Raw genomic sequence first — 57671 nt, forward strand, 5'->3', positions numbered from 1 at the left:
TTCAATTATATTAATTCCCCAATTAATATACAACATTTAATTTTTAAAAAATTGATTATTATTGCAGTATGATGAATTTTTATAACAAAAATGATAAGAAATCTGCATATCTTTTAATATTTATTCATTAAATTAATATATCATTATTATTTTCAAACCTCCTGTGTACTATGGGCACTGTATTTTATTTCCTCTTTTTTAGAAATTTAGGTTCATCACCATAACATGTGGTTGCCTAACTAATAAAATTTCACTTAATTGATTAGTGGGTACGGCAAGACAGTGCTAAAGCGTCCGACCAACTTCGAGTGGGAAAACGCCTTGATAGATAGAAAGTGCCTTATTTTTGTTTAAAAAATAATTCGCCATAAAAAAATAAGTTTTTCATTGCCCTTCTAAAATAACGGGAGATTTTACCGTTATTTGAATGATGTAGCTTGTTTTTGAATAAATAAGGGAACGTTTTACCGTTATTTTAAATAAAATCCTGGAATTTCATGTTTTTTAGGTCAATAACGGAAATCCCTTCCCTTATTTTGACTATTTTTTATGTTATTTTAGAAATAACGGAAATTCATTCCTCTATTTTTCTCATTACGCAATTCAATCAGATTGTGCGACTTTTAAAGGTTTATTAAATTTGTCCTGGTTTTGTAAACATTTTTTGGAGGATATGATGAAGATAAAAAATAAAATACCAGACTATATCGTGTGTATTTTCTTAGGAGTATCCTTAGGTGCAATATCCAAATATTTAGATACAATCGCCATTGTAGATGGGAGTTGGTGGTTAGGTGTTCTAAGTTATTTTGGGGATTTATTCACAAGATTAGGCATCTGGGTATTGATTGCAACATTTATAGCTGCATATAGTAGAACATTTATCAGGTCTGCTATTAATACATTTCTATTTTTTATGGGAATGCTAGTGAGTTATTATATTTATTCAGCTTATTTATTCGGATTTTTCCCGACAAGTTATTTTATACTTTGGGGTACCGTAGCACTTGCCTCTCCTGTGCTTGGAATCATTGTATGGGGGGCTAAAAACAAGAAGCCACTATACTTTGGCTTACCCGCCTTGCCTATGGGGTTAATGTTGAGTCTATCTTTAGGGATGGGTTTGTTTTATATTTCCTTGAATTATATTGAAGAATTAATTATGTATATTATCTTGTGCATAATCTTTTACAAAGATCCTAAACAAATGGTGATAACTATTGTCCTTTCATTTGTAATTGGATTTATTACTGAACAAATAATTCCATTTCATTTTTGAATCTAATTACGTTCTAGCATATTAGGTACACGAATTCGACTACAATCAGGAGCGAATGTGCAGTAAAAATTACTTCTCTTAGAACGGACTCTTAAATCACCAACTTATGGTGATGGACCATAATCCAGGGCAATTCTTTATGCAGTACAAAAAAAGACTACTTAGCGGAAATTTCCCGAAAGTAGTCTTAGAATGTATAATTTTTTTAAGAGAATGAAGGATAAAAGGAACCGGTACAGTGATTCCTTTTATCCTAACAAAAAATCCATCCTCCATTGTAGAGAATTAACTACTATGCTATTTTTCTACAATTGGTATAGAAAAGTATATGAAAACAGTAAAATGGCGTCCTATAGGGACATTATAATATAGTATCGCTTGAACATAACCTTTAATAATTTACTAATTATCCACACTTTTTTCAAGTCTAAATTATAAATTTCACTTAAAAATTTCAAATATATTTTAAAAGTACGTTTAATTTATACAGAAATCGGAAATTTATAGTATAGTGTCCAAAAGTAAATGTTAAATAATGGCAGTAATAGTACATATCATCCTATTAAATATAGAATGCCAATACTTAATTATTCATTGATAAAAAAAAAAAAACGCCCTCGGAGGGAATCGAACCCCCAGCCTCAGAACCGGAATCTGAAGTGTTATCCATTACACCACGAGGACAAAATAAGTATATGTTCAACTTTTCCCATTATACAGATGGTACGCCATATTTTCAATAGCAAAAGTCAGAGTTTATATTTGACCATAACTGACTAATACGTGTATGATAGGTTTACAGCTGAAATGATTTCCATTTTTCAGCATAAGAATTCGAATAAAAAGCTTTAACAAAGGGAGGATTATTCAATGAACTTAATTCCTACAGTTATTGAACAAACAAATCGCGGGGAACGTGCATATGACATTTATTCACGTTTATTAAAAGACCGCATCATTTTATTAGGTAGCGGAATCGATGACAACGTATCAAACTCAATCGTTGCACAGCTACTATTTTTAGAAGCAGAAGATCCAGATAAAGACATCTACCTATACATTAACTCACCAGGTGGTTCAATCACATCAGGTATGGCCATTTATGATACGATGAACTTCATCAAGCCGGATGTTTCAACAATTTGTATCGGTATGGCTGCATCAATGGGTGCTTTCTTACTTTCTGCTGGTGCAAAAGGTAAACGTATTGCATTACCAAATGCAGAAGTGATGATTCACCAACCACTTGGTGGCGCACAAGGTCAAGCAACAGAAATCGAAATCGCAGCAAAACGTATTTTACACTTACGTGAAAAGCTGAATAGAATCATGGCTGAAAACACTGGTCAATCTTTCGAAACATTGTCACGTGATACAGATCGTGATAACTTCATGACTGCCGAGCAAGCGAAAGACTATGGCTTAATCGACAAAATCTATGAGCGTAACCAATTAAAGAAATAATACAGCACGAAGCATGCAGGAGTTTATCCTGTGTGCTTTTTTTAGTTTTTAGTGTATTTCATTTCAATTATCCGCTAGGAACTATGCAATAGAATATTTTTATTCCCCACTCGCTCTGGTGACTTTGAAAAGTATTATAATTGGTGACTCCAAAAATTATATTATCCAATTTAATAAGAATAATCGCCACAAAGGTAAGCATATTCGCCACTTTCAATTGAATATTCGCCACTGTGCTTCATTTATTCGTCACTTTCAATCGAATATTCGCCACTGTGCTTCATTTATTCGCCACTCCTCAATAAATATTCGCCACTTTGCACAATGCTTTATGCTCCTCTACTCTGTATATAAAAATAAAGCACAACCTTTTCATCCTGTGAAATGGCTGTGCTTTTCAAGTTAGTTTGCTTTTTCGATTAAAAGCTGTAGAGCGTTAATGGCTTTTTCTTCATCGTGACCATCAGCACATAATGTGACAACCGTTCCTTTTGCCACAGCTAAGCTCATAATTCCCATGATCGATTTTGCATTTACTTTTTTCGTATCCTTTTGTAAAAAGACATCTGCTTTAAAACGATTTGCTTCTTGTACGAATAATGCAGCTTGTCTTGCCTGTAAGCCGGATTTCAGCTTTACTTCTACTTGTTTTTCGATCATCTTGATATACTCCCTTTCACAACCGTTCATCGCTTCTTTTATTTATCTTATCGAAATTATTCGAAAAGAACAATAATAGATTACGGTATTTATGAAATCGCCACCATTATTAACTATACCTTAGCATAAATGGACTTAAATCGTTAGTTTATAAAAAAAACCCGCGCAATCAATGTGGCTAAATCTTTTCCCCACGTCGAATGGCCTCCGCTATATCATCGATTTTACGTAACCGATGATTAACACCCGATTTACTTACAACGCCAGTTGATACCATCTCGCCAAGCTCTTTTAATGTGACATCCTGATATTCCACTCGAAGACGGGCAATTTCCCGTAGTTTTTCGGGTAATTGATCAAGTCCCATTGCATTATCAATATAGCGGATATTTTCAACTTGTCGCAGTGCTGCACCAATTGTCTTATTCAGGTTAGCAGTTTCACAGTTTACGATTCGATTCACACTGTTTCGCATATCTCTTATGATTCGTACATCTTCAAACTTCAGCATTGCCTGAACGGCACCAACTAAATTCATAAAATCCGAAATTTTTTCTGCCTCTTTTAAATAAGTGACATAGCCTTTTTTTCGTTCGATCGTTTTTGCATTGAGATCATAGCGATTCATTAGCTGTGCCAACGCTTCCCCGTGCTCCTTATATAAAGAATAGATTTCCAAATGATAAGAGGAAGTCTCCGGGTTATTGACCGAACCACCTGCTAAAAATGCACCACGTAAATAGGCACGGCGCTCACTGTTTTTCGGAATAATAGTTTTTGAAATCGTATGATTAAATTCAAATGAATTCGATACAATTTCTAAATCATCCAATATTTCACGGGCACCTTCCCGAACACGGCATATATACACATTATTCTTCTTCAGGCGCATCTTTTTCCGCACAAGAAGCTCTACATTATATGGATAGAGCCTTTTTACGATGATATATAGTCGTCGTGCTATTGCAGCATTCTCTGTTTGAACATCCAAGCTTATTTGGCGATTCGCAAAGCTTAAAGAACCATTCATTCGTATAAGGGCGGACACTTCAGCCTTTAAACAACTGTCATTTGCTTCAACCTGTGTAAGCTCTTTTTTTGTTTCCGATGCAAAGGACATGTATGTGCTCCCCCTTTCCTAGCAAACTATGTAGTGATTACATGTAATATTACTGCATCGTTTGTTGTTTTAGTTTTGTATATTCACAAAGCCAATCCGCTAAATTAGTCGCATCATGACGTACTGTTCCATTTTGGATAAGTGCAATTTCTTTTTTAATAATATTGATGCCCATATCTTTTATTCTATCTATATCAAATTTTACGGGCTCAGCATTTTCTTCTCGATAGTTTTCGTAAATTAACGATGGAAGCTCTTTTTCATTAATCAATACCGATTCAATAAACGGCTCGCCTACATGAGTATGAATGGCCTCAATATGCTGCGAGGTTGTATATTTACTCGTCTCACCTTGTTGAGTCATTAAATTGGCTATATAAATTTTTTCACCTTTTGCACGAACGACCGCCTGGCCAATTCCTTTCACTAATAAGTTCGGAATGATGCTCGTATAAAGACTACCTGGTCCAATCAAAATAAAATCCGCGCGTTCAATTGCATGAACCGCAGCTGGTAACGGTTTTAAATTGCTCGGCTCTAAATAAACACGCTTAATTGGAGCATGGCCAGACGGAATTTTTGACTCCCCAATAACGTCTGAACCATCCATTAATTCAGCATGTAAAGTTACTTTTTTATTTGCGGCAGGTATGACTTTTCCGTGCACGTTCAAAACTTTACTCATTTCTGCAATGGCATGGTTAAAATCACCTGTAATTTCCGTTAAAGCTGTTAGCATTAGATTGCCTAGAGAATGTCCGCCCAAGTCATTGGATTGTGAAAAGCGATATTGAAACATTTGCTCAACTAAGGGCTCCACATCCGACAATGCTGCTATTACATTCCGTACATCCCCTGGAGGTGGAATATCATAGTCATCCCGTAAACGCCCAGAAGAGCCACCGTCATCTGCTACCGTAACGATGGCTGTAATATCAAATGCGTGTTGCTTTAAACCTCGTAATATCGTAGAAAGCCCTGTCCCCCCACCGATAACGACAATACGCGTTCTCTTTTTCTTCATTTAATCAATCCTTTCTATGATTGATATCTCTATGTGAAATGATGACTTGGTCATTTTTTGCTAACAGTTTGCCAAAGTATTCAGCGAGCGTTACCGAGCGATGTTGACCACCTGTACAGCCAAATGCGATCACTAGCTGTGATTTTCCTTCACTGCGGTAATGCGGAATCATAAATGTAAACAAGTCCGTTAGTTTGGCAATGAGCTGTTGTGTTTCTTCCGTTGCAAGCACATATGAAGAAACCTCTGTCTGAAGTCCTGTTTTATGTCGCAATTCTTCAACATAATAGGGGTTTTTCAAAAAACGTACATCAAACACTAAATCGGCATCGATCGGTAAGCCATGTTTAAAGCCAAATGACATAATATTTAGTGAAAAAGTTGGGCTGCTCATATTCGAAAATTCCTGTGCAATGCGTTCGCGTAACTCCCGTGGTTTCAACTTGGATGTATTTACAATTGTTTTTGCACGGCCTTTTACCTCTGAAAGCAATTCCCGTTCCTGTTGAATTCCTTCCAATGGTAAACCTTGTGTTGCAAGTGGGTGTGAACGACGAGATTCTTTATAACGTCGAACTAAAGTGGCATCGTCGGACTCTAAAAATAAAATCCGGAGTAAAATATCCTCTTCATTCATTAACGCGTCGAGCGATTCGATTAATGACCCAAAAAATTCTCTCCCACGTAAATCCATTACGACGGCGATACGTGAAATTTTCTTTTCCGAATCTTTCATTAGTGCTAAAAAAGTAGTCAAAAGTTCCGGTGGTAAATTATCGACGCAGTAATAGCCTAAATCTTCAAAGCTCTGAACTGCTACCGTTTTGCCCGCCCCTGACATTCCTGTAATAATAACTAATTCATGTGTAAAGCTCGAACTACCCACTTGTTTCATCTCCTCTAGTTTTGTTCTATTGAGTGTTGAATGGTCTCACTTAATAGCTCAAAATCCTCTGTGTACTCAAATGTACCATATTGCATGCCTTTATTGGCTATTGCAAACAATAAATTTGTCCGGTCACCTGCTGCCATCGGAAGTTCGTTTAACTGCTCCACTGGATACCAGTCCAAAACGCCTTCACGTGTTTCAGTAAACGGTGTTCCTTCTACATCAGAAGCAATAAATGTATAGAGCATCCATTCATCGACGACTGTATCTTCATTTTTTATGACCATTGTATAGATGCCTTTTAAATGGACATTTATAGGTTTTAAATTCGTTTCTTCCTGAAATTCACGAACAGCTGATTCATAGATGGATTCTCCCAGCTCCATTTTGCCGCCGGGTGCAACAAACCAACCTCTTCTCGGTTTTTGGAGCAACAGTACTTTGCCGTCTTTTATAGCTAGTAAATTTGTAATACGTTGCATACGTAACACCTCAATTCTTTCATTAGTGGATATAAAACTATATGCTGTCAAGGTAATCCACATAAGTACAGATAGCTCTCACGCTATTGTACGCAAAATCTGTTTTTCTAATGCTTATATTTCTATTATACCTTGTACCAGGCATTACGTAAAAGCACTCGTACCATTTGTCCTGTTAGTAAATAAAGGAGTTGGTGTCGTATTATCTAAATTTCCGCACAAAAAGAGGTTGTTTCAGCGCAGATCGCGCTAGAAACAACCTAAGGATAAAAATATAAGGGGGTTAAAACAAATTCTTCTTTTAGTATACCCTTATTTTGTAACGAAAAGATTACATTTATGTTAAGGATTTATTGATTTATTTTTTCTTTTGTTTCTTCGATGTAATGTTGAGCTGATTGTGCAGCAATACTGCCATCGCCTGTAGCTGTTACAATTTGGCGCAGCATTTTCTCACGGACATCACCCGCTGCATAAATACCTGGAATAGCTGTTTCCATTTTTTCATTTGTTACAATGTAGCCTGCTTCATTTAAAATGTTCAATGAAGCAAAAGGAGCTGTCAATGGAAGCGTGCCAACATATACGAATACGCCATCTGCCTGCATTTCTTTTTCAGCGCCATCCACAGTTGAAACTAATGTTACTTTACCAACTTTGCCGTCCACTTCATGAATTTCCTTCACTTGTGTATTCCAGATGAAATCTATTTTTTCATTGGCAAATGCACGATCTTGTATAATCTTTTGAGCACGTAATTTATCACGGCGGTGAACAATTGTTACTTTGTCTGCGAAGCGTGTTAAGTAAATACCTTCTTCAACAGCAGAGTCTCCGCCACCGATGACAATCAGATTTTTCTGCTTGAAGAATGCACCATCACATACAGCACAATAACTTACACCACGACCACCCAGCTCTGTTTCACCTGGAATGCCTAATTTTTTATATTCTGCACCTGTTGTAATAATGATTGTACGTGTTTTGTATTGTTTTTTACCTGAAACGATAATTTTATATTCTTCACCGTCGATTACTTCGGAAACATCACCGTAAGCATATTCTGCACCAAATTTTTTCGCGTGCTCGAACATTTTTGTAGATAGCTCTGGTCCTAAAATTGTATCGAAACCTGGGTAGTTTTCTACTTCTTCAGTACTAGCCATTTGACCACCAGGAATACCTCGTTCAATCATTAATGTTGCTAAGTTTGCGCGTGATGCATAAACCGCAGCCGTCATACCTGCTGGACCTGCTCCGATAATTACTACATCATAAATTTTTTCTTCAGACATGTTGATCCTCCTCTTACGTGTACAATAACGATAATTTTATCGTATAAGATTGCTTGGATAAATACAAATTTACTGCCTATTCAAAGTCAGCTGGTATGAATTCATACAATTCATCACTATACTTCGTTAATGTCGCAGTTGAAATCCCGTATTTGCCTGCAATTGTTTTTTTCGTCACCTTTTTTTCGAGTGCAATGTTATATGAATATTCAACCGCAGCAGCTAGTGCAGCACTATTTTTAAACGCATATCCTTGCTGGAAAGCGATTTCGCCCAGTGCAAACCACGTGCTTAATATTTGTGCAACTTCCAATGAAATCGATTCATTAGTCTCTGTAATAAGTTCCGCAACTTCCATAAAACGTAGGAAATGCTTTTCCTCGTTACTATTTTTATTGAAATCATATTCAAGGGCATAGGCTAGACAAAGCTTTTCCAATCCCGAAAATTTTTCAACATCTAAAATAGTAGGATGTGCTACAATTTCCTGCTTAAACGCAGAACGCTTTAATAAAAAAAGTCCGAATAAACGGCTTGATTCATGCTCATCTGATAATTGGCGAATAATGAACTCTCGGTGATTTTCAGCCGAATCCCCAAAAATCGTTCCTTCATTACTTTTCCATGGTTCCATACCTTCTTTTGTAGGGTCCAGCTGAATCAACCTTTTCCACGAATCGTTGGCTACTGCCTCATGTCCTGTAAAATAGGCAGATTGGGCAAGCCAAAAATAAAAACCTGGATCCCCTTCATATCCTTTTTTACTCATTGAACGCAGCCATTTATACGCTTCTTCATATTGACCGATTAGTGCCAATGTTGCACCTAGCTTATAGCGATTATCCCATTCAAAAGGTTGGATTTTCTTTAATATTGATAATAGATTCTCAAGCTCTTCAGTATTTCTCTCATAATATGCAAACACTGTTAAGTTGCACATTGCATGGAGATTACCCGTGTTTTCACGCAGCACTTTATATAAAAGTGCGCGAGCCTGTTCAGCATCACCAATATAAAAGTAGGCTAGCGCCAAGTTATTATACGCATTCCACAAATCCGGGTATTCCTCAATCATTTGCTCCAACATTTCAATTGCAGCCTGGAAATCCCCTTGTTCCATATGACGACGGGCTTTTTCCTGGGCCACATGCTTCGCCCCTTCAAATTCGTCCATGTCATCAATCTCTTCGCCTACATAGTCGACAAACTCCAATATTTCAGAAGCATCCTCTATGTATGCACCATTGGGTTCCATTTCTAAATACCGGGCTGCGTACTTTTGTGCATCAGCAATATGTCCGATACAGCCCGAAACTTCTGCCAGCATAAATATAATTTCAGCTTCATTCGGCTCAAGACTATAAGCGGTGTGGATTAATTCATAGGCATGTTCAAAGTTTTGCAATTCCATTTCCAAAATTCCGTATTGCAATAACACGTGCGCATCATCTGGACTTAAATCTGCTGCGCGCTTAATAAACTTATATGCTTTATCCATTTCGTCCCGATCAATTGCTTTTAATGCTATGTTGTAATAATAATCACCATTTGGAACAAACGACACGACATTTGTTGTATTTGCTTTTAAACGTTTATTTTCCAATAAAATTCCTCCGAGTCATTTCCGTTCAATACCTTTATATAATTCAATACGAAGTGTATCGTATGCTCATTTGTAGTAAAATACGCCTCGTCATATTCCATCCCATTCACAGGATGTCGGTCAGTATGGCTTCTCCTTTAAGAGAATACCCGTAAGACACCCATCCGAAGCTTATATTTCGTTCAGCGGTCTTTTGACAGCCACTGAGAAATAAACAAAGAAATAAGGAACGCACAAGTGTCGTCCCTTAATCAATTCTTCCCATTATAGCATATGTAGCAAATATGTACTTAAATCATGTTTGCAAACAACGGAATCTCTCTATGGTTATTGCTTCTTACCTTCATGTCGTTTTTGTAACACATCGAGCACTTCATATACATCCACTTTTTGTTCTTGAAGTAACACAAGCAAGTGATAAAGAAGGTCAGCAGATTCCCATTTCACTTCTTCCTTGTCACGGTTTTTCGCACCGATTACTACTTCCGTTGCCTCTTCGCCAACTTTTTTGCAGATTTTATCAATGCCTTTATCGAATAAATACGTCGTATACGCCCCTTCAGGCATATCAATTTCACGCTGTTTAATGACTTCCACAAGCTGCGGTAAAATTGCTACAGTACCAGGTCGCTCGTTTTCTACCAAGCTTTCTGTAAAGCAAGATGTTGTCCCGTTATGACAAGCCGGACCCGCAGGAACAACTTCAATTACTAATGCATCTTGATCACAATCTGTTTTAATTGAAACAACCTTTTGTGTATTACCACTTGTTGCCCCTTTATGCCATAGCTCCTGGCGGGAACGAGAGTAAAACCAAGTTTCATTCGTTTCAATCGTTTTTTTCAGGGATTCTTCGTTCATATATGAAACCGTTAATACTTCTTTTGATTGGGCATCCTGTACTACTGCAGTAATTAGCCCTTGTTCATTAAATTTAACATTCATCGTACACGTACCCCTTTTTCTTTTAGGTAGCTTTTCACTTCTGCTACGCTCGTTTCTTTATAGTGGAAAATGCTCGCAGCTAGTGCGGCATCTGTATCAACATCCTGCAGTACTTCACGGAAATGTTCTGCATTACCCGCGCCACCACTTGCAATGACCGGTACTGTAACAGCATCTCTTACGGCCTTCGTTAACGCTAAATCAAAGCCGGATTTTTCACCATCTTGGTTCATAGATGTAAGCAGGATTTCCCCTGCACCTAAATTTACCGCTTCTTTTGCCCAATCGACTGCTTTCCAAGACGTTTTGTTACGGCCACCGTGTGTATACACCATCCATGTACCGTCTTCATCAGAATATCTCGCATCAATCGCACAAACGATGCATTGTGCACCGAAGTAATCCGCGCCTTCTTTAATTAGCTCCGGTCGCTCTAAAGCAGAAGTATTAACTGACACTTTATCTGCACCGGCACGTAAAATCCGTTTCATATCTTCAATTGTACGAATACCGCCACCTACAGTAAAAGGAATGGCTAACGAAGAAGCCGTTTGGCGGACAACATCGACCATCGTTTCACGCCCTTCATGCGAAGCCGAAATATCCAAAAATACGAGCTCATCCGCACCTTGCTCATCATAAAATTTCGCTAATTCTACCGGATCACCAGCATCTTTCAGTTCAACAAATTGTATCCCTTTTACTACGCGTCCTTCTTTTACGTCTAAACATGGAATAATGCGCTTTGTTAACATACGCCTTCTTTCACTCCTTCTGCCCAAGCCGTCAACAAATGCATACCAAACGGACCTGACTTTTCCGGATGGAACTGCATACCGGTAAAATTGTCTTTTGCGACAATCCCAGGTACTTGTATATGTTCATAGTCCGCCGAAGCAACCCGTTCCTTCTCATCCAATTCGCTCGCATAAAATGAATGTACAAAATATACATGGCGTGCTGCAGGCAGGTTATCTCTATCCAGCCACTTTGGCGTTTGCTGTAACGTTAAGTCGTTCCATCCCATATGCGGGATACGCGAAACTCCTTCAAAGCGCTGAATACGTCCTTGAAAAATGCCAAGCCCTTTCGTTAAAGCCACTTCATCGCTTTCTTCGAACATCAGCTGCATTCCTAGGCAAATTCCGAGCAATGGCTTTTTCGTATTACGAATGAAATCAATTAAACTCGTTTCCTTTAAACGCTTCATTGCATCCGGAAAAGCCCCAACACCAGGCAATACATAAGCATCTGCTGTTTCCAGTTCCGTTTTGCTATTTGACACAACGACCTCAACATCAAGGCGTTTCAAAGCCTGCTCGACACTGAATAAGTTACCCATTCCATAATCAATTACACCAATCTTCACGTTAACAGCCCCTTCGTTGACGGTACGCCTTTCACACGTGGGTCAATTTGAACTGCTTCATCCAATGCACGTGCCAACGCTTTAAAAACTGCTTCAATAATATGGTGTGTATTATGTCCATAAGGAACGATAACATGTAAATTAATACGTGCTTCTAACGCAAACTTCCATAAAAACTCATGTACAAGCTCTGTATCAAATGACCCTACCTTCGCATTAAGCTGAGGTGTGATACGGTATTCTAAATGAGGGCGGTTCGAACAATCTACAACAACCTGTGCCAATGCATCATCCATCGGTACAAATGCAGTTCCGTAACGCTTGATCCCTTTTTTATCGCCTAATGCTTCACGGAATACTTGACCTAATACGATACCAATATCCTCTGTCGTATGGTGGTCATCTATCCAAGTGTCGCCATTTGCAATAATTTTCCCGTCAAATAATCCGTGCTTTATAAACAAATCAAGCATATGGTCCATAAAACCAACACCTGTTTTTATTTCAGCTTGCCCAGAACCATCTATATTAAGCTCTACTGCAATTTTAGTTTCATTTGTATTTCGTTCGATTTTCGCAAAACGTGTCATTCTTCTTCTCCTTTATCCCAGCCCCGTGATTCTACTGCTCTTGCATGTCCTTCCAACCCTTCAAGTCGTGCAAGACGTGCAATTTTCGGCGAATTCTGTTTCCAAGTTTTTTCGCTGTAATATACAACGCTCGTTCGTTTAATAAAATCATCTACATTTAATCCACTTGCAAAGCGTGCTGTTGAATTTGTAGGTAATACGTGATTCGTACCGGCAAAATAATCTCCAACCGGCTCAGAGCTATAACGCCCGATGAAAATAGCACCCGCATGTGTAATCATTTCCGAAACCTTTTCAGCATTTTCCGTAATAACTTCCAAATGCTCCGGTGCTAATGAATTCACCGCCCGGACAGCTTCTTTCATCGATTCAGCGACATAAATATGACCAAAGTTTTCGATTGATTTTCGGGCAATTGCTTCACGCGGCAATTTGGATAATTGAATTTCTACCTGGTCTGATACCGCATCCGCCAAATCATCACTTGTCGTTATGAGTACCGCACAAGCCAATGCATCATGCTCTGCCTGTGATAACAGGTCTGCCGCAATTTCATCAGCATAGGCAGTTTCATCTGCCAAAATACAAATTTCAGATGGCCCTGCAATCATATCAATCGCCACTTCGCCAAATACTTCACGCTTCGCTAAAGCAACAAATATATTTCCTGGACCAGTAATTTTATCTACCGGTGCAATTGTTTCTGTTCCGTATGCCAGTGCCGCGATCGCTTGTGCACCGCCTACTTTGTAAATTTCCGTCACACCTAGAATATGGGCTGCCACTAATACAGCATCCGGCAGCTTCCCATCATTTCCTGCAGGCGATGTGATGACAATACGCTTCACCCCTGCAACTTGCGCCGGTATGACATTCATTAAAACAGAAGAGGGATAAGCCGCTGAACCACCCGGCACATAAAGCCCTACTGCATCCAGGGGTGTAATTCGCTGCCCTAAATATGAACCGTCCGCTAACGGCAAGCGAAAACCACTGCGCTTTTGCTCATTATGATAAAGGCTAATATTATCCGCTGCCTCCTGTAAATCGAAATATAATTGCTTATCGAAATTTTTTACAGCCTCAATAATTTCCTGTTCCGAGACACGTAAATTTTCAGGTGCAAAGCCGTCCCATTTTTCACTATAATATTTAATCGCCGCATCCCCTTCTGTTCGTACTTGCTGAATTACTTCACGAACGGTTTGCAGCTGCTGCTCGTTGCCTTGCTCGAGTTGGCGTTTTAAAGAAATATCATCATTTAAAATTGTTATTTTCATCTATTTAGCCTCTCTTATTTCACACATTTTTTTAAGCGCGTAACTAAATCTTGAATACGGTCGCTTTTCATACGATAGCTTACAGGATTGGCAATCAAACGTGATGAGACTTCGGCAATATGTTCATATTCCACAAGGCCATTTTCCTTTAATGTGCGTCCTGTTGATACGATATCGACAATGCGATCTGCTAAACCAATCATAGGTGCAAGCTCAATCGAACCATTCAGCTCAATAATTTCGACTTGCTCTCCAATACCTTTATAATATTTCAACGCAATATTCGGATATTTCGTCGCAATACGTGGTGCAATTTCACTCATCGTCGTATTCGGTAAACCCGCTGATGCAATATAGCATTCGCTAATCTTTAGATCAAGCAGCTCGTGGACAGTACGACGTTGCTCAAGCAGTACATCTTTCCCCGCAATTCCAATATCCGCTACACCGTGCTCAACGTATACCGGCACATCCATAGGCTTCGCTAAAATAAAGCTAATCTTTTCCTCTGGAATTTCAATCATTAGTTTACGGGACATTTCTACTTCTTCAGGAAGGTTGAAACCAGCCTCGAGCAGCATTTCATATGCCTCTTCAAAAATTCTGCCTTTTGGCATCGCGATCGTTAGCTCTGTCATTGCTTATGCCTCCCTGCTTTTAAATTCATTAACTATTTTATAATGTGCCTTCAATGCTTCTATATTTTCGATTCCCTCATATGATTGGAACGTCACTTGCTTACCTTGTTCACGTAAAAGCTTCACTGTTTGTAAAGCTTCAGAAAAACGTTCTGATGCAAATAATACGAGCACACTGTCTGTTACAATTTCTATTTTTGGCATCGCTTCAAAAACACGATCTACACGTAATCCAAAACCAGTTGCGCCAACTTGCGAACCGAACTGCTGCAATAATCCATCATAGCGACCACCATTGCCTAACGGGAAACCACTGCCTGATGCAAATACTTCAAATAACATACCTGTGTAATAGCTCATATGGCTAGACAATGTAAAATCAAATGCTATGTATTCATCATACCCAGCAGCATCCAAAATTTTTGCTAAGCTGCGCATATATTCAAGCGCATCATTTTTCCGGACATATTTTTCAATTGCTTCTATAGAAGGTAATCTAATCGCTTCTTCAATATAAGCCAACAATGCATCGGATTTTGTTTTCGGTAAATCAAATGCTAGGACAGCTTCTTCAAAGCCTACAAAATTTCGTTGTACGAGTAGATCATTTAAATGAAGAGCCTGTTCTTCACTTTCTGTATAATCCTTTAATATGCGGCTTAATACGCCAGCATGTCCGATTGTGACTTTGAAATCGGTAATATTAAAGCCCTTAACTAAATCAATCGCAGTCATAATGACTTCCGCATCAGCAAACACTGAATTGTCGCCGATTAATTCAATACCCATTTGGTCAAATTCCGCTGGGCGCCCACCTTCGCGTTGCTGTGCTCTAAATACATTCGCAAAATAGGCTAATCGTTGCGGTATTTTTTCTTTTAATAATTTTGAAGTTGCGACACGTGCAATTGGCGTTGTCATATCCGGGCGTAATACAAGTGTATTCCCCTGACTATCAACAAGTTTAAACAGACGGGCATCAGAAATTGCCGACGCTTTCCCAACTGTGTCGTAATATTCCACAGAGGGTGTTTTAATAAACTCATAACCCCGTGTATGCAGCAGTTGTCGACCAGTCGATCGGATTAGCTCAAGTTTTTCATATATATCGGGAAATGTATCGCGCATCCCAAGAGGTTTTTCAAACATTTTTATCGATGACATTTTGACACATCCTAAACTTTTTAAATAGAATATTATTTCCTGTTTCGTAATTCCACTTCACTACGCTAGAGTGATGAATCATTAGTGTATGAAAGTATTTTACTGCTACTAGTATTTATAGTCAATGGGATTCTTGAATATTCGTTAATTTAATTTTCTGATATATCAATTCATTATACATGATATATGCTGAAATATCTTAGACACGGGGATTTCTGAGAAGATTTCATTTTCCACAAAAATGACAAGACTAAAAAAGACACCTCGCCTTTGCAAAGTGTCTCCAAATTCAATTTTGCCATACAGGCTGATCGTTCTTTTTACGTTCCTCCATCTGCTCAGCAGTGAAAATAATACGCATTGGGTTGCCTCCTGCCATAGCGCCCGCTGGAACATCTTTATGCACGAGTGTTGCAGCAGAGACAATGGCCCCGTCTCCAATTTTCACACCTGGTAATATCGTTGAATTGGCACCAACCATAACATTGCTGCCGATTTCCACATCACCCAATCGATACTCCTCAATTAAATATTCGTGCGCTAAAATTGTCGTATTAAAACCGATAATGGAATTATCCCCTACCGTAATGCGCTCTGGAAACATTGAGTCCGGCATGACCATTAGAGCCAGCGAAGCTTGTTTGCCGATCTTCATTTTCAAAAACGTACGGTACAGCCAATTTTTCCAGGACATAACAGGTGTTATACGCCCAATTTGAATCACGATAAAGCATTTCATTACTTTCCAAAACGAGACCGTTTCATATACATTCCACAATGAATTAGCATTTTGTACACGATAGCGTTCGGTTCTCCTCATGAAGACTCCCCTTTCACAATTTCAAGTAAATCACGCATATGGTTCAGCATATATGTCGGTTCATAAGACATTAAATAATCGACACCCTTTGCAGACCAGGCAACACCAGCTGTTCGAACACCAGCATTCTTCCCACCTTCAATATCATGCGAGTTATCACCAATCATTATTGCTTCACTCTTATCGACGCCAAGCTTTTGTAACGCTAAAAGAACCGGCTCAGGATGTGGTTTCACATGTTCGACATCATCTAAACCGATAATCGCATCAAATAAGTGCTCTGCCTGTAAAATTTTCATTCCGCGGGCTAAACCTTCTCTGCTTTTCGTAGAAACAATTGCCATTTTAATTCCTAATGCATGTAGCTCTTCTAACGTTTCAACTACCGCATCATAGCCAGTTACTAACGAATCATGGTTTGCCGTACTCCACTCTCTGTATTTAGCAATCATTATTTCTGTTTCACCGGGTGTTAATTCGTCAAAAGTCTGTTTTAGTGACGGACCGATGAATTTCAGGCAATCTACTGTCGAATATTGCCCGGGAAATTTTTCGTCAAAAATATACATAAATGTTTGGATGATTAATTCATTTGTATTGAGTAACGTACCATCAAAGTCAAATAATAATGCTTTTGTTTTCATATCCATTGCCTCTTTCTTTTCAAAAAACCGTTTGCACTGATGCAAACGGTAATACTATTATTTCTTTTTATTTTTCTTTTTTGTAGCTACTGGTTTTTTTTCATCATCTAAATAATGAACAGCCGGTTTGACATATATTCTGCGGTAAACAATACCGATAATACCAATGGCAATTCCAATAATGGATACAACTTGCGCAGAACGTAATAACTCTTCCCCTATATATAGACTATCTGTACGCAATCCTTCGATAAAGAATCGTCCTACCGAATACCATATTAAATAGAAGAAAAACATTTCCCCACGTCGCCAATTTAATTTGCGGGCAAACAGTAAAATTACTAATCCGACAACATTCCATAATGATTCATATAAAAATGTCGGATGGACATATGTACCTGCTTCTCTAATATACATTTGTTCAATAATCCAGTTCGGTATAAATAAACCTTCTAAAAACTCACGCGACACTGGACCACCATAAGCTTCTTGATTGACGAAGTTGCCCCAGCGACCAATAATCTGTCCAACCAAAATACTCGGTGCAGCAATATCGGCTAATTTTAAGAAGCTTACTTTACGCTTTCTCGTGAAAATATATGCAGTAATAAATGAACCAATTAACGCACCATGAATGGCAATACCACCATTCCAAATTTCAATAATGCGCCCAGGATTTTGGCCATAATAATCCCACTTCATCACGACATAGTATACCCGTGCAGATAAAATCGCAATCGGTATTGCCCAAATGAGTAGATCTGCTATAAATTCCTGATCGAATCCACGGCGTACCGACTCCCTTTGTGCCAAAAAATAAGCAATAATTATGCCTAACCCGATAATAATGCCGTACCAGTTTACCGGAATTGGTCCGAGATGAAACGCTACAGGATTAATCGCTAATAAATTTGTGTCCATAAAATTCTCCCCTCATCAATCTTTATCACTATTAATAATCGTCCATTTCATCATTTACGACAAGCATATCATCTAAACGACGTGAAAATTCCTCTGCTGCATTAACACCCATTTTTTTCAGACGGTAATTCATAGCTGCCACTTCAATAATTACCGATACATTTCGACCAGGCTGAACTGGAACTGTTAGTTTTGTTACATCCGTATCAATAATTTTCATCTTTTCTTCATCAAGTCCTAGACGATCATAAAACTTTTCAGGATCCCACGTTTCAAGTTCAATAATTAACGTAATCCGCTTATATGGACGAATAGCACTTGCGCCAAATAGCGTCATAATATCAATGATACCGATTCCTCGTATTTCAAGCAAATGCTCTAATAACGGTGGGGGGCTTCCGACGAGCATATTTTCTCCTTCTTGACGAATTTCCACGCTATCATCCGCTACTAAACGATGCCCTTTTTTTACTAGTTCAAGTGCTGTTTCACTTTTACCGACACCGCTTTTCCCCATTATTAATACACCAATCCCATATACATCGACAAGAACACCATGCACTGCCGTTGTTGGAGCAAGCTTACTTTCCAAAAAGTTCGTTAACCGGCTTGAAAACCACGTTGTAGTTTGATTTGTAACAAATACTGGTACATGATTCTCGTTGGATGCATCGATAAGTTCTTGTGGCACCTCTAAATCACGTGAAATAATAATAGCTGGCGTTTCATCCGAACATAGACGCTTCATCCGACTAATTTTATCTTCTTCAGGCAGCATCTCAAAAAATGATAGCTCTGTTTTCCCTAATAACTGGACCCGATCAGCCGGGTAATGTGTAAAATAACCCGCCATTTCCAAACCCGGTCGTGAAATATCACTCGTCGTTATATAACGTCCAATCCCTTCTTCTCCACTTACCAGCTTTAAATTGAATTTTTCCATAACATCTTTTGCAATTACTTGAATCATGAATTGGTACGCTCCTATCTCCTGACATCTATACAGTATTTTAACATGACTTATAAATTTCCTATATAAAACTAACTTACTTTTCTTCATGAAGTCGTTATCGGACACCCGGTCAACAAAAAAAACGATGAAGCTCATTTGCCCATCGTTTCGTTTGTTATTTTAAAGTTGCTAAATACTCTGCAGCCGCTTCAGCCTTTTCGCCTTTTACAATCCCAGGAGGCATACGGTCTTTACCATTTAAAATAATATCTAAAATCTCTTCTTCAGAATATTTCGCTCCTAATTTATCCAATGCTGGAGCACTGCCACCCTGTAATTGACCACCATGACATGTTGCACAGGATTGTTTAACGACTTTTTCACCATCGACTTCTGCTGTTTCGCCGTTTGTTGCCGAATCATCCCCACCACATGCTGCTAAAAATAGTGCTGAGCCAAATACTAATGTAAGTAAACCTTTTTTCACTCTAAACCCCTCCAAAAACGTATTACTAATACACTGCTAATTATAACAAACTTATACTTTTTTGAAACCTTCTCCTAACACTTCATAAGCATCTGAAACGATAACAAATGCTTCTGGATCAACGGCTTTCAACACTTGTTTCAGCTTTGTGAACTCTGTTTGATAGACGACAACCATCAATACCGGCCGCTCCTCACCCGTATAGCCACCATATGCAGGAAGCTTCGTAATTCCACGATTAACTTCTTTATAAATCGCATCGCGCACTTCTGTTTCTTTTCGAGTAATGATATAAACCATTTTCGATTGACTAAAACCAAGCTGAACAATATCGATAGTTTTTGTTGTTACATAAAGACCGATTAAAGCATAAAGTCCTTTTTCCAAATCAAAAACAATCGCCGCACTAACAGCGATGACTCCATCAATAAACAATACGCTCGTCCCTAAAGTCAGGCCTGTAAATTTTGTTATAATTTGTGCAAGTAAATCTGTTCCACCTGTAGAAGCATTTCCTTTAAATACGAGTCCAATACCTAACCCGACAACAATCCCACCAAAAATTGACCCTAATAACGGATTTAACGTCCATGCATCCCAGCTTGCCGTTAAAATAACGAAAAAAGGAAGCGCAATCGTACCGATAAATGATTTAATGCCAAATTTCTTCCCAAGTACAATTACCCCTGCGATAAATAAAGGAATATTAAATGCATATTGTACAATTCCGGCATTCCAGCCGAACATACCATGCAAAATAGTACTTATCCCACTAACCCCGCCTGAAGCAACTTGGTTTGGAAATAAAAATACATTAAAACCAAAGGCAATGACTGCCGCTCCTATAATGACAAATAAATACTCTTTTATACTATCTTTCACTGAACTTTGTGAACTATACGTCATATTAATCCTCACTTCTTTTGCAAATTCCTTTGAATTATAGCAAATCCAACATGAAATGAGAACTTCATTAAAGTAAAGAGAGACTAAGACTAATTATCTTAGAGTATAACTTTATGCTTATTTCATATTAAGCGTGTCATTTACCCATACTTTTACTTCTTCATACATTGGTAAAATCTCATCGGTCGAAATATTTAATTGGTCCGCTAATGGCATTAAATTTTCCCAATCCAGCTTACTTAAAGCTGTGCTAAATTGAAGGTAAGGAGTCATATCTGTCTGTGATCCAGAAATTGTTTCCAAAATATCCTCTGCTAAAGGCAATTGTGTAACAATAACGTTTACAGGACGTTGTAATAAAGAATCGATTAATGAAAAAAGCCCTACCAAAAAGTACTCTGAATAATTTTTTTTATAATTCAGGCGAGCACTTATTTCACATGCTTTTGCTCTAAATAATGATGCAAACATTAACTCTTTAAAGATATCGTTATTACAATTTGAATTCGCCTCGCGCATCGCTAGCATATATACCCATTGACGCAGTTCCAACAGCCCTAACATTAATATCGCCTGCTTTATCGAACGCACTTTATTTTTCGTTCTCTTAGAGGAACCGTTAATTAACTTCAATAACCGATACGAGAGTGAAATTTCACGTTCGATATTTTCTGCCAGTAAATCAATATTTGTTTCATCTTCACGTAATAAAGATATAATTTGAAAATATTGAAAGAGATTTGCTGGTATATCTGTTGCGGTTAATATTTGAGGCTGTTCAAAGAAATAACCTTGAAATAAAGAGTAACCAGATTGTTTTGCAATTTCGAATTGTTCGCGCGTTTCTACCTTCTCCGCTAAAAGCTTAATATGTGGAAATTTTGATTTAATTAGCCTTTCTATCACTTTTCGTTCATTTTCCGATGTATGTAAAAAATCAATTTTTATATAATCAATTTGAGGAAAGAGTTCGTCATATACTAGGATCTTTTCATCAATTACAAAATCATCTAAAGCAAGCTTGTAACCTGCTCTTTTTAATATCTTAAGTTGTTGAATCAGTTCAGGAGTAATTGAAATGTCTTCCAATATTTCAATTACTACTTGTTCAGGTTCTAAAAAGTCTATTGAATCTTGCATGATTAAGTTTTCTGTAAAGTTAATAAATGATGGTTTGCCATTTGCCACTTCTTTAATACCAATAGAAAGAAACGAATTAATTAATAACTCGATTGTTGCTGTATCCGAATCGATATCGGGAAACTGATTAACATAATTATTTCGATACAATAATTCATATGCGATAATTTCTTCGCATTTATTAAAAATTGGCTGTCTGCCGATAAAAACTTCCAAGTTAACCCTTCCCAACTTATAGTATATTTTCACTATTAATGTAATCTGTTGTAATTTCAACTATTTACATTGTACTATAAAACTAGAGTAACAAAATTTTGGGAGGTAGTAAATGTGAACAATGTTAAATATGACCAAAAAGATTTTATCGCATACGTAACACTTAATCGTCCTGATATGTTAAACGCTTTTAACTATGAAATGCTTGAAGAATTACGCAAAGTAATCGAATCGATTCAAATACATCCTGACATTCGTCTTGTCATTATAACAGGGGCTGGTGATAAAGCTTTTTCTGTGGGGGCAGATTTAAAAGAACGTAAAACATTGCCAGATGCACTCGTCAAACGCAATTTAAATCGTTTTGGTGAAGTGTTTACACTTATTGAGCAATTACCTCAGCCGACAATTTGTGTTTTAAATGGGTATGCATTTGGTGGAGGACTTGAGCTGGCACTTGCCTGTGACTTCCGTATCGCTGCTGACCAGGTAACACTTGGCTTAACTGAAACAAGCTTAGGAATCATTCCTGGTGCAGGCGGAACACAGCGCCTGCCTCGTTTAATCGGAGAAGCAAAAGCATTGGAGCTTATTTTAACTGCTAAGCGTATGACCGCAGCAGAAGCACTTCAGTACGGAGTTGTTACTAAAATAGCGCCTCGGGAAAATTTACACGAAGTAACGGCTGATTTTGCAGCATTAATTTTAAAAAATGCACCGATTGCTCTTCAACAAGCTAAATTTGCCGTAAAGCAAGGAATGAAAACCGACATTCAAACCGGGCTTCAAATTGAACGCAAAGCATATGAACTAACAATTCCTACAGAAGATCGCATTGAAGCACTAAACGCCTTTTCTGAAAAAAGACCCCCGCAGTTTAAAGGGAAATAAACCTTCTCTAATCAAAAAAACAGGGCTCCCACTACGGGATACCCTGTTTACTTTTTATAAATATTTCTCAAACCAGCCTGTGATTTGCTCTAATCGTTCTAATCTTAAATTTGGAATTCCTGTTCGTGATAAGTTATGATCACATTCCGGGAAGCGAACAAATCCTACTTCTTTCCCCATGCGCTTCAACGTAACATACAGCTGCTCTGCTTGTTCAATTGGACAGCGGAAATCACGTTCACTGTGTAAAATAAGTAGCGGTGTCTCTACATTTGCCGCGTACTTTAACGGCGAATGATGCCATAGTTTTTCAACGTCATTCATATCCGCTAGCATTTGCCATTCCGAGAAGTAATAACCGATATCTGATACACCGTAGAAGCTAATCCAGTTTGAAATCGAACGCTGTGTAACCGCTGCTTTAAAGCGATTCGTATGTCCCACAACCCAGTTCGTCATAAACCCACCATAGCTACCACCAGTAATACCTAAGCGTGACTCATCAATCCATGCATAATTTTCCAACGCATAATCAACACCAGCCATAATATCCTCATAGTCACCTTCACCATAATTACCGCGCACACCATCTACAAACTCCTGGCTATAACCATGACTGCCACGAGGATTCACATATAAGACGCCGTACCCTTGTGCCGCTAATAACTGCATTTCATGGAAAAATGTATTCGCATATAATGTATGCGGTCCACCATGCACTTCCACAATGAATGGATATTTCTTACCTTCTGTATATTGAGCAGGCTTCATAATCCACCCATGAACAGTTATACCATCTTTTGCGACATACGAAATCGCTTCCGGTGTTGAAAGTGTTGTTGCCTCTAAAAACTCGGCATTAAATGCTGTTAGCTGCTTACGCTCGCCCGTTGTAATATCGTAATCAAATAGTTCACCAGGGAATGTCGGATTCGAAACAGTGATCAAAGCACGGTTACCATTCTTGAAAACAGCATATCCATATACATGTTCATTTTCAGGTGAGGCAGGATAAATTGCGCCTTCTAATGTAGCATAATATAATCGGATATCTCCCTCTGTAGACACTTGGAAATATAAATCGTTATTTTCAGTCCAAATAACTGTAGGAGCTTCAACACCTTGCTGGATATCTGCAACAGCATAATCCCCTACCGGTACGTCCAGCATCTCAGTCAGCTTTTGCGTCATTTTTGTTTCTCTATCATAAATATAAATATGACCATGTGTAGCATTTTTGTATGTATGGTCCGAGCCGCCGAATGCTATGTAACGGTCATCAAATGAAAATTCCGCTCCACCATAGTAGCCATCCACATCAATTAATACTGTCTCTTCTTTTGTTTCTACATCGACTAAAAATAATGGTGTACGGAATACGTCGTCAGTATTTTCTACACGATTTACTGCAATAACCAATGTTTTTCCATCATGTGATATCCCTTGTAAACTATGAGAAAAATCACCTTCTGTAAAAGCACTCACTTCTTTTGTCGCTAAATCAACCTTAGCAATATGTGAATAGCGTTCTTGTGGTAATAACCCAACGCCATCTGCTTTGTATTTCATTTTATCGACTATATATGCTTTCGGAACTTTCTTCTCTTCTTTTTCTTCCTGTTCTGTGATGCTCAAGCCCTTTTTAACAGTACTTGTAATCCAAAGCTTCTCGCCACATGGGCTCCATAAATATGAATTAACGCCATTTGGAAATGTCGTTAATTCCTGTGCTTCACCTCCACGGCTATTTAAAATATAGAGCTGCTGCTTTTCTTTGCGCTTTGCCAAAAATGCAACTTGTTTGCCGTCTGGTGACCATTGTGGACTTGAAACTCGTTCATTCCCGTATGTCCATTGCGTTGTTTCCCCTGATTCCAAGTCAATATGAAACAGGTGCGCATTGTAGTTATTCTCTTCTTCATTCAGTTGAGTGCGTATAAATAATGCCTCTTTTTCATTTGGTGCAAGTATTGGATTTGTGACTGATTGAATTTCAAATAAACTTTCTTTCGTTATGTAATTTGTCATTATCTCACCTCGTAATTTATTTCGATTTCCGTAATAGTACTCTACCATTTTCTATTTGAAATTTCAAAATATTATTAGTATAACTTTTTATATTCAAGACTAATAACCCCAGAAATTTGTTCTATATAAAGATTTCTATTAAGTGGCGTTTCATTTTTGGCGGGAGCCGAATAGCAGTAGTAAAGGCACTCCGTAAACGTCGCACCTTTTCTACTGCTATTATTACGGCTTGAGACTCCCGCCAAACCTATTGTGTCTGCCTTTGTACCGTTACGCTATATAGGCGGCACTTACAGTAGAAGGCGCCGTCTCTACGCTCAAAATGCTATCCTCATTAAACAGCAAAACACCTATCACAAGTGCAATAGGTGTTTGTATGTTATGCTTTTGCGATTTCTTTTAAAGAGCGTCGTAGAATTTTGCCTGTTGTATTCTTTGGAAGTTCGTCCAATATTTCAATGACAGACGGCACTTTGTATTTTACAATATGCTTTGCACAGTATGCTCGAATGTCGTCAATTGTAACAGACGGATCTTTTAATACAACATATGCATGTACCGCCTCACCAAAATCCCGGTCAGGGAAGCCAACAACTGCTGCTTCTACTATCCCTTCATGTGAGAACAATACTTCCTCTACTTCACGAGGATACACATTGTAACCGCCTACAATTATTAAATCCTTTTTGCGATCTACGATGTAGAAGTAATCTTCCTCATCTCTTCTCGCTAAATCGCCTGTATATAACCAGCCATCACGAATCGCAACAGCCGTTTCTTCCGGCATTTTGTAATAGCCCTTCATTACGTTTGGTCCACGAACGATTAATTCGCCGACTTCACCGACTCCTACTTCATCGCCGTTTTCATCAACAATTTTATTTTCAACATTCACAATCGATTGCCCGATTGAACCTGGTTTACGTTCACGGTCAATAGGATTAAAGCATGTTACCGGTGAAGCCTCTGATAAACCGTAGCCTTCAGAAATTCGTACATTAAACTTTTGCTCAAAGTTATGTAGTAATGAAACAGGTAATGATGCTCCCCCAGAGATAGTCAATCGAACGCTTGAAAATGCCGATATGTCACCTTGGTCATATTGATATAGGAAATTAAACATTGTCGGTACTCCTGCAAATACAGTTGCCTTATATGTCGATGCTAGTTGGAAAATTTCTCCTGGACTAAAGCGTGGTGCCAATAATATTGTCGCTCCCCGCGTTAATGGTGAGTTCACCACAACTGTTAATGCAAATACATGGAATACCGGTAATGTTGCAATAACACGATCATCCGTCGTCATTTGCAAATAATCCCCAATATCACGTGCATTAGAAAACAGGTTATTATGTGTCAGCATTGCGCCCTTTGGATGACCCGTTGTACCGGAAGTATATAAAATAATAGCTGTATCGTCCGGAGCTAACTCTACCGGCTCTGTCGTACGAGCGGTTGAAGCCAGCACTTGTGAAAACAGCTTTGTTTTTTCTTTTGCACCATCCGAAAGTGCCGCATATTTCTCACCGATTTCCGGTGTCGTTTCGCAAATAATATACTGTTCAACCTGTGGTAATCCATGCACCCCTGCTTCCACAAGCGGTAATAGTAAATCCAGTGCGATAACAACCTTTACATCACCATTTTTAATAATATAGGAAATTTCATCTGCTGTATAAATTGGATTAATTGGAATCGCGACAGCACCAATACGCATAGACGCGTAAAGACTAATGATGAAATGTGGTGTATTACCAAGTAAAAATGCGACATGATCGCCCTTTTGTACACCTAAATCTTCCAAGGCTGCAGCAAATCGTGCAACGGTTTGCTCCAATTCCCCATATGACGTGCCCTTACCTAAAAAATAGTACGCTGTTTTTTCTGGTTGTTCGAAAGCCTGTTGTCTTACCTTTTCAACTAAATTCAATACACCCATCCCCTTTATGCGTAAAATGAAACAATATTCACTTTATTAGCATTATAAAATAAGTATATTAATAAAACAATACAAAAATCTCGCTCATACCAAAATATTGTACTAAAATCATATTTTTTCTATATCATTCATCCTCGAACATGCGATAAATACCGCCATCTTATTAAATAGAAATAGACGACTTGGATAATTGCAAACAAAGTAAATGAAAATACAACTTCCTTTACAATCGATAAATTCATCACATCGTTTAATACGGTTTGGACGACATAGAACGCGAAAGCACTATGGATAAAGGCTAAACCCCATGGCAGGAAGAACTGAATGACTAAATTCCGTGTAATAAGCCGCTTTAATTCTTTATCACTTAAGCCGACTTTTATGAGCATATCAAACTGTTTTTTCTCCCGGTCCAAGTTTGCATAAATTTTGAAATAAACAAAGCTTCCTGATGCCAATAAAAATACAGCTACTACTAATATACCAACGAGTGTTAACAAAGAATACGTAGCTAATATATAAGAATAATTTAAACCTGCATTTTCAAAATAAAACGGGAGTGTATATTCACTATTTAAAATATAATCTCTAGCGACCATTTGCTGAATTCCAAGACCAATTTTGTCAGTTTCAGTCCAGTTCGGAATATCAAAAGTAAATAGATGATAACCCGGCTCTACAACAGGTGTCATCTCAAAATCATGCACTAGACGAGTAAAGTCTTCATCGCTGATTATAATCGCATTACTGCTAATAATCGCTGTGGGGAAAAACATTTTCGGATACACACTATCAATCGTCAAGTTAATATTGTTTTCCTTTAAAACCGTCTCGACAACCTTCTCCTCCAATGTCTCAATCGAATCTTCCGAGTACGGAATGAACATCGCTTCCCCACTTGTTAAACTAACAAGCGGATATTTATAGGAAAACAGTAAATGGTTAATATCGGTTTCCCGAAAGACCTCTACCGGATTCGAGGTATAGGTGGATGTTTGACGTACTACAGTAAAACGAGTCATCTGATAACTAATTCCACTATCTTCAAGCTCATCAATAATCGAGAGGATATGCGCAGTTTCAAAAGGATTATCCATTTCCCCTTTATAAATAAGCCCAATCGGGTTGAGCTTATCGTATTGGGAAGTATAGGACGACATCGCAGATAATACGCCTACCGTTAAAAAAGCAAGTGTGGAAACAAGGGTAACGATGAAGAACATCCGAGAATTCACACGTAAAATATGCACTTGCTCGGCTATCGCCAACATACGCGCCCTTTTCCAATAAAACAGCTTGCGATTCTTCAAACTATCTATAATAAAAAGCGTTGTATCGGTAAAGAAATAATACGTCCCAAAAGTTACAAAGATTGGGATAAGCAGCGTATACGTAAAAATGGATGATTTTGTTGTAATAAGTGCTAAACTGTATCCACATAAAATAAGGACAATTCCTAAAATTGCACTACGTTTTGAATAGGTCGCTACAACATCAACAAATTTGGGACCCCTAATCAAATTCCTAATTTTAATGTCAGGAGTAAACATAATACTAATTGTCGAAATTACAATAAACGCACTCAAGTAAACAAATAACGTCAGCACAAACGGCTCCCATGATAAATAGAGCGGCAACGCAGTTAAGTTTAAAATTTCACGAACAATCATAAAGAAAAACTTAGAAAACGCATAGCCAAAAATAATTCCCGAAATGCATGAGAATATACCGATTGTCATCGTTTCGATAATAATCAGTTTTCCAAGTTGATTGCGATCCATCCCAAGTTGCAGCAATATCGCAAATTCCTTTGAACGCGCCTCTAAAAAGGCCCTCATTGAATAAAAAATGAAAAACCATGAAAATAGAACAAGTATAATTTCAGCAACAACCATCCCTGCAATTGATACTTCTCCTAAAAAACCACTTTCAATTTCAGGATGAAACATTAACATTGAATAGATAAAAAAAACAAAAACACTGAAAAAGCTGGCCATAAAAAAAGCAGCATAGTTTCTAAAATTCCGGAAAACGTTACGGTAAGCGAATTGAAGAAAAGTCACCGACATGTCCCCCCAATAAACTTAATACATTTAAAATTCGTTGGAAAAATGTTTGGCGTCGGTCATCTTTATAGATTTCATTGAAAAACTCACCATCTTTAATAAAAATTACACGGTCGCAATAGCTCGCTGCGATTGGATCATGTGTCACCATTAAAATAGTGGTGTTATTATCTTGATTCATTTTTCCCAATAATTCCAATACTTCTCGTGACGCATTCGAGTCTAAATTGCCTGTTGGTTCATCCGCTAAAACAAGCATCGGTTTATGAATTAATGCCCGAGCAATCGCAGTACGCTGCGCTTGTCCACCGGATATTTCATTTGGACGCTTTACTAAAATAGAAGTTAATTCGAGCAGCTCACTTAAATGATGCAAGCGCTCTTCCATTACGGCAATTGGCTGTTCATCAAGCGTTAACGGCAATATAATGTTTTCTTCTACCGTCAAAGTCGGAAGCAAATTGAAATCCTGAAATATAAATCCTAGCTGACGTCGACGGAAAAATGCAAGCTCTTCACTATTCAGCTTTTGAGGTTTCATTCCATTGAATATAATCTCTCCGGAAGTAAGCGTATCAATCATGGAGACCATATTTAACAGTGTTGTTTTACCACTGCCTGAGGGACCCATAATTGCTATAAACTCACCTTTTTCCACTTCAAAACTAAGTTGGTTTAGTGCACGCTTCGTCACTTTTCCTTCATACACTTTCGTTGCTTCCTGTATTTGTAAAATTGGCATAGTAACTCCTTTTAAACGAGTATATTACTTTCTATCACCCAAGGCAGGACAACTTCAAAGCTAATTTCGATAATAGGACCGTCCATGATTATTGGAACGTGATCCATTTCATCGGTTAGCGAAAAACAATACTCTCCTATTATGATATCCCATCCATCGACTTCACCTTCCACAATTTCACCGATAATATGGTATTTCCCTGAATACATAATAGCTGTATTGTCGTTTACTTGATGGCTTTCAAGTTGACTTGGCTTTGAAAGATCGATACCGAGCTCCTTAGCGAAATCAAGTACGATATGTTCTAAATGTTTTTCACACACTTCTACAAAATTGTGGCATTCCTTACTCATACAACGATAGCTGTTAAATTCAAATGCCGTTTTTGTTTTTTCTACATCTACCGCTAATTTCCAGTCTCCAATGTGTACCATCGAACGCCCCCTAAGATTGAAATACCACTTCTACCTGTGTGCCTTGACCTGTTTCTGAAGTAATAACGAGCTGATGACCGAGCTTATCGCATATTTCCTTTGCAATATAAAGCCCCATACCGGTAGATTCACCAGTTTTCCGACCATTTTCCCCAGTATAAAATGCTTTCGTAATTCGGGACAAATCAGCTTTCGGTATGCCAATTCCTTCATCCCGTATACATAATTGCACTTGGTTTTCCTTCTGTACTACCGTAATATATATTTTCTTATTTGGTTCAAATGTATATTTAACTGCATTCGTAATAAATTGTTCAATTAAAAAATGAAGCCATTTTATATCACTCATTACTATTATATCTTCATCAATGTTTACTTCCGGAAAGACACGATTCGTAATAAATAAACGTTTATTCTCATTGATAGTATCCATTACAACGGATTTAAGCGGTACTTTCATGATTTGCATATCGTCGGCGAAATTTTCCAATCGCGCATGCATTAACACCATTTCAAGACCTCGCTTTAAACGCTCCACTTCCTCTTGGACACTTTTTTTATCAAGCTCCTCTTCCTGCTGCAACAACAGCTCCAAAACCGACACTGGTGTTTTCATCTGGTGGACCCACTGATTCATAAATTTATATTGCCGCGATTGAGTCGCATACAGTACCTGTACTTCATGCTGATACAGCCGGTACAGTTCATGTAAATACTGTTCTGTCACTGCATATTCATACGTTTTCGCATTTTTTTGAAGCGCATCTTCCATTGTACTTGGCAGTACCGAAATCTTCGCTAAATATCGGCGTCTTAGCATATACCTCACAACTAGAAAAGAAAGAATAAGAAGAAAACTAATAGCAATGGCATAAATAGCGGTATTGATGTCACGAAACCCATCCAGCCAAAATAATGATAGTAAAAATAATGTCAGTACAATTTGGAAAATAATATAGGAAAGATGCTCCTTAATAAATAGTTTGATTGCCATTACATTTCCTCCGCACTTAATAAAAAGCGGTAGCCTGCCCCGCGCACGGTTTCAATCATTGACTTCACTCCATAATCCGCTAACTTTTTCCGAACACGAGTCATATTCACATTCAATGTATTCTCATCGACAAATGCTTGATCATCCCATAGTTCCTCCAGCAAATGATCTCGCGACACTACTTTTGGTGCTTGTCCCATTAATAAACCCAAAATAATACATTCCTTCTTTTGCAAAGGAATGACCAAATCTCTTAACTGAAGTTCCATCCGTTCCAAGTATAAAGTGAGCTGACCTTGTACAACTGTTCGCTCTTCCTGTCTTGTGGAATATTCACCATATGTACGACGTAAATGACTGCGAATTTTAGCAAGTACAATTTCATAGTTGAATGGCTTCGTAATAAAGTCATCCCCACCATTTTCCAATGCGAAAATTTGATCCATTTCTCCAGAACGTGCAGAAATGAACAGTATTGGACATTTCGTAAATTGCCTTAATTTCCGGCACCAATAATATCCATCATAAGAAGGTAAATTTATATCCAATAAAATCAGATGTGGTGAAAATGCCATGCATTGCTCGACCAATAAATCAAAGTCATCAATCGTCTCCACATCATATTGATATTTCCTTAATGTATCTGCTAATAGAGAAGCTATTTTTGGATCATCCTCTACGATGAAAATTCGATGCTTTTCCATCTGAATGACCTCCTTTTCAATAGGTTATCAAATAATAATACCTAATCATTTTAAATAATCCATCGTTCCTGCAGCGGCAACGTTTCACCGCAATAAGATGGACTTAAAAAATCTTTTTGAGTTTATCTTATTGTACCAAAAAAAAGGAGCTCTCGAAATTAGGAGCCCCCTCTTTAAACAACCTCATGATGCGATACACTGGATGCTAGTATATTAATTGAAGGAAGTCCTCTTCAGATACCCCACCAAAATAAGTAGGAATTTCAATATTTTTTAGCTTTTCCGCAATTGCACCACGTTCGTATTTAGTGCCGATCAGTAATTGTGCGACTTCCTCCACATCACCGATACCGAAGAAATCACCAAAGATTGTTGCGTCTTCAATAACTCCTTTGTTTACATCTAAACGAATATCTAAACCGCCTGATGGAAATCGCTTAGTCTTTTGAATATTGAAGCGTGGCGATTTGCCATAATTCCATTCCCATAACTGATAGCGGCTTTTGGAAATTTCATGGATTTTTCCCCAATCCTCTTCCGTAAGCTCATAATATTTAATGTTTTCTTCCCCACCGAAAATCGATTTTAAAATTTCCATGCGGAACTCTTCAACTGTAATTTTTTCAGGTAGGAAATCAACTATGTTTGCGACACGCGAGCGCACAGACTTAATCCCTTTAGATTCGATTTTGTCCTGTTTAACTTTAAGTGAATTAACAACAGCATCTATATCCAGATCAAACATTAACGTACCATGACTAAACATTCGGCCACGAGTTGAATATTGTGCATTGCCCGATACTTTCTTGCCTTCAGCCAAAATATCATTACGACCCGATAGCTCTGAATTTACTCCTAATTTCGCAAGTGCATCCACAACTGGTTGTGTAAACTTTTTGTAGTTGCTGAAACTGTTCCCATCATCCTTCGTTAAAAAGCTAAAGTTTAAATTGTTAAGATCATGGTAAACTGCGCCACCACCTGAAAGGCGTCGCACAACAATAATTCCGTTTTTTTCTACATAGTCCGTATTAATTTCTTCGATTGTGTTTTGGTTTTTCCCGATAATGATTGAAGGCTGATTAATGTAAAACAGTAAATAATCATCTTTTTCAATATCCATATTCTTTAATACATACTCTTCTATCGCCAAGTTAATGCGTGGATCTGTAATCCCTTTGTTATCGATAAAATACATGGGGCTTCTCTCCTTCACAATATGTCCAAATTTATTTTAACTTAAAATGGGCCATTTGTGTTGACGAATTAAATCTGTTATAATACAATACATAATATAAACAGAAGTAATATAACAGAACATTAAAGGAGGCATGCACAATGTTAGAAAACGTAGTGGAATTTTTCAAGAATTTACCTGATAAAATTTGCGTTCAATGCGGTGATAAAATCGAAGAACAAAGCGAGTGCTACAGCAACAATTGTGATAAATGTAACTCTCTTTAATTTTTACACACTGTTTAATTCGCATTATTTCAAACCTTCATCTTAGATAAAAGATGAACCTATAATAGCTTACATGAACCACGAGCCCGCTCAATGCTCGTGGTTTTTTCTGTCCGCAAAAAATAAGCATGGATTCGGGTTACCCTTGAATCCATGCTTCTTATCTCTAAGCTTCTGTATGATGTTTTGAATAGCGTTTTTTATAAAGTAATGCAAAATAACTGAATGTGATTGCCAAGCATGAGAACATTACTGTACCTAAAATCGACCAGTTGAACATCAAGAATGTTGTATCACCTGTTGAAATAGCTGCTTTAAAGCCTTGCACAGAGAATGTCATTGGTAAAATTTTATTAAAGAAGTGCAATTGCTCCGGTACTAGCTCGATTGGGAACGTACCCGCACTTGTTGTTAATTGAAGTATTAGTACAACAATTGCAATAAATCGTCCTGGATCGCCGAACAATGACACTAATAATTGAACCATCGCTAAAAATGTAAAGCTTGTTAAAATCGTTGTCAGAATAAATAGTGGCATACTATTGACCTCAAGACCAAGCCCCCAAACGACAATTGCAATCGTAATGAAGGATTGCACTAATCCTACACCGATTAATACCGTCACTTTACTTATAAACCAGCTTGCACTGTTTTTCGGTATAATAGCTGGTTCAACGAATGGGAACACGATTGAAATTAATAATGCTCCAACGAATAATCCTAATGAAATGAAGTATGGTGCAAAACCTGTACCGTAGTTAGGTACGTGATTTACTGATTCCTTTTCTATTTCCACAGGAGAGCCTACCATATTATACGTATCTTCAGTTGGATTAACTTGTACTTTCTCGCTTGCTTCTGTTAACTTTCCAGATAATGTTTTCGTCCCATCCTTTAACTCTTTCGTGCCATTTACTAAAGTAGTCGAACCTTGCGCTAACTCACCTGATTTTTCAGCTAATAAGCTTGTGCCATCGCTTAATTTATTAGAACCATCCACTAATGTGTTTAAACCCTGCGCCAATGAGTTGGCACCTGTTGCGGCATTCAATGCACCTTTGCTTAATTCGTCTAATTTCCCTGCAATTGTTGTGTTGCCTTCAGATAATGAACTAGCTCCTGCAACTAGCTGTGCCGAATTTTGCTTTAATTGTGCAACACCGGCATTTACTTCTAGTTGTCCTGCATTTAATTTATTCGCACCCTCACTAATCATGGCAATTTTATCATCAAGCCCATTTACGCCTTCATGTAACTGACCTAAACCACCGCTTAATTCTTTACTGCCAACTTGTAACTGTGCGAGTGCTGTTTTTAAAGCTTCTTGATTTTCTTCTGGTAGCATTGGAAGGATAGCTTCTAATTGGCTCGCTAATTTATCCATCCCACCTGCTACATTTGCAGATCCATCTGCCAACGCTTTAACTTTGTCATCAATGTTTGCTGTACCTTGTGTTAGCAACTTCAAGCTTTCTACTAAGCTTGCTTGGCCTGATGTAATTTCCTTTTGACCGTTTGCTACTTGATCTATACCATTTGTATAGCTTTCAATACCTTGTTGCAGAGTATTCGCGCCATCTGCTGCTGATTTTGCTCCTGCTGACAATTGATTGCTACCATCAGCAATTTTTGCTACACCTGTTGCTAATTCCTTTGCACCTGCCGCAGCATTTTTCGCACCAGCTGTTAATGTGCCTGTACCGTCTGACAATTCAACAGTACTTGATGCCAATTGCTCTAAATAGCCCTTCAGCTCATCAGCGCCATCTGCCAGCTTCGCAACACCTTTATCTAGTTCTCCTGCACCATCTGCCGCCTCGACAAAACCGTCACCCAGCTGTGTAATGGAATCAAATAACTTTTCGGCATATGTTGCTGAAACTTGCATATTTACTTCCGCCTTAATGCGGTCCATTGCAGTTTCACCAATTTGTGCACTTAAAAAGTTAAAGCCTTCATTTGGAATATAATCGATAACCAATTTTTGTGGTTGATCATCTAATAATGTTGTTGCATGCTCCGAGAAATTTTCCGGAATTTTAATTAAAATATAATATTTTTGATCCAATAATTTTTGGTCTGCTTCCTTTACATCTACTTCCTCAAACTGGAACTGCTCACTATCTATGAGCTTGTCGACCAATGTTTGACCGAGCTCCATTGTTTTGTCATCCATCATAGCCCCTTTGTCTTCATTAACAATGGCTACCGGCATGCTTTCTAAATTAGCATATGGATCCCAAAATGCCCATAAGAACATCCCACTGTACATGACAGGAACAAAAAGAACGGCAATAACTGAAATAAGCATTTTCTTTGTTTTAAAGATCTTCAGCCATTCTGCTTTTATCACACTAATTTCCTCCTTTAAAACTATATGACCGAAATCGTCATTTGGTCATTTCTTGGTAAAAAGAAACCACTCCACTAGGAAGTGACTATTACTTTTTCTTTGCCAAACCTCTGAAAAGGGTTTCGCTGAATAATGTCAAAATTTCTTGTTCGTTGAGTGGCTCATTATGTGTCAACTGCCAGTCTACAATAAAAGCTAAATACGATTTAAACAACAAAAAGGCTACATGCTCAGGGTTACATTCAATAATCTCATCTTTTGCAATGCCATTACGAATACGCATTGATACATATGAAATGATTTCCGATTCGATTTTCAACAACATTTGCTGTACTTCAGGAGTGCCTAGCGCTGTTTCCTCTTCTATTAGTTTAGCAAACAGTAAATGTCGTTCGCGGAATTGCAGCATTTTCATCAATGCTGTATGCGCATTTTGCATAAAGCTTGCATTTGTATCAATTAGCCGATCTGTTTCGTGCTTCATTTCATTGATTAAATGGAATACCACTTCCTGAAACAGCTCTTCTTTATTTTTGAAAAACGTATAAATTGTCCCTTTCCCGACATTAGCAATTTTAGCAACTTGTTCAATCGTTGTTGCTTTATAGCCAAATAAAGTAAAAGACTTTGTTGCGCCCAGTAGAATTTCATGTCGACGATCCATAAATCCACCTCCTCAAAAAAAGTAGCATTCTAATAATTAATTTTAAAATCAAAAATGACCAGAATACCACATCGGTCATCCAGTCATTATTATACACCGTTCATTTCATTTTGCAATCAATTAATGTCCATGCTCATCTTTTTCTTCATCCTCTTCATCACCTTCATGGCTTGACCCATGTTCCATTGAATTCGAGCTTGTATCTTCGACTACTTTACTCATATCAGGATTTCCTACAATTAGCTTTTGCTTTGGCATAACATGCATTCCGCGAGCCGTCGTATGGGCAAACATATAATATACTCCATCATGACCGAATGTATAGTCAGCCATATATATTCCATCCTCTGTTAGTTGCCCGTCCAACATCTCTCCATCATCCCTAAACCCGGACTCCCATACTTCAAACTTTACTTCCTGTGCGTCATTCACAGCTTCTTCCTCCTGCGTGACACGTGCTGCAAGCTGAACGGCTTCTCCTGCGTTTAATTGCTCTGCAGTTTGAATTTGTACATCGACAAATGCCGGCACTTCAGCGGTATCTAGTGTTTCCACCTCTTCATCACCACAACCGAATAATACGAAAGGTACTGCAACTAAACTATATAACCATTTTTTCATCATTCTTCCTCCATTAAAGGGAACATGACACTTACGGCTGCCCCTTCACCTAATATACTTTTGATTTTCAATTTTCCTTTATGCTGTTTGACAATTTGCTCCACTATCGATAATCCTAGACCACTTCCGCCGTCTGATCGGCTCCGCGCTTTATTCACACGGTAAAATCGCTCCGTCACATGAGGCAGATCTTCAGGTGGAATACCTATCCCATAATCAGTAATCGTTAAAACTGCATATGATTCTACTATAGAAGATTCTACACGAATGCTAGAATGATCAGTTGAATAGTGTATTGCGTTTTCAAGGATGTTAATAAAAACTTGCTTTAGTTTTTCTTCATCACCAATGACAATTATTTCTTCATTTAATTGTTGAACAAATTGAATATTTTTTTCATTTGCCTTTTGTTGTACTAAACGAATGGCATCACGGATAGTTTCTGCAAAGACAAGCATATCAAAATACGATTCTGCCTGGCTGTCTTCCTTACGTGCCAGCTGCATGAGTTCATTCGTCAGGCGCTCCATCCTTGTAGCTTCTTTCGCAATTAACCGAATCGCTTCATCCCGCTTAGCTTCATCGATTATTCCTTTTTGTATGGCTTCACTATACCCTTTTACATAGCTAATCGGTGTACGAAGCTCATGTGAAACTGTTGCTAAAAAGGATTTTTGTGCTTCGTCATCTTGCTGAATTGCATCTGCCATTTGGTTGAAAGCGGAAGATAAATGCCCAATTTCATCATTTACTGAAACATTGACCCGTACATTGTAATCCCCAGCAGTCATTTGATTTACGGCATGCTGCAATGTGTCTAATGGCTGTAAAATTTTCCGCATTCCTTGATAGACGAAAAAGCCCGCTACAAGCAAAAACATAATTGCCCCTGTTATGAGTAAAATCACTTCTTCTTTTGCCAATTCCGAAATTTTGGCTAACGGATAATAGATGTAAAGAATGCCTTCTAGCCGATTTTGATCTGTAAACGGGAGAATGACTGATATTATTTGCCGATCAAACCGCTCCTCATATCCTATCTTTGTTACAGCATTCCCTAGCAGTAATTGTTTCCGCTCATCCGGTCCAATTAATGCATCATAGTCAATATCAAATGGCACACATGCACTTAATTCCCTCGGGTTTCGGACAGCGAATATTTCAAGATTAGACATTGCGGCAAACTGTTCAATATCGGCGATTAACTGATCCGATACTTTGCCTCCACTATATTTCGTCTGTAGCTTCTCACCTGTTTCAATCATTGTGCTTTTCGTATCTTCCACGTAAAGCTGTTCATATAAAAAGTTTGTAAATATGTACATAAAGATGATGGTTGCACTTAAAAATAACACCATTAATAGCCAGAGCTTTGAAGATATTTTTTTCATGTCGTATGTTCAAAGCGATAGCCTACACCCCATACTGTTTGGATGTATTCACTCGCTTCTTTCGATTTTTTGCTCAATTTTAGCCTCAATGTTTTAATATGAGTATCCACTGTACGAGCTCCACCTGCATAATCAATATCCCAAATTCGTTCCAAAAGTTGCTCGCGCGTATAGACGATACCCGGTTTTAACATAAATAAATGCAAAAGCTCAAATTCCTTTAAAGTTAACAATACGGCATCCTGTTCGATGTATACTTTCCGTGAAACTTCATCCATTTTTAAGATACCTCGGCGCAAGTATTGGATTGGTGGCTGTTCACTTACTGCTCCAACCCTTCTTAACACCGCAAATATGCGCGCGACTAATTCATCGGCAGTGAAGGGTTTGACAATATAATCATCGCCCCCTATCATTAGACCCTTTACCTTATCTTCGTTTGCATCGCGGGCTGTCAAAAAAATAATAGGAACTTTTGCCATAGCCTGCATTGCTTCACAAACAGCAAATCCATCTTCCCCTGGCATCATCACATCAAGCAAAACTAAATCCACCTGCTGCTGGGACAATATAAAATATGCTTCAGCGCCATTTGCTGCCTGCACCGTTTGAAATCCGGATTTCGTTAAAATAACATCGATTAATTGGCGCATATTTTCTTCATCATCTACTATTAAAATAGTTGTCAATGACTATCCCCCCTTACGAGCAATTGAAAAGGTCCCTCTTTTGTTTTAACCTGCTTTTGAATTTCACCATCATCTAAAAAATAAAGCGTATGATCATCATATCCCGCAACAACCAACTTATCCTGAAATTGGGCAACTGCAAATGGATTTGCCCCAATATCCTGTTGCCACAATATATCACCATCTGCCGTAACACGATAAATTGTATTGGAACCGTGGCTCGATACAATGATATCTTCATCCGCTTTCGAAAAAGCAATCGGCATTAAAGGCAGCGTGAACTCTCTATTTAACTGACCTGTACTTAAATTATATACACGGACGAATTTATTCGGTTTATTTCCAATTCCATGACCCCCAACCCATAATTCCTGATGCTCATGCGAGACATACAACCCTTGGGAAGATGTTGAAACTGGCCATTCATCGATTACCTCTAAGTTTTCTTTATGTACGACAGATAACACGGTATCTTTATAATTTATCACATATAAATAATCTTTCGACGCCGCCATTGACATTGGATAATTGCGCAACTTAACTTTTTTCTTGAGTTGCCCATTTTCGGTATAGCTTATTAGTTCATTTGTTTTGCCATTTGTTAAAAATAGTTGGCTCGTATCTTCATCATAATAACCATTTGTAATGCCTAATCCTACTTCAATGGACTTCACCTTTTTCCCAGATGAAAGCTGTAAAATATCCGCATGCTGCAATTGATAGCCGTATAGCAATACTTGATCAAATCCAATTAATACTGCTCCTGTATATCCTTTCTCGAAAACCCATGTCGTGATTAATTCACCTGACTGTCCGTAAAAGGTTAAGGAAGGCTGCAAAATATTAAGGGATGCAACAAAAGGTTGATGTGGATTAATATCTTCCATTCTTTCGCTATCACAACTAGCTAAAAGTAAAAGAACTATGCAACTAAAAAAATATATTATGATTTTTTTCATTGTCATTGCACCTCATCAATAAGCGTACTAAAAATATGTGAAATTTGCATGAAGCCAATAGGATAATTTTGTGAACGAATAAAGTAAATTCACACCAAAAAAGCTGCATTAAAAGCAATTATACTTTTAATACAGCGTTTTTGTTCAATCAACATATTGAGTGGTTAAATTGCCAACTTTGGTTCTAACAATTGCCCAAGCAGTAGCTCCGCGGTTTCTCTCCCCTGTAGGACACAATCCGGGATACTAATGCCCTCATATGAACTTCCTGCCAAATAGACATTCGGGAATTCTTCATAAAACTGCTCCTTCATTGAAGACATGCGCAGCTGATGACCGATCGTATATTGGGGCATAGCTTCTTTCCAGCGAGCAACTGTCGTAAACAGCGGTTGTGCATTGAGTCCAACCGCCCGATTCAAATCCTGCAAAACAATTTTCTCGATTTCATTATCTGATAACTCTACGATAGACTCATCACCAACACGTCCAATATACACACGTATTAGCTCATGACCATCCGGTGTAATATTATCCCACTTCTGATGACTCCAAGTACAGCTTGTTATCGCAAAATGACTGTTACGCGAAACGAAGAAGTTAAGCGCACCTTCATACTTTTTTGTAGTCCCAGGTTTAAATGCCATCGTAACCGTTGCAATTGTTGCATAGTTCATCTCCGGCATTTGCTGCATAATATCAGAATCCGGGAAGACTTTTTTAGTCACATTAAATGGTGTTGTCATCACAACTTTATCGGCATCTATAGTAGTACCATCATTTAATGCAATCGATTGTGAATAATCGATATTATTTTCAATGCAATTTACTTTCAGTCCTTTAAGAATGGTCACATCGGTCAACGAGTTTTCCAATGTCTCAATTAAGGACTCCAATCCATTTACAAATGACTCATAATGAATTTCACCCGGTGTATCTACAAGCGCGTAAATTCCTTTACCTGTCTTTTTCATCCCAACCAATAAACTACGATAATCATTTTCAAGCTGATAAAATTGCGGGAACATCGATTGCATACTAACATGATCGACATCACCGGCAAATGTACCTGCCAATACCGGTTCCACCAAATTTTCTACAAGTTCTTTACCGAAGCGTCTACTGAAAAACTCACTAATCGGTTCGTCGGCTTCATGTGGTAATTTAGGTAAAAACAAATCCCCTGCTGCACGGAATTTCCCCATTAATGAAAGGACATTCGATGTCATAAACGAGAATATTTTAGGTGACCCTCCGAGTAAAATATTACTCGGAATTTGATGTAGCTTGCTACCAACTGCGATGAATGTTCGACCATTATTATTTTGAACTATTTCATGTTCGATCTTTAAATCACGTGCCAACTTACGGACACTGCTACCTGTATCAAAAAACGATTCAGGTCCACGTTCAATGATATATCCATCTTTACGCTCTGTATGGATTTTACCACCTAAGCGCAGGGACGCTTCGATTAGCACAATATCTATTGGTAAATTTTGCGCCTTCGTTTTTTGTTGTAAATAGTATGCCGTCGTTAAACCAGTGATTCCACCGCCAACGATAACAACCTTTCTCTTTTTTAAAGTCACCTTCATCATCACTCTCTATATTAATTCGCTATTTTCTTATTTATCGCTTCTACCATTGCGTCTATAAATAAAGGGTGCGTATTTGGCATTGTTGGTCGATAATAGCTTGCGCCAATCTCATCGCATACAACTTTACATTCAATATCATTATCATATAACACTTCTAAATGTTCTGTAACAAAGCCTACTGGAGTGTAGATGAATGCCTTATAACCTTTTTGTTCAAATAATTCTTTCGTTAAATCCTGTACATCCGGGCCTAACCATGGCTCAGGAGTTTGTCCGGCAGATTGCCAACCTACTTCAACATTTACAATATTAGAAGCATCCTTAATTAAACGAGCTGTTTCAACTAGTTGTTCTTCATACGGGTCACCAGCTAATTTGATTTTCTCTGGTAACGAGTGGTTTGAAACAATTAAACAAGCATTTGCACGCTCTTCTTCAGACATCTTTGCCAATTCTCCATTTACTGCTTCTTTCCAAAACTCAATGAATTTTGGCTCGTCATACCATGCTTCAACAGAAGTGATATTTAATGTACCACCCAATTTTTCAGCTGCTTCTTTTGCACGTCCGTTGTAAGATTTAATGGAGAATGTAGAGAAGTGTGGCGCTAAAACGATGGAAACCGCTTCAGTAATACCTTCTTTCACCATCGCTTCCACTGCATCTTCAACAAATGGTTCAATATGCTTTAAGCCGATAAATACTTTATATTCTACTTTGTCCTGAACTTCATTTAAACGGGCACATAAAGCGTGTGCCTGTGCTTCTGTCATCTTTGCAAGAGGTGAAATTCCTCCAATTGCACGGTAACGCTCTGTCAAATCATCAATATGCTCTTGGCTCGGCTTACGGCCATGACGAATATGTGTATAATAACGTTCAATATCTTCTTCTTTATATGGCGTACCATATGCCATTACTAATAATCCACGTACTTCTTTCATGTAAGATCACCTCTGAATGTTTTTAAACACGTTTTCATTTTAAGTTAGTTTTTTGATTAGCCGGGGGATAATGTTTTCACTGTGCTAACAGTGAAAACATTAAGTCATTCCTCCAATCCAATCAACTTTGTACTATATAGTTTTCTCACCTACAATAGTGAATAATCAAATTTTAATTTATCGTTTAATTACTATCGCTTTGCAATTTGTTCGCGGCTGTAGTCGTGTACAAATGCTGTTAGTCGTTTTAATACGGCTGGATCTACTTCCGGGAAGACACCGTGACCTAAGTTGAAAATATGACCGCCTGTATGTGCTAAACCTTGATCGACAATATCTTTTGCACGTGCTTCGATTACGTTCCAGTCCGCCAATAATAATGTAGGATCTAAGTTCCCTTGAACAGCCTTCGTTACACCACGTGCTTCTGCTTCACGGATCGGTAAACGCCAGTCCAATCCTACGACATCGATTGGCAGGTCATGCCATTCGTTAACTAAATGTGACGCCCCAACACCAAACTGTATTAAAGGTACATTTAAAGCACGTAATTCAGCAAAAATACGAGTCATTGTTGGCTTAATAAAAATACGGTAATCTTCCACATTTAATGCGCCCACCCATGAATCGAAAATTTGAATAGCCTTTGCACCGGCTTCTACCTGTGCTGTAATATCCGCGATAATCATGTCAGCTAATTTATCCATTAGCGCAATCCAAGCTTTTGGCTGTGAAACCATAAAGGATTTTGTTTTTGCATAATTACGGCTTGGACCACCTTCAATCATATAACTTGCCAGTGTAAACGGAGCACCGCCAAAGCCGATTAACGGAACATTTAACTGCTCTTTTGTTAACATTTTAATCGTTTCTAAAACATAAGGTGTATGCTCTTTTGCATTAAACTCACGCAAATTTTCTACATCGGCTACAGAACGAATCGGGTTAGAAATGACCGGTCCAATACCCGCTTTAATTTTTACATCTACTCCCATACCCGGTAAAGGGGTTACAATATCTTTATAAAGAATGGCAGCATCTACGTTGTATTGTTCAACGGGTAAACGTGTAACATATGCACATAGTTCCGGTTGCATTGTAATCTCTTCTAATGAATATTTTTGTTTAATTTCACGATATTCTGGCTGCGAACGACCTGCCTGGCGCATAAACCAAACTGGCGTATGTTCTACTTGTTCACCGCGAGCAGCACGTAATAATGTATCATTAAATTTCATCATGTTTGATTTCTACCCCTTAAAATAAATTCATTTTTATTCTGTACTTTTAAAAAAACGTCATTGATATCCATTATCGACTATAAGCTTTTCAAGGATAATTGTATAGATTACTTCTTTAAATGTCATAAAATTGTCCTTTCTGCTATAGAACTTTTTGACAAATAGCTTGAACATCTTTATAAATGGAAATAATAGAACCAATTACGTTTACGTAATCAAACCCCTAAATAAAGAAAAGGAGGTCATATCCATGAATTTTTATGTAACTTCAGGTACACCTGACTATATGGAAAAGTTAGTCGAAAAAAACGCTAAGCACCCGCTCATCTTATTACACGGAAATGGTAACTCTGTTGTATTACATGAAACCGATAAAAAGTCTATTTTTGCTGTACCCCGTAATTTCGAAGTCATTGCACAAAAGGGACAATTTGAGCAGAAGGGCTATTTTACTTTTTACAATATGCCCATTATGTCAGATGAACGTCCTGTTTTCGAGAAAAAAGCTCTCGACGTTATTTCTTCATTAAATACAAACGACGGTGTCATTGCATATCGCTTACTCCGTCCGATCAAAGCAGATACGTATTTATTTATTATCCAGTGGGGTGGACCTGCTTCCTATGAAGTATGGAAAAATAGCAACGAGTATAAAACTTCATTTTCCCCAGTATTCGAAGGAACAACTCTAGCTTTGCAGTCAATGTTTAACGCATCAGCATATATTACGACATACAGTGCCCCATCAAAAGAATAATGCTTTTTTGGAGTTATCTCTCCTATGAAGGTAACTCCTTTCTTATTTAAAGGAGGAAATACATTGGCTAAGCAGTTACATATTTTTATTGCGTTTTTCAGATCGGGATTACTTGGCTTTGGTGGTGGCCCAACTACAATCCCTCTTGTACATAAAGAAGTTGTTAAAACTTATGAGTGGATGACAGATGAGGAATTTTCTGATGTTATATCAATTGGAAATACTTTACCTGGTCCGATTGCTACAAAGATGGCTGGTTATATTGGTTTTCGGGTAGGTGGATGGCTAGGACTCATAAACGCATTAGTAGCAACCGTTCTTCCAACTGTCATCCTTTTAATATTATTGCTTGGTTCACTAAAGCAATTTAGCGAATCTGATTTCGTAAATGGTATGACAAATGGGGTTATTCCCATTGTTGCCGTGATGATGGGTGTTTTAACATGGGATTTTATAAAAAAGTCAAAAGCATCCCTTGGTATTAAATTGGCTTCGATTATTTTTATTGTAAGCTTCATTGCTATTATTGTATTAAATATTCATCCCGGATTTGTTATTGCTGCTTTATTAATAATCGCACTTGCTCTTCCTGTTAAAGGAGGAAACATATCATGACCTATTTCCACTTATTTTTAGCATTTTTCTTCCCAAATATTCTTGCTTACGGTGGCGGTCCGGCAGCAATTCCATTAATCGAGCATGAAGTTGTACAAAAATACGGTTGGATGACGAAAACAGAATTCAGCGAGTTATTCGCACTTGCCAACTCATTACCTGGACCAATCGCAACCAAAATGGCAGGTTATATCGGTTTTGAAGTGGCCGGCGTTTTAGGAAGTATTGTTGCACTATTTGCAACAGTAGCACCCTCCCTCGCACTTATGCTGTTATTATTAAACTTATTATATAAGCATCGTCATTCTGTACGTGTAAAGCGTTTGTCTAGTTATGTATTGCCGGCTATTGCAATCTTAATGCTTTCTCTGACATTTGATTTTGCAAAAACTTCTTATGAATTAAATAATCTTATTCCTACAATTCTATTACTAGCTGCAAGTTATTTTGCTTTGGAGAAATTTAAAATTCACCCTGCCTTTGTCATTTTAGCCGGTCTATTAATTGGGGGATTGTTTTTATAGGATTATAGTGTAAACAAAGAGGTTGGAACAGAAGTAGAAATTTCATTGAATAAGGAAAAGCCCTTATTTAAAAACGGATATTTTATAAAATTGATTGGAATGGAGGGCGACTCCTGAGACTACAGGCTCAGGCCGTGCCCGCGGAAAGCGTCCCGGAATGAAAATCAATTTTTACGCCAGCAAAAAAATGCCATTTTTCTCCCTGAGAAAAATGGCATTTTTGGCTTATGTCCAGTCTATTGTTGTGCTATCAAATCTATTTAGACATGCGTATTGTTAATTCACTTACGCCAATAATCACAACCGGAATAATGTAAAATTGCGGTTGCATGACAGCACATAGCGTCACAATTATTGCTTGTACAATACTTAATTGACGGAGCAACTTTGCGACTGCCTGCTTTCTCGTATCTTTCGGAATTGGATAAAGCATATCCATTCGGAAATCCCCTGCTGACATCAACGCATATTTAAGTTGTAAAGTAGTTGCAAATGCCAAAGCACCGACAACAATCCACGTCACAAACGGTAGTGTAATAAACATTGCTATAATCGCCGAAATGGCAGTTAAACGTACCCATAAATAGAAATGGTCATCTGTTCGAATAAATGTACGGTAAATTAAGAAAGCCTGTGTATTTTCTTTTTTAAAACTAATCGCCTTATAAGCAATATCCAACCAAGCACGGCGTTTTACCGATCCCTTTAGATGCGGAACATCTGTAAAGTAATTCGCAAAACGATAAAAGCTCATCATGCGGTTTTGCTCAAGCCGAATAAAATGTTCATATGGCACCGGATTGTTTTGCATTCTTTTCTGAAGCGTAAAGTTATAAAATCCAAGCATAATCAGGAATACAATACCGATTAAACCGTTAGTTAGCATCATTTGAATGGCCAAAATCGAGATGACAATTCGAACAACCCGATCCAACCCAATTGATTGTCCACGGTTCACATATCTATAATAAAATTCCCCGCGCACATTAAACCATTTCAAAATCGCGATAAATAAAACATTCATCCAAATTTCTGCTGCAGAAAGCTCGGTTACGGCCTTTAATAATGGAATCGCGATAATACATAATACGACTGGCACCAAAACTTGCGACCAAAATGTCCAGTTCATCGCTTTTTTAAAGTAGCCGGGCATTTGACTTTCAAGTGGCAATAAATATACTTGGTCCGGCTCTTTTATTAATGTTACCGGTCGGCTAAATGCTAAGAGTGCCCCAATCATTATGGCAATAATCCACTCAGCCGGAAAATCTGTTGGTACAACTTTTAGCCATTCACTGTATTGATAGCCCCCTGCTCCAGCAATAAAAACAAGGACAATTGCAATATGCCCCGTAAAGACGAAGCGCATATATTTCATCACTTCGCCGATGTAATGCTCAAAGCGCTTGGCCCATACATTATGCATGTTGTTCATTGTCCTGCTCCTTTGTCATCGCAATGTACAAGTCATCCAATGTTGCAGACTGCATGCCGAAAGCTTTACGTAAATCATCCATTGTCCCTTGTGCCCGTACTCTTCCTTCATGCAGAAGGATGATGCGGTCACAATGCTTTTCGGCAGTAGATAAAATATGTGTCGACATTAAAATCGAGGCCCCTGTACGCTTCTTTTCATCCATTTGATCCAGTAAGGATTGAATACCAAGTGGATCCAACCCAACAAAGGGCTCATCGATAATATAAAGGCTCGGGTTGACTAAAAAAGCACACATAATCATTACCTTTTGGCGCATCCCTTTTGAGAAATGCGATGGGAACCAATTTAAACGCTTTTCCATGCGAAATTCCTTTAATAGGCTTTCAGAACGTTCATTTAATGTCTTTTCATCTATTCCATAGGCCATTGCTGTTAATTGTAAATGTTCTTTCAATGTTAGTTCTTCGTAAAGGACAGGCGTTTCCGGAATATAAGAAAAACTGGAACGGTATTTGTCCAAATTCTCTTTTAGCGTCACTCCGTTTAGGCGTATTTCTCCAGAGCGAGGTAAGAGTGTTCCTATTATATGTTTGATTGTCGTACTTTTCCCGGCACCATTTAATCCGATTAATCCAACAAGCTCACCTTTTTTTATTTCAAATGATAAATCTTTTATTACAGGTTTTTTCGTATAACCACCTGTTACATTTTGCAATTGTAAAATTGTCACAGTCGTCACTCCTCTTTTCTAAATTAAGTTTATCAAATGCTCATGAAGTTGAACACTGAATGAATCAGACAATTCTTTAAACGTTTAATACAAATCCTTTACATAAAGTAGTTTTCCAAATAATCTATGATAAAATAAAGAAAAATAATAGAAAAAGGAGATAAAAAAACCAATGAACGATTGCTTATTTTGTAAAATTATCGCTGGTGAAATTCCAAGTTTGAAAGTTTATGAAGACGATCATGTATTTGCTTTTATGGACATTGCCCCATTAACTAAAGGCCATACATTACTAATTCCTAAAACGCATTGCAAAGATTTATTCGAAATGCCTGAGGATGTTGCACGTAATTTATATGCAGCAGCACCAAAAGTGGCAAATGCGATTAAAGCAGCGTTTAATCCAACTGGTATGAACACGATTAACAATAATGGTGCAGCTGCTGGACAGACTGTATTTCATTATCATCTTCATTTCGTACCGCGCTATGACGAGACAGACGGCTTAGTCGTTGAATGGAACAGTCGTCAACAGGATTTTCAGGCGGATGTACTAGCAAATCTTTCGGAGCAGATTAAAGCACATTTATAAACTCATCCAATGATACCAGCATCTTTTCCATACAAAATGCTGGTTTTTGTATGAACTAATTTGCCTCTCCATCCTAAATCCTATTTTAAATGTTTATTGGTAGATGGATTGGGAAAAAGATTTGGATATAGAAATATTAAAAAGTGAGGGAAACATTATGAAAGTAAAATCATTTTTATTAGGGGTCACAACAGGAATTGTCAGCGGTGCTGCAGTTATTTTATTTTCCACACCACAATCAGGTACTGAATTAAGGAAAAACCTTATAGCCAATACTAAAAATATTAAATCTAAACTTCATGAAGTACAAGGCGAATTGAATAATGTAAAACAATCCATTACAACTTTAAAGGCAGAAGCCCAGAATAATATGCCTAGTATAATAAATGAATTAAAAGATAATTTAGCATCTTTTAAAACGGAAATCGAGCCAGAAACAGCATTACTAAAACAAGAAATTGAAAATTTACAGAATTCTATAAGTGAAATCGAGAAAAATATCCCTTCAAACAAAAATAACGCCCAATGAGCAAATATTATCACGTAGCACTTTAGTCCTTGTCCTATTTACAAAAACAGTTAATTAAATCCTAAAATTATCTTTTTGTAGTATATTTCAAGCAATGTTCAATTATTCCATTTTTCTAACTTTAAAGTCTTTTCTTTTATTGCTATAATATTTTTATAATGATAATGAAAGAAGAAGGTGATTGCTTTGACAGAAGATTTATACTCACAAAGAGAGGCTATGCTGTTCAGCCAAAGAGTCGCGCAGCTATCAAAAGCTCTTTGGAAAGCTATTGAAAAAGATTGGCAAACATGGATTAAACCTTTCGATTTAAACATTAATGAACATCATATTTTATGGATTTCATATCATTTGAAAGGCGCCTCGATTTCGGATGTAGCTAAATTCGGCGTCATGCATGTATCTACTGCTTTCAACTTTTCAAAAAAATTGGAAGAACGTGGATTACTCACTTTCTCAAAACGTGATGAAGACAAACGTAATACATATGTCGAGTTGACTGAAAAGGGCTCTGAACTTATTTTACGTATGTATGACCACTATCACGATACAGAGCATTCTATTTTATTAGGTGCGTTGCCATTAAAAGAACTATATGGAAGATTCCCTGAGTTTTTAGATGTAATGGCTGTTATTCGCAATATTTACGGTGATGACTTCATTGAAATTTTCGAACGCTCTTTCTTTAATTTTAAAGAGACACTGGACGATTCAGGAAAACCGAGTATACCAACTACTTAAATAATTCAATTAAAAGAAATGCCGTCAATTTAAATTGGTGACATTTCTTTTTTCTTTCATTATAGTTAGTTTAATGTTTAAATCTTAATATTTAATGGAAAAATAAAGTAAATCGTTATCCATTTTGTTTTAGGGGGGGTAACATGCATTGTTGGAAAACGATTAATATTGAACGCGAATACGGTACAACACGATTATTTTTATTGGGAATAACGCTTTTCATACTGGTTTTTTGCTTTTCATACATTGCATTTAGTTTTAACTTCAATGGTCAGCATATTGATCATTATTTGTGGTTAGTTTTCTTAGCAATACCGTTTCTTTATCCTTTACACAAATTTTTGCATTATATCGCTTTATTTCAATATAAAAAATCACTTATACTTCGATTGAAAATCCAATATTATTTTATTCCAGTCATTAATATGCGCTTAGAAAATGGTATCCCAAAAAAATCCTATATTTTTGCATTGGTTACGCCTTTTATCATAATTAATACATGCTTAGTAATCGGGGGCTTTTCAATTCCCCAATATGCACATTACTTTAGCGGACTGCTTGCGTTACATTGCAGTATTTGTCTTATGGATTTTTTATATGTGAAAAATTTAATGTCTGCACCAAACAATGCTATAATTGAAGAGACGCCAAGAGGTTATGAAATTTTAGTACCACTTGATTTATAGTTTTTATTGACGCTTTAGAGGGGAGGAATAAATTTGTTACTACTCGTTGTCATCTTATTTTCAGTAATATACTTATTCCAAATAAATCGAATGACTGCTGCCTTATGTAGTCGCCGTGAAATTCCAGAAGAAAAACAACCAAAAATTTTCCGTACGATAAATGTTCTAATTACAATTTTACTCGTAAGTTTGTATGTTGAAGTGCTGCTTGCTGTCTAAATGAATCTGTATTCAATTGAAAAGTGGTAAAAATCGAAAATTCGATTTTTACCACTTTTTTTTTAGTAAATAAACGCTGCGCCTACGATAATTAACAAGATAAATAAAACAACTAAAAGCGCAAATCCAGAGCCATTACCGTAGCCTCCGCCGTTATAACCTCCGCCGCCCATAACTTGCCACCTCCTTTCCTTTCCTAATTATCGTATGCACTTTCTTTCACGTAACTTGGGCACTCATTTCCATGCAACCATTTTTGTTTTTAATTCGTTTATGTTATAGTTACAATTGCATAAAAGTTAAGTTAGGGGCGTATTCACATGAAAAAAACTCTTTTCGCATTAACAGTTGCAGCTTCAATAGGTTTAGCTGCATGTAGTAATCCTGGAGATGAAGTTGTCGTATCAACAAATGTAGGCGACATTACTCAAGAGGAATTTTATAACTCAATGAAAGACATTGCTGGGGATCAATTATTACAGCAAGTTGTAGTTGAAAGAATTTTAAATGATAAATATAAAGTGACAGATGAAGAAATCGAAAAGGAATTAGCTACTGTAAAAGAGCAGTATGGCGAAGGCTACGAAGCTGCATTAGCACAGAGCAATTTAACGGAAGAAATGCTAAAAACAAATATCCGTTTCACTTTGTTACAACAAAAAGCTACTGAAGATGTTGAAGTAACTGATGAAGAAATCCAAAAATATTATGACCAAGCTTCTCAAGAATTGAATGCCCGTCATATTTTAGTTGAAGATGAAGCAACTGCAAATGAAATCATCGAAAAGCTAAATGCTGGTGAAGATTTTGCAGAATTAGCTAAAGAGTTTTCAACTGATCCAGGTTCTGGTCAACAAGGTGGAGATTTAGGCTGGTTCACAGTCGGTACGATGGTGCCTGAATTCAATGATGCAGCTTATGCATTAAAAGTTGATGAAATCAGTAAACCAGTACAAACTCAACACGGTTTCCACATTATTCAAGTACAAGAAAAACGTGCTGTTAAAGATTACGGTACTCTTGACGAGAAAAAAGAAGAAATCCGTGAATCAATCGTTGCCACAAAAGGTGATTGGAACGCAAAAATGGCTGAATTAATTAAAGGCGCTAAAATAGATGTTAAAGATGAAGATCTAAAAGACGCATTTTCTAGCTTTACTGCTGAATAATTACTACATGAAAAATGCGAGACCCGTGGTTAAAATGGGTCTCGCATTTTTTAGTTTTTCTTTACGAATTCAGATTTTAGTTTCATTGCACCAAAGCCATCAATTTTACAGTCAATATTATGATCGCCTTCCACAAGACGAATGTTTTTAACACGAGTACCAATTTTTAGCGTTGATGAGCTCCCTTTTACTTTTAAATCTTTAATAACTGTAACGGTATCCCCATCTGTTAAAAGATTTCCATTAGCATCGCGAGCAACTATTCCTTCTTCTACTTCTTCTGCTGTTTGGGACCACTCATGTGCACATTCTGGACATACGTAATTTTGTCCATCTTCATACGTATACTCCGAGCCACATTCAGGACACTTTGGTAATTGTTCCATTTCATATAACCTCCAGTCATTCATCTCCTCTATACTGGCATAAATATAGCCTTTAAACAAGTTCAGGACGAGATAATATGATTCACAAAATTATGTTATGTCTAAGTTAAAGCTAATTCTCTTAAACACGAACATTAGTATTTCATATTGTACAAAAATTCTTATATTTGTCGTTAGTTCTTCTCATTTATGCTTTTCAGGAAAAGAATTCAAAGAATTTTCACACATTTATAAGAAAAGAGTATATTATCTATTTATACGAATTAACTAACATAAGGAGTGTTTCCATTGACGATAACAACAAAACGCGCATATAACTTTAATGCAGGTCCATCTGCATTACCACTTGAAGTTTTACAAAAAGCACAAGCAGAACTAATTGATTTCAAAGGTACTGGCATGTCAGTAATGGAATTAAGTCACCGAAGTGCAGCATTTGAAGAAGTACATAATGAAGCCATTGCACGTCTACGGAAGTTATATGAAATACCGGAAAACTATGAAGTATTATTTTTACAAGGCGGAGCAAGCCTACAGTTTTCCATGATTCCAATGAACTTCTTAAAAGAAGGTCAAAAAGCGAGCTATATTCAAACTGGTGCTTGGTCAGAAAAGGCTTTTAAAGAAGCGGCATTATTCGGTACACCAGTTTTAGCGGCAAGTTCAAAAGAAAATAACTATAAAAATATCCCTGCTCTTTCAGACATCCAAATTGATAAAGATTCTGCATATGTTCACCTAACATCAAACAATACGATTTTCGGTACTCAGTGGAAGACATTCCCTAACACAGGTGATATTCCATTAATTGCAGATATGTCTTCTGATATTTTATCTAAAAAAGTAGATGTTTCGAACTTTGCAATGATTTATGCAGGGGCACAAAAAAACCTTGGTCCATCTGGTGTAACAGTAGTAATCATTCGTAAAGACCTATTAGAAAGTGCAAATTCTAACATTCCTACAATGTTAAAATACACAACGCATTCTAAAAATAATTCTTTATACAATACACCCCCTACTTTCGGAATTTACATGTTAGGTGAAGTTTTAAAATGGATGGAAGAACAAGGTGGCTTAGAAGTTATAGAACAACGTAACGAGGAAAAAGCAAAATACATTTATGATGCAATCGACAACTCAAACGGCTTCTACTTTGGGCATGCAACAAAAGAATCCCGTTCATTGATGAATATTACTTTCCGCGTTGCTGACGAAGAGCTGGAAAAGAAGTTTTTAGCTGAAGCAAAAGAAGCTGGATTCGTTGGTTTAAATGGTCACCGTTCTGTAGGTGGCTGCCGCGCTTCTGCATACAATGCTGTACCAGTAGAAACTTGCTTGGCCCTTTCTGAATTCATGGTTAAATTCCAGGAAGACAACCAATAAAAGTTACTAAAGTGAAAATGCTCCCTAATATTATGGGGGCATTTTTGTCTATATGGGGGTAGAATGTTGAAAAAATGGCATTATAGTTGGATTATATTAGCTGTAACATTTATATCTATTATTGTAGCTGGTATTATCCGCTCATCAGCTGGGGTATTCATTAATCCTTTTGAGCAAGAGTTTGGCTGGAGCCGCCCCTCTATTTCAATGGCTTTTGCTGTATCTTTATTTTTATATGGATTTTCGGGTCCTTTTATGGCTGCATTCGTTGAGAAATATGGCTTAAAACGCATGATGCTTGGATCAATGACGTTGCTTTCTTTCGCACTAGCCAGTACCTTCATCATGCAAAAAGAATGGCAGCTAATACTTATATGGGGCATCATGATGGGGATTGGCTCTAGTTTATTCTTAACAGTATTAAGTACACAAGTTGCCAATCGCTGGTTCGTTAAACGTAGAGGGCTGGCAGTAGGGATTTTAACCGCCGCAACCGCTACAGGACAATTAATTTTATTGCCGGTACTTGCAGCATTAGTAGATCGTTATTCTTGGCAAACAGCCATTGCTTTAATTTTTGTATTAAGTCTCTTGATGATCATCATCATCTCTATATTTATGTACAGCTATCCGATTGAAAGACAGATCGCTCCTTATGGTCATGATGGTCTAGTAGAGCCGGTTCGCTCGACAGGAAATCCTTTTGCTATGGCAATATCTTCACTTATTGAAGGATTGAAGGCGAAGGAATTTTGGCTCTTGGCAGGTAGTTTTTTTATTTGTGGTTTATCGACAAGTGGTTTAATAGGGACTCACTTCATTTCATATTGCATTAGCTTTGGCATCCCTGTCGTTACAGCGGCCGCAATGTTGTCCTTTATGGGTATATTTGATTTAATCGGTACTACATTATCAGGCTGGTTATCCGATCGGTTTGATAATCGGTGGTTACTATTTTGGTATTATTCATTACGAGGATTTTCGCTACTCGCACTTCCCTATGCACTTTCCACAGGTTCCTATGCATGGCTAATGATTTTTGCCATTTTTTATGGGCTAGATTGGATTGCAACCGTCCCACCGACAATTGGCATAACACGCCAACGCTTCGGTATAGAAAAAAGCGCAATGATGTACGGTTGGATGGTAGCATTTCACCAAGTTGGGGCTGCAGTAGCTGCCTACTACGGGGGGGTATTCTACAGCGCATTTGGCTCATATAAAATGGCCTTTTTGCTGGCAGGAGGATTTTGTTTCCTCGCAAGTCTATTTGTCATTCTTTTAAAAAAACAACCGCAATTAAAAGAAGCATGAGCCAAGGTTTGGCTCATGCTTTTTCTTATATCGTTGGTTTGTAAAATGAACGATTGTCCAATGGGAATAAACGCTCTGTAAATTCTCCTGGTTTTGTTTTATCCAGGGCACGTGTAAGCATATTCATTTTCGCATCAATATTATCAATGTAATGCAAAATTTCCGCTTCCTGAATCATTGGCTTTTTAGGGCTGCCCCATTCTTCTTTTCCGTGATGGCTCAACACTAAGTGCTGCAGTAACATCACTTCTTCGCCTTCTATTTTCAGTTCATGTGCAGCTTGACCAATTTCATTGACCATTATGGAGATATGGCCAAGTAAATTCCCTTCCACCGTATACATTGTACCGACAGGACCACTTAATTCAATTACTTTACCAACATCATGTAAAATAACACCTGCATATAACAAGTCACGATTCAATGTTGGATATAAATCACAGATTGCTTCGCTTAATTTCAACATTGAAACGACATGGTCAATTAAACCCGATGCATAATCGTGATGGTTTTTTGTCGCTGCTGGGAAAATGATTAATTCTTCTTGAAACTTTTTCACGATATAGCGTGTGAGACGTGAAATATTTGGATTTTGAATTTGGAAGAAATATTGATTTAATTCTTCAAATAATTGTTCTTTAGGAATAGCGGATGTTGGCAATAAGTCGCTAATCTGAACACCTTCTTCTTCACGTGTCGGGCGAATTTGCTTTACACGTAACTGGTTCTTTCCACGATAATCGTGAATCTCTCCACCGACTTTAACAATTACCTGAGCCCGATATAAATTTTCATGTTCTTCATTTGTATCCCAAAGCTTTGCTTCAATATCTCCGCTCCGGTCTTGTAAAATGAGTGACATGAAAGGTTTACCAACTGTCGTTACACCTTTTTTCGCTTCTTTAATTAGTAAATATTGATCTACTTGGTCACCCGGTTGGAGTTTTGTAATTCCATTCACAAGCAATCTCCCCTTTATAACTCTATTACAATTTATTGTAACATGTATATGCAATACTTATCGATTAAAAGACTATATTACCGTTCATCTAAATGACATTACTTTCGTCTTTTTTCTACAAAACAAGCATTATTTCGTGAATTATCCGAAAATTTCTAGTATAATTATATTATCTTGCTTATAAAGGGTGGTTTAAATGGAGAATTATCGTTTTACTGCATTTGAAAAAACAGGAGAAACTTTATTCGATGAAGTATGGACTTTTGCAAACGATGACGCTGCAAAAATCGATGGCCAGAAGCAAATCGAAGAAAAAGGTATTGCTGAAAAAACACATCGATTAGTAAACTCATCTGGCAAATTAATTTTATTCCACGTGTAAACTAACCGTACATAAATCGGAGGTGCCCTATCATGTAGGGCATTTTAATTTTATCTGATTACTCTTTTTTACAAAAGATCTGTATTAAAACTAAAAATCCACCATTTTGCGGTTCAGCAAAATAGTGGATTTTTCATTGCAAATTATTTACCTATAAACTGTGGCATACGTTTTTCTACAAATGCTTTAATGCCTTCTAAATGATCTGTTGTTTGTCGCATCTTCACTTGTCCCTCTGATTCACCCTTCAGAATTTCATCCAATTGTTCAAGATTAGAAGCATGTAAAATACACTTCGTTTCAATCATTGCTAGAATTGGAGATGCCAGTACTTTCCCAACGAGCTGATCAACTGTTTCTAATGCCGTCCCATCTGGACAACTATAATCAATTAGACCTAACGATAATGCCTCATCTCCATTCATTACTTTCCCTTCCCAAATCATTTGCTTAGCTTTTACTGTACCAAGACGTTCCTTCATAAAGAAGTGGCCGGCACCGTCCGGTATTAAACCAATACCGATAAAGTTCATCGCTAGTTTACTTGATTGTTCTGCAACAATAATGTCACTTCCTAGTGCCAGACTAAAGCCCAAGCCAGCAGAAGCACCATGGATTTGTGCAATCGTAATCATCGGAAGCGTGTAATATGCTCTGACTAAACGTGCAATATCATCCATTATCGTACCAAAGTCAGAAAAATCATTCGAGGCAACCATCCTCTTCACATCGCCTCCAGCTGAAAAGACTTTCCCTTCTCCTTTAATTATCAGAATTTGGACGTCCTTTTCATTATGTAACGCTTCGAAGCAATCGGCCAATTCCCGCATCATTGTAAAATCCATTGCATTCATCGCATTCGGACGATTTAATGTTAAAGTTGCTTTTCGTTCTGCTATTTCCAATTTAATCGTTTCAAAGTTCATTTCCATACACCCCTTATAAATGAATAATCATTCATTTCGACATAACTAAATGATATCCCTTTAATTTTTCAAAACCAATATTAATAAAAGTTTGTGTGATTGGCTCAAGCTCTGTCACACTGTATGTTTCAACGCCTGACCTTATTACATTTAGGTCATACTCGAATACTTATGGGAAACAGCTAAATATTTCCCTACTTGCAAGCCTGTAAACAAGCAACCCCCTAAAAACGTTCCTTCCAATGAACGATAGCCATGTATACCTCCACCACCAAACCCACTCACTTCACCTGCAGCAAAAAGTCCTGGTATAGGATTTCCGTCCTCATTAAGTACTTGCCCATTTAAATTTGTTTGTAATCCTCCTAATGTTTTACGAGTCAAAATATTTAAGCGTACCGCAATTAATGGTACTGCTGCAGGATCCAATATTTTATGAGGTTTTGCAGCACGAATTAGTTTATCCCCTATATAATTTCTTGCGCCATGTAATGCGGTAATTTGTGCATCCTTTGAAAATAAATTCTCAATTTCACGATCGCGTGCCAAAATCTGTTCTTTAATATGCAGGAAGTCGAGTAAATCACTCCCTACAAGCTTATTCATTCCTTCTACTAAATCTTTTAAACTATCGGCAATTACAAAATCTTCGCCATTCTCCTTAAAATCCTGAACTGCTTTTGGAGGCCCTGGTAAAATACGT

At 37.6% G+C, this 57671-nt stretch carries 61 protein-coding genes and 1 tRNA gene (1 of these 62 only partly in view); 16 read left to right on the top strand and 46 right to left on the bottom strand.

The genetic code is table 11. The features are described 5' to 3' along the window. The first annotated feature begins 676 nt into the window (after nucleotides 1-676). On the top strand, nucleotides 677-1279 hold the full coding sequence (locus H9632_RS12380) for a hypothetical protein (RefSeq protein WP_225223821.1): 603 nt from the start codon (nucleotides 677-679) through the stop codon (nucleotides 1277-1279). Between the two features lie 612 nt (nucleotides 1280-1891). On the opposite strand, the gene H9632_RS12385 is transcribed toward H9632_RS12380, so the two are convergent. Further along, nucleotides 1892-1963 (bottom strand) — tRNA-Arg (locus H9632_RS12385). A gap of 186 nt (nucleotides 1964-2149) precedes the next feature. On the opposite strand from H9632_RS12385, the gene clpP reads away from it, so the two are divergent. Further along, nucleotides 2150-2743 (top strand): ATP-dependent Clp endopeptidase proteolytic subunit ClpP, encoded by a 594-nt coding sequence (gene clpP, locus H9632_RS12390; protein ID WP_191704385.1) that lies wholly within the window; start codon nucleotides 2150-2152, stop codon nucleotides 2741-2743. A 402-nt stretch (nucleotides 2744-3145) separates the two neighbouring features. Here the strand turns inward: clpP and H9632_RS12395 are convergent, their stop codons facing one another. The 21 genes from H9632_RS12395 to H9632_RS12495 form a co-directional block, all read right to left on the bottom strand. Further along, nucleotides 3146-3403 (bottom strand): HPr family phosphocarrier protein, encoded by a 258-nt coding sequence (locus tag H9632_RS12395; RefSeq protein ID WP_191699537.1) that lies wholly within the window; start codon nucleotides 3401-3403, stop codon nucleotides 3146-3148. A 178-nt stretch (nucleotides 3404-3581) separates the two neighbouring features. Continuing rightward, nucleotides 3582-4523 carry a DNA-binding protein WhiA gene (gene whiA / locus H9632_RS12400; protein ID WP_191704386.1) on the bottom strand — a complete coding sequence of 314 codons (942 nt, stop codon included), beginning with the start codon at nucleotides 4521-4523 and terminating at the stop codon, nucleotides 3582-3584. 49 nt (nucleotides 4524-4572) lie between these two features. Then, nucleotides 4573-5547: a gluconeogenesis factor YvcK family protein gene (locus H9632_RS12405; protein WP_191704387.1), complete on the bottom strand. Its 975-nt coding sequence runs from the start codon at nucleotides 5545-5547 to the stop codon at nucleotides 4573-4575. 4 nt (nucleotides 5548-5551) lie between these two features. Beyond that, complete coding sequence (gene rapZ, locus H9632_RS12410; protein ID WP_191699533.1) at nucleotides 5552-6442, bottom strand: RNase adapter RapZ; 891 nt, start codon at nucleotides 6440-6442, stop codon at nucleotides 5552-5554. A gap of 5 nt (nucleotides 6443-6447) precedes the next feature. After that, nucleotides 6448-6918, bottom strand: coding sequence for an NUDIX hydrolase (locus H9632_RS12415; RefSeq protein ID WP_191704388.1), 471 nt, complete (start codon nucleotides 6916-6918; stop codon nucleotides 6448-6450). 350 nt (nucleotides 6919-7268) lie between these two features. Beyond that, the gene (gene trxB, locus H9632_RS12420; protein WP_191704389.1) at nucleotides 7269-8213 is read right to left on the bottom strand and encodes a thioredoxin-disulfide reductase; all 945 of its coding nucleotides are present in this window, start codon (nucleotides 8211-8213) and stop codon (nucleotides 7269-7271) included. 76 nt (nucleotides 8214-8289) lie between these two features. Continuing rightward, entirely contained in the window at nucleotides 8290-9816 is a 1527-nt protein-coding gene (locus tag H9632_RS12425) for a tetratricopeptide repeat protein (protein WP_191704390.1), read from the bottom strand. A gap of 327 nt (nucleotides 9817-10143) precedes the next feature. Continuing rightward, nucleotides 10144-10761 (bottom strand): bifunctional phosphoribosyl-AMP cyclohydrolase/phosphoribosyl-ATP diphosphatase HisIE, encoded by a 618-nt coding sequence (gene hisIE, locus H9632_RS12430; RefSeq protein ID WP_191704391.1) that lies wholly within the window; start codon nucleotides 10759-10761, stop codon nucleotides 10144-10146. Continuing rightward, complete coding sequence (gene hisF / locus H9632_RS12435; RefSeq protein ID WP_191704392.1) at nucleotides 10758-11516, bottom strand: imidazole glycerol phosphate synthase subunit HisF; 759 nt, start codon at nucleotides 11514-11516, stop codon at nucleotides 10758-10760. The genes hisIE and hisF overlap by 4 nt, the downstream gene beginning before the upstream one ends. Continuing rightward, on the bottom strand, nucleotides 11510-12130 hold the full coding sequence (gene hisH, locus H9632_RS12440; RefSeq protein WP_191704393.1) for an imidazole glycerol phosphate synthase subunit HisH: 621 nt from the start codon (nucleotides 12128-12130) through the stop codon (nucleotides 11510-11512). Before hisH ends, hisF begins: the two co-directional genes overlap by 7 nt. Next, complete coding sequence (hisB, locus tag H9632_RS12445) at nucleotides 12127-12720, bottom strand: imidazoleglycerol-phosphate dehydratase HisB (RefSeq protein ID WP_191704394.1); 594 nt, start codon at nucleotides 12718-12720, stop codon at nucleotides 12127-12129. The genes hisH and hisB overlap by 4 nt, the downstream gene beginning before the upstream one ends. Next, nucleotides 12717-14000, bottom strand: a complete 1284-nt coding sequence (gene hisD, locus H9632_RS12450) for a histidinol dehydrogenase (protein WP_191704395.1) — start codon at nucleotides 13998-14000, stop codon at nucleotides 12717-12719. Before hisD ends, hisB begins: the two co-directional genes overlap by 4 nt. A 14-nt stretch (nucleotides 14001-14014) precedes the next feature. Further along, nucleotides 14015-14638 carry an ATP phosphoribosyltransferase gene (gene hisG / locus H9632_RS12455; RefSeq protein ID WP_191699521.1) on the bottom strand — a complete coding sequence of 208 codons (624 nt, stop codon included), beginning with the start codon at nucleotides 14636-14638 and terminating at the stop codon, nucleotides 14015-14017. 3 nt (nucleotides 14639-14641) lie between these two features. Then, nucleotides 14642-15802 carry an ATP phosphoribosyltransferase regulatory subunit gene (locus H9632_RS12460; protein ID WP_191704396.1) on the bottom strand — a complete coding sequence of 387 codons (1161 nt, stop codon included), beginning with the start codon at nucleotides 15800-15802 and terminating at the stop codon, nucleotides 14642-14644. 289 nt (nucleotides 15803-16091) lie between these two features. After that, nucleotides 16092-16622: an acyltransferase gene (locus H9632_RS12465; protein ID WP_191704397.1), complete on the bottom strand. Its 531-nt coding sequence runs from the start codon at nucleotides 16620-16622 to the stop codon at nucleotides 16092-16094. Next, nucleotides 16619-17266, bottom strand: a complete 648-nt coding sequence (ppaX, locus tag H9632_RS12470; RefSeq protein ID WP_191704398.1) for a pyrophosphatase PpaX — start codon at nucleotides 17264-17266, stop codon at nucleotides 16619-16621. The genes H9632_RS12465 and ppaX overlap by 4 nt, the downstream gene beginning before the upstream one ends. Nucleotides 17267-17323: 57 nt before the next feature. After that, complete coding sequence (gene lgt / locus H9632_RS12475; RefSeq protein WP_191704399.1) at nucleotides 17324-18187, bottom strand: prolipoprotein diacylglyceryl transferase; 864 nt, start codon at nucleotides 18185-18187, stop codon at nucleotides 17324-17326. 31 nt (nucleotides 18188-18218) lie between these two features. Further along, a complete protein-coding gene (hprK, locus tag H9632_RS12480) occupies nucleotides 18219-19157 on the bottom strand; it encodes an HPr(Ser) kinase/phosphatase (protein WP_191704400.1) in 939 nt (312 codons plus the stop codon). Between the two features lie 157 nt (nucleotides 19158-19314). After that, a complete protein-coding gene (gene cccB, locus H9632_RS12485) occupies nucleotides 19315-19626 on the bottom strand; it encodes a cytochrome c551 (RefSeq protein ID WP_191699515.1) in 312 nt (103 codons plus the stop codon). Nucleotides 19627-19677: 51 nt separating this feature from the next. Next, a complete protein-coding gene (locus H9632_RS12490) occupies nucleotides 19678-20532 on the bottom strand; it encodes a YitT family protein (protein ID WP_191704401.1) in 855 nt (284 codons plus the stop codon). Nucleotides 20533-20649: 117 nt separating this feature from the next. Next, a complete protein-coding gene (locus H9632_RS12495) occupies nucleotides 20650-21888 on the bottom strand; it encodes an EAL and HDOD domain-containing protein (protein ID WP_191704402.1) in 1239 nt (412 codons plus the stop codon). A 114-nt stretch (nucleotides 21889-22002) separates the two neighbouring features. Here H9632_RS12495 and H9632_RS12500 point away from each other — a divergent pair, with 114 nt between their 5' ends. After that, nucleotides 22003-22779: an enoyl-CoA hydratase-related protein gene (locus H9632_RS12500; protein WP_191704403.1), complete on the top strand. Its 777-nt coding sequence runs from the start codon at nucleotides 22003-22005 to the stop codon at nucleotides 22777-22779. Nucleotides 22780-22833: 54 nt separating this feature from the next. Here H9632_RS12500 and H9632_RS12505 read toward each other — a convergent pair whose 3' ends face one another. From H9632_RS12505 to H9632_RS12540, 8 genes are all read right to left on the bottom strand, one after another. After that, nucleotides 22834-24807 carry an alpha/beta hydrolase family protein gene (locus tag H9632_RS12505; RefSeq protein WP_191704404.1) on the bottom strand — a complete coding sequence of 658 codons (1974 nt, stop codon included), beginning with the start codon at nucleotides 24805-24807 and terminating at the stop codon, nucleotides 22834-22836. A 379-nt stretch (nucleotides 24808-25186) separates the two neighbouring features. Further along, nucleotides 25187-26737 carry a fatty acid--CoA ligase family protein gene (locus tag H9632_RS12510; protein ID WP_191704405.1) on the bottom strand — a complete coding sequence of 517 codons (1551 nt, stop codon included), beginning with the start codon at nucleotides 26735-26737 and terminating at the stop codon, nucleotides 25187-25189. A gap of 137 nt (nucleotides 26738-26874) precedes the next feature. Further along, nucleotides 26875-28809 (bottom strand): FtsX-like permease family protein, encoded by a 1935-nt coding sequence (locus tag H9632_RS12515; RefSeq protein ID WP_191704406.1) that lies wholly within the window; start codon nucleotides 28807-28809, stop codon nucleotides 26875-26877. After that, nucleotides 28781-29554 (bottom strand): ABC transporter ATP-binding protein, encoded by a 774-nt coding sequence (locus H9632_RS12520; RefSeq protein ID WP_191704407.1) that lies wholly within the window; start codon nucleotides 29552-29554, stop codon nucleotides 28781-28783. Before H9632_RS12520 ends, H9632_RS12515 begins: the two co-directional genes overlap by 29 nt. 11 nt (nucleotides 29555-29565) lie before the next feature. Beyond that, the gene (locus H9632_RS12525; RefSeq protein ID WP_191704408.1) at nucleotides 29566-29988 is read right to left on the bottom strand and encodes a hypothetical protein; all 423 of its coding nucleotides are present in this window, start codon (nucleotides 29986-29988) and stop codon (nucleotides 29566-29568) included. Between the two features lie 10 nt (nucleotides 29989-29998). After that, entirely contained in the window at nucleotides 29999-30982 is a 984-nt protein-coding gene (locus H9632_RS12530; protein ID WP_191704409.1) for a sensor histidine kinase, read from the bottom strand. Further along, nucleotides 30982-31686, bottom strand: coding sequence for a response regulator transcription factor (locus tag H9632_RS12535; RefSeq protein WP_191704410.1), 705 nt, complete (start codon nucleotides 31684-31686; stop codon nucleotides 30982-30984). Before H9632_RS12535 ends, H9632_RS12530 begins: the two co-directional genes overlap by 1 nt. Before the next feature lie 205 nt (nucleotides 31687-31891). Beyond that, nucleotides 31892-32884, bottom strand: a complete 993-nt coding sequence (locus H9632_RS12540; protein WP_191704411.1) for a lipoate--protein ligase — start codon at nucleotides 32882-32884, stop codon at nucleotides 31892-31894. A gap of 140 nt (nucleotides 32885-33024) precedes the next feature. On the opposite strand from H9632_RS12540, the gene yhfH reads away from it, so the two are divergent. Then, nucleotides 33025-33150, top strand: a complete 126-nt coding sequence (gene yhfH, locus H9632_RS12545; protein ID WP_008406441.1) for a protein YhfH — start codon at nucleotides 33025-33027, stop codon at nucleotides 33148-33150. 166 nt (nucleotides 33151-33316) lie between these two features. Here yhfH and H9632_RS12550 read toward each other — a convergent pair whose 3' ends face one another. From H9632_RS12550 to hemE, 9 genes are all read right to left on the bottom strand, one after another. Further along, nucleotides 33317-35503 (bottom strand): YhgE/Pip family protein, encoded by a 2187-nt coding sequence (locus tag H9632_RS12550; RefSeq protein WP_191704412.1) that lies wholly within the window; start codon nucleotides 35501-35503, stop codon nucleotides 33317-33319. A gap of 88 nt (nucleotides 35504-35591) precedes the next feature. Then, the gene (locus H9632_RS12555) at nucleotides 35592-36167 is read right to left on the bottom strand and encodes a TetR/AcrR family transcriptional regulator (protein WP_191704413.1); all 576 of its coding nucleotides are present in this window, start codon (nucleotides 36165-36167) and stop codon (nucleotides 35592-35594) included. 120 nt (nucleotides 36168-36287) lie between these two features. Then, nucleotides 36288-36788, bottom strand: a complete 501-nt coding sequence (locus H9632_RS12560) for a FixH family protein (RefSeq protein ID WP_191704414.1) — start codon at nucleotides 36786-36788, stop codon at nucleotides 36288-36290. Next, nucleotides 36788-38179, bottom strand: a complete 1392-nt coding sequence (locus H9632_RS12565; RefSeq protein ID WP_191704415.1) for a sensor histidine kinase — start codon at nucleotides 38177-38179, stop codon at nucleotides 36788-36790. Before H9632_RS12565 ends, H9632_RS12560 begins: the two co-directional genes overlap by 1 nt. Continuing rightward, nucleotides 38176-38868, bottom strand: coding sequence for a response regulator transcription factor (locus H9632_RS12570; RefSeq protein ID WP_191704416.1), 693 nt, complete (start codon nucleotides 38866-38868; stop codon nucleotides 38176-38178). The genes H9632_RS12565 and H9632_RS12570 overlap by 4 nt, the downstream gene beginning before the upstream one ends. After that, nucleotides 38865-39827 (bottom strand): YncE family protein, encoded by a 963-nt coding sequence (locus H9632_RS12575; protein ID WP_191704417.1) that lies wholly within the window; start codon nucleotides 39825-39827, stop codon nucleotides 38865-38867. The genes H9632_RS12570 and H9632_RS12575 overlap by 4 nt, the downstream gene beginning before the upstream one ends. 164 nt (nucleotides 39828-39991) lie before the next feature. Next, nucleotides 39992-41425: a protoporphyrinogen oxidase gene (gene hemG, locus H9632_RS12580; RefSeq protein ID WP_191704418.1), complete on the bottom strand. Its 1434-nt coding sequence runs from the start codon at nucleotides 41423-41425 to the stop codon at nucleotides 39992-39994. 14 nt (nucleotides 41426-41439) lie between these two features. After that, on the bottom strand, nucleotides 41440-42372 hold the full coding sequence (gene hemH / locus H9632_RS12585) for a ferrochelatase (RefSeq protein WP_191704419.1): 933 nt from the start codon (nucleotides 42370-42372) through the stop codon (nucleotides 41440-41442). A 191-nt stretch (nucleotides 42373-42563) separates the two neighbouring features. Continuing rightward, nucleotides 42564-43613 (bottom strand): uroporphyrinogen decarboxylase, encoded by a 1050-nt coding sequence (gene hemE, locus H9632_RS12590; protein ID WP_191704420.1) that lies wholly within the window; start codon nucleotides 43611-43613, stop codon nucleotides 42564-42566. 250 nt (nucleotides 43614-43863) lie between these two features. Here hemE and H9632_RS12595 point away from each other — a divergent pair, with 250 nt between their 5' ends. The 3 genes from H9632_RS12595 to H9632_RS12605 all read left to right on the top strand — a co-directional run bounded on the left by H9632_RS12595 (nucleotide 43864) and on the right by H9632_RS12605 (nucleotide 45509). Beyond that, on the top strand, nucleotides 43864-44370 hold the full coding sequence (locus H9632_RS12595; RefSeq protein ID WP_191704421.1) for an antibiotic biosynthesis monooxygenase: 507 nt from the start codon (nucleotides 43864-43866) through the stop codon (nucleotides 44368-44370). Between the two features lie 63 nt (nucleotides 44371-44433). Continuing rightward, nucleotides 44434-44985 carry a chromate transporter gene (locus H9632_RS12600; RefSeq protein ID WP_191704422.1) on the top strand — a complete coding sequence of 184 codons (552 nt, stop codon included), beginning with the start codon at nucleotides 44434-44436 and terminating at the stop codon, nucleotides 44983-44985. Continuing rightward, nucleotides 44982-45509 (top strand): chromate transporter, encoded by a 528-nt coding sequence (locus H9632_RS12605; RefSeq protein WP_191704423.1) that lies wholly within the window; start codon nucleotides 44982-44984, stop codon nucleotides 45507-45509. Before H9632_RS12600 ends, H9632_RS12605 begins: the two co-directional genes overlap by 4 nt. 256 nt (nucleotides 45510-45765) lie before the next feature. Here the strand turns inward: H9632_RS12605 and H9632_RS12610 are convergent, their stop codons facing one another. Together H9632_RS12610 and H9632_RS12615 are read right to left on the bottom strand one after the other, a co-directional pair. After that, entirely contained in the window at nucleotides 45766-46944 is a 1179-nt protein-coding gene (locus H9632_RS12610) for an ABC transporter permease (RefSeq protein WP_191704424.1), read from the bottom strand. Next, nucleotides 46928-47677, bottom strand: coding sequence for an ABC transporter ATP-binding protein (locus H9632_RS12615; protein WP_191704425.1), 750 nt, complete (start codon nucleotides 47675-47677; stop codon nucleotides 46928-46930). The genes H9632_RS12610 and H9632_RS12615 overlap by 17 nt, the downstream gene beginning before the upstream one ends. Before the next feature lie 160 nt (nucleotides 47678-47837). Here H9632_RS12615 and H9632_RS12620 point away from each other — a divergent pair, with 160 nt between their 5' ends. From H9632_RS12620 to H9632_RS12640, 5 genes are all read left to right on the top strand, one after another. After that, on the top strand, nucleotides 47838-48269 hold the full coding sequence (locus tag H9632_RS12620) for an HIT family protein (protein WP_318247699.1): 432 nt from the start codon (nucleotides 47838-47840) through the stop codon (nucleotides 48267-48269). Between the two features lie 157 nt (nucleotides 48270-48426). Beyond that, nucleotides 48427-48798 carry a YtxH domain-containing protein gene (locus H9632_RS12625; RefSeq protein WP_191704427.1) on the top strand — a complete coding sequence of 124 codons (372 nt, stop codon included), beginning with the start codon at nucleotides 48427-48429 and terminating at the stop codon, nucleotides 48796-48798. Between the two features lie 180 nt (nucleotides 48799-48978). After that, nucleotides 48979-49539 carry an HTH-type transcriptional regulator Hpr gene (locus H9632_RS12630; protein ID WP_191704448.1) on the top strand — a complete coding sequence of 187 codons (561 nt, stop codon included), beginning with the start codon at nucleotides 48979-48981 and terminating at the stop codon, nucleotides 49537-49539. 143 nt (nucleotides 49540-49682) lie between these two features. Next, entirely contained in the window at nucleotides 49683-50225 is a 543-nt protein-coding gene (locus tag H9632_RS12635) for a DUF3267 domain-containing protein (protein ID WP_191704428.1), read from the top strand. 33 nt (nucleotides 50226-50258) lie between these two features. Further along, a complete protein-coding gene (locus tag H9632_RS12640; RefSeq protein WP_191699486.1) occupies nucleotides 50259-50444 on the top strand; it encodes a hypothetical protein in 186 nt (61 codons plus the stop codon). 62 nt (nucleotides 50445-50506) lie between these two features. On the opposite strand, the gene H9632_RS12645 is transcribed toward H9632_RS12640, so the two are convergent. Then, nucleotides 50507-50617 (bottom strand): YjcZ family sporulation protein, encoded by a 111-nt coding sequence (locus H9632_RS12645; RefSeq protein WP_191704429.1) that lies wholly within the window; start codon nucleotides 50615-50617, stop codon nucleotides 50507-50509. Nucleotides 50618-50764: 147 nt separating this feature from the next. Here H9632_RS12645 and H9632_RS12650 point away from each other — a divergent pair, with 147 nt between their 5' ends. Continuing rightward, nucleotides 50765-51613 carry a peptidylprolyl isomerase gene (locus H9632_RS12650; protein WP_191704430.1) on the top strand — a complete coding sequence of 283 codons (849 nt, stop codon included), beginning with the start codon at nucleotides 50765-50767 and terminating at the stop codon, nucleotides 51611-51613. A gap of 50 nt (nucleotides 51614-51663) precedes the next feature. Here H9632_RS12650 and H9632_RS12655 read toward each other — a convergent pair whose 3' ends face one another. Continuing rightward, entirely contained in the window at nucleotides 51664-51999 is a 336-nt protein-coding gene (locus H9632_RS12655; protein WP_191704431.1) for a zinc ribbon domain-containing protein YjdM, read from the bottom strand. A gap of 288 nt (nucleotides 52000-52287) precedes the next feature. Here H9632_RS12655 and serC point away from each other — a divergent pair, with 288 nt between their 5' ends. After that, nucleotides 52288-53385 carry a 3-phosphoserine/phosphohydroxythreonine transaminase gene (gene serC, locus H9632_RS12660; RefSeq protein WP_191704432.1) on the top strand — a complete coding sequence of 366 codons (1098 nt, stop codon included), beginning with the start codon at nucleotides 52288-52290 and terminating at the stop codon, nucleotides 53383-53385. A 66-nt stretch (nucleotides 53386-53451) separates the two neighbouring features. Continuing rightward, the gene (locus tag H9632_RS12665) at nucleotides 53452-54699 is read left to right on the top strand and encodes an MFS transporter (protein WP_191704433.1); all 1248 of its coding nucleotides are present in this window, start codon (nucleotides 53452-53454) and stop codon (nucleotides 54697-54699) included. Between the two features lie 25 nt (nucleotides 54700-54724). Here H9632_RS12665 and yhaM read toward each other — a convergent pair whose 3' ends face one another. Beyond that, a complete protein-coding gene (gene yhaM, locus H9632_RS12670; protein ID WP_191704434.1) occupies nucleotides 54725-55660 on the bottom strand; it encodes a 3'-5' exoribonuclease YhaM in 936 nt (311 codons plus the stop codon). A 196-nt stretch (nucleotides 55661-55856) separates the two neighbouring features. On the opposite strand from yhaM, the gene H9632_RS12675 reads away from it, so the two are divergent. After that, nucleotides 55857-56042: a YhzD family protein gene (locus H9632_RS12675; protein WP_191699479.1), complete on the top strand. Its 186-nt coding sequence runs from the start codon at nucleotides 55857-55859 to the stop codon at nucleotides 56040-56042. 143 nt (nucleotides 56043-56185) lie between these two features. Here the strand turns inward: H9632_RS12675 and H9632_RS12680 are convergent, their stop codons facing one another. Both H9632_RS12680 and H9632_RS12685 read right to left on the bottom strand, forming a co-directional pair. Beyond that, nucleotides 56186-56968, bottom strand: coding sequence for an enoyl-CoA hydratase (locus H9632_RS12680; RefSeq protein WP_191704435.1), 783 nt, complete (start codon nucleotides 56966-56968; stop codon nucleotides 56186-56188). Nucleotides 56969-57118: 150 nt separating this feature from the next. Continuing rightward, nucleotides 57119-57671, bottom strand: partial view of an FAD-binding dehydrogenase gene (locus H9632_RS12685; RefSeq protein WP_191704436.1) — the end only. Its footprint extends 1118 nt past the window's final position; only the last 553 of its 1671 coding nucleotides appear in the window; its start codon lies off the right edge, out of view; the stop codon is at nucleotides 57119-57121.

The organism is Solibacillus merdavium, assembly GCF_014836935.1.
Lineage (GTDB): Bacteria > Bacillota > Bacilli > Bacillales_A > Planococcaceae > Solibacillus > Solibacillus ferritrahens.

Coding starts and splice junctions, on each gene's coding strand:
- H9632_RS12380 (WP_225223821.1), top strand. CDS start 677: ATGAAGATAAAAAATAAAATACCAGACTATATCGTGTGTATTTTCTTA.
- clpP (WP_191704385.1), top strand. CDS start 2,150: ATGAACTTAATTCCTACAGTTATTGAACAAACAAATCGCGGGGAACGT.
- H9632_RS12395 (WP_191699537.1), bottom strand. CDS start 3,403: ATGATCGAAAAACAAGTAGAAGTAAAGCTGAAATCCGGCTTACAGGCA.
- whiA (WP_191704386.1), bottom strand. CDS start 4,523: ATGTCCTTTGCATCGGAAACAAAAAAAGAGCTTACACAGGTTGAAGCA.
- H9632_RS12405 (WP_191704387.1), bottom strand. CDS start 5,547: ATGAAGAAAAAGAGAACGCGTATTGTCGTTATCGGTGGGGGGACAGGG.
- rapZ (WP_191699533.1), bottom strand. CDS start 6,442: ATGAAACAAGTGGGTAGTTCGAGCTTTACACATGAATTAGTTATTATT.
- H9632_RS12415 (WP_191704388.1), bottom strand. CDS start 6,918: ATGCAACGTATTACAAATTTACTAGCTATAAAAGACGGCAAAGTACTG.
- trxB (WP_191704389.1), bottom strand. CDS start 8,213: ATGTCTGAAGAAAAAATTTATGATGTAGTAATTATCGGAGCAGGTCCA.
- hisIE (WP_191704391.1), bottom strand. CDS start 10,761: ATGAATGTTAAATTTAATGAACAAGGGCTAATTACTGCAGTAGTACAG.
- hisF (WP_191704392.1), bottom strand. CDS start 11,516: ATGTTAACAAAGCGCATTATTCCATGTTTAGACGTAAAAGAAGGACGC.
- hisB (WP_191704394.1), bottom strand. CDS start 12,720: ATGACACGTTTTGCGAAAATCGAACGAAATACAAATGAAACTAAAATT.
- hisD (WP_191704395.1), bottom strand. CDS start 14,000: ATGAAAATAACAATTTTAAATGATGATATTTCTTTAAAACGCCAACTC.
- hisG (WP_191699521.1), bottom strand. CDS start 14,638: ATGACAGAGCTAACGATCGCGATGCCAAAAGGCAGAATTTTTGAAGAG.
- H9632_RS12460 (WP_191704396.1), bottom strand. CDS start 15,802: ATGTCATCGATAAAAATGTTTGAAAAACCTCTTGGGATGCGCGATACA.
- H9632_RS12465 (WP_191704397.1), bottom strand. CDS start 16,622: ATGAGGAGAACCGAACGCTATCGTGTACAAAATGCTAATTCATTGTGG.
- ppaX (WP_191704398.1), bottom strand. CDS start 17,266: ATGAAAACAAAAGCATTATTATTTGACTTTGATGGTACGTTACTCAAT.
- lgt (WP_191704399.1), bottom strand. CDS start 18,187: ATGGACACAAATTTATTAGCGATTAATCCTGTAGCGTTTCATCTCGGA.
- hprK (WP_191704400.1), bottom strand. CDS start 19,157: ATGATTCAAGTAATTGCAAAAGATGTTATGGAAAAATTCAATTTAAAG.
- H9632_RS12490 (WP_191704401.1), bottom strand. CDS start 20,532: ATGACGTATAGTTCACAAAGTTCAGTGAAAGATAGTATAAAAGAGTAT.
- H9632_RS12505 (WP_191704404.1), bottom strand. CDS start 24,807: ATGACAAATTACATAACGAAAGAAAGTTTATTTGAAATTCAATCAGTC.
- H9632_RS12520 (WP_191704407.1), bottom strand. CDS start 29,554: ATGCCAATTTTACAAATACAGGAAGCAACGAAAGTGTATGAAGGAAAA.
- H9632_RS12525 (WP_191704408.1), bottom strand. CDS start 29,988: ATGGTACACATTGGAGACTGGAAATTAGCGGTAGATGTAGAAAAAACA.
- H9632_RS12530 (WP_191704409.1), bottom strand. CDS start 30,982: ATGGCAATCAAACTATTTATTAAGGAGCATCTTTCCTATATTATTTTC.
- H9632_RS12535 (WP_191704410.1), bottom strand. CDS start 31,686: ATGGAAAAGCATCGAATTTTCATCGTAGAGGATGATCCAAAAATAGCT.
- H9632_RS12540 (WP_191704411.1), bottom strand. CDS start 32,884: ATGTATTTTATCGATAACAAAGGGATTACAGATCCACGCATTAACTTG.
- yhfH (WP_008406441.1), top strand. CDS start 33,025: ATGTTAGAAAACGTAGTGGAATTTTTCAAGAATTTACCTGATAAAATT.
- H9632_RS12555 (WP_191704413.1), bottom strand. CDS start 36,167: ATGGATCGTCGACATGAAATTCTACTGGGCGCAACAAAGTCTTTTACT.
- H9632_RS12560 (WP_191704414.1), bottom strand. CDS start 36,788: ATGAAAAAATGGTTATATAGTTTAGTTGCAGTACCTTTCGTATTATTC.
- H9632_RS12565 (WP_191704415.1), bottom strand. CDS start 38,179: ATGAAAAAAATATCTTCAAAGCTCTGGCTATTAATGGTGTTATTTTTA.
- H9632_RS12575 (WP_191704417.1), bottom strand. CDS start 39,827: ATGAAAAAAATCATAATATATTTTTTTAGTTGCATAGTTCTTTTACTT.
- hemG (WP_191704418.1), bottom strand. CDS start 41,425: ATGAAGGTGACTTTAAAAAAGAGAAAGGTTGTTATCGTTGGCGGTGGA.
- hemH (WP_191704419.1), bottom strand. CDS start 42,372: ATGAAAGAAGTACGTGGATTATTAGTAATGGCATATGGTACGCCATAT.
- hemE (WP_191704420.1), bottom strand. CDS start 43,613: ATGATGAAATTTAATGATACATTATTACGTGCTGCTCGCGGTGAACAA.
- H9632_RS12595 (WP_191704421.1), top strand. CDS start 43,864: ATGAATTTTTATGTAACTTCAGGTACACCTGACTATATGGAAAAGTTA.
- H9632_RS12605 (WP_191704423.1), top strand. CDS start 44,982: ATGACCTATTTCCACTTATTTTTAGCATTTTTCTTCCCAAATATTCTT.
- H9632_RS12610 (WP_191704424.1), bottom strand. CDS start 46,944: ATGAACAACATGCATAATGTATGGGCCAAGCGCTTTGAGCATTACATC.
- H9632_RS12625 (WP_191704427.1), top strand. CDS start 48,427: ATGAAAGTAAAATCATTTTTATTAGGGGTCACAACAGGAATTGTCAGC.
- H9632_RS12635 (WP_191704428.1), top strand. CDS start 49,683: ATGCATTGTTGGAAAACGATTAATATTGAACGCGAATACGGTACAACA.
- H9632_RS12645 (WP_191704429.1), bottom strand. CDS start 50,617: ATGGGCGGCGGAGGTTATAACGGCGGAGGCTACGGTAATGGCTCTGGA.
- H9632_RS12650 (WP_191704430.1), top strand. CDS start 50,765: ATGAAAAAAACTCTTTTCGCATTAACAGTTGCAGCTTCAATAGGTTTA.
- H9632_RS12655 (WP_191704431.1), bottom strand. CDS start 51,999: ATGGAACAATTACCAAAGTGTCCTGAATGTGGCTCGGAGTATACGTAT.
- H9632_RS12675 (WP_191699479.1), top strand. CDS start 55,857: ATGGAGAATTATCGTTTTACTGCATTTGAAAAAACAGGAGAAACTTTA.
- H9632_RS12680 (WP_191704435.1), bottom strand. CDS start 56,968: ATGAACTTTGAAACGATTAAATTGGAAATAGCAGAACGAAAAGCAACT.